This window comes from Klebsiella sp. A-Nf5, assembly GCF_002810545.1.
GTDB lineage: Bacteria > Pseudomonadota > Gammaproteobacteria > Enterobacterales > Enterobacteriaceae > Klebsiella > Klebsiella variicola.
On record NZ_PIOG01000014.1, the window covers coordinates 1 to 41,918 of the forward strand.

General features: G+C 55.0%; 39 protein-coding genes, 1 tRNA gene and 3 rRNA genes. 26 read left to right on the plus strand and 17 right to left on the minus strand.

Features of this window, described 5'->3' with window-relative positions:
- From CWM53_RS00625 to rrf (CWM53_RS00640), 4 genes are all read left to right on the plus strand, one after another.
- A 23S ribosomal RNA gene (locus tag CWM53_RS00625) occupies window positions 1-235 on the plus strand; the annotation flags it as partial.
- A 96-nt stretch (window positions 236-331) separates the two neighbouring features.
- Window positions 332-447: ribosomal RNA gene (rrf, locus tag CWM53_RS00630) — 5S ribosomal RNA — on the plus strand.
- 14 nt (window positions 448-461) lie between these two features.
- Window positions 462-537: transfer RNA gene (locus CWM53_RS00635), tRNA-Thr, on the plus strand.
- A 38-nt stretch (window positions 538-575) separates the two neighbouring features.
- Window positions 576-691, plus strand: a 5S ribosomal RNA gene (gene rrf / locus CWM53_RS00640).
- A 437-nt stretch (window positions 692-1,128) separates the two neighbouring features.
- Here the strand turns inward: rrf (CWM53_RS00640) and CWM53_RS00645 are convergent.
- The 3 genes from CWM53_RS00645 to CWM53_RS00655 form a co-directional block, all read right to left on the minus strand.
- Window positions 1,129-1,350, minus strand: a complete 222-nt coding sequence (locus CWM53_RS00645) for a hypothetical protein (RefSeq protein WP_100730530.1) — start codon at window positions 1,348-1,350, stop codon at window positions 1,129-1,131.
- Window positions 1,351-1,627: 277 nt separating this feature from the next.
- The gene (locus CWM53_RS00650) at window positions 1,628-4,738 is read right to left on the minus strand and encodes an efflux RND transporter permease subunit (RefSeq protein ID WP_100730531.1); all 3,111 of its coding nucleotides are present in this window, start codon (window positions 4,736-4,738) and stop codon (window positions 1,628-1,630) included.
- 12 nt (window positions 4,739-4,750) lie between these two features.
- Window positions 4,751-5,890, minus strand: a complete 1,140-nt coding sequence (locus CWM53_RS00655) for an efflux RND transporter periplasmic adaptor subunit (RefSeq protein ID WP_100730532.1) — start codon at window positions 5,888-5,890, stop codon at window positions 4,751-4,753.
- Between the two features lie 378 nt (window positions 5,891-6,268).
- On the opposite strand from CWM53_RS00655, the gene envR reads away from it, so the two are divergent.
- Window positions 6,269-6,922 (plus strand): acrEF/envCD operon transcriptional regulator, encoded by a 654-nt coding sequence (envR, locus tag CWM53_RS00660; RefSeq protein ID WP_100730533.1) that lies wholly within the window; start codon window positions 6,269-6,271, stop codon window positions 6,920-6,922.
- Window positions 6,923-7,006: 84 nt separating this feature from the next.
- Here the strand turns inward: envR and fis are convergent, their stop codons facing one another.
- The 10 genes from fis to msrP all read right to left on the minus strand — a co-directional run bounded on the left by fis (window position 7,007) and on the right by msrP (window position 15,473).
- Window positions 7,007-7,303, minus strand: a complete 297-nt coding sequence (fis, locus tag CWM53_RS00665) for a DNA-binding transcriptional regulator Fis (protein WP_000462905.1) — start codon at window positions 7,301-7,303, stop codon at window positions 7,007-7,009.
- 24 nt (window positions 7,304-7,327) lie between these two features.
- A complete protein-coding gene (gene dusB, locus CWM53_RS00670) occupies window positions 7,328-8,293 on the minus strand; it encodes a tRNA dihydrouridine synthase DusB (RefSeq protein ID WP_008806700.1) in 966 nt (321 codons plus the stop codon).
- A 357-nt stretch (window positions 8,294-8,650) separates the two neighbouring features.
- Window positions 8,651-9,532, minus strand: a complete 882-nt coding sequence (prmA, locus tag CWM53_RS00675; RefSeq protein ID WP_061153150.1) for a 50S ribosomal protein L11 methyltransferase — start codon at window positions 9,530-9,532, stop codon at window positions 8,651-8,653.
- Between the two features lie 11 nt (window positions 9,533-9,543).
- Complete coding sequence (gene panF / locus CWM53_RS00680; protein ID WP_061153151.1) at window positions 9,544-10,995, minus strand: sodium/pantothenate symporter; 1,452 nt, start codon at window positions 10,993-10,995, stop codon at window positions 9,544-9,546.
- Window positions 10,985-11,227: a YhdT family protein gene (locus CWM53_RS00685; RefSeq protein WP_061153152.1), complete on the minus strand. Its 243-nt coding sequence runs from the start codon at window positions 11,225-11,227 to the stop codon at window positions 10,985-10,987. Before CWM53_RS00685 ends, panF begins: the two co-directional genes overlap by 11 nt.
- A gap of 110 nt (window positions 11,228-11,337) precedes the next feature.
- Window positions 11,338-12,687, minus strand: coding sequence for an acetyl-CoA carboxylase biotin carboxylase subunit (gene accC / locus CWM53_RS00690; protein ID WP_061153153.1), 1,350 nt, complete (start codon window positions 12,685-12,687; stop codon window positions 11,338-11,340).
- Between the two features lie 10 nt (window positions 12,688-12,697).
- The gene (gene accB / locus CWM53_RS00695) at window positions 12,698-13,165 is read right to left on the minus strand and encodes an acetyl-CoA carboxylase biotin carboxyl carrier protein (protein WP_008806696.1); all 468 of its coding nucleotides are present in this window, start codon (window positions 13,163-13,165) and stop codon (window positions 12,698-12,700) included.
- A 22-nt stretch (window positions 13,166-13,187) separates the two neighbouring features.
- The gene (gene aroQ / locus CWM53_RS00705) at window positions 13,188-13,640 is read right to left on the minus strand and encodes a type II 3-dehydroquinate dehydratase (RefSeq protein ID WP_012540446.1); all 453 of its coding nucleotides are present in this window, start codon (window positions 13,638-13,640) and stop codon (window positions 13,188-13,190) included.
- 232 nt (window positions 13,641-13,872) lie between these two features.
- Window positions 13,873-14,472 carry a protein-methionine-sulfoxide reductase heme-binding subunit MsrQ gene (gene msrQ, locus CWM53_RS00710; protein WP_074387429.1) on the minus strand — a complete coding sequence of 200 codons (600 nt, stop codon included), beginning with the start codon at window positions 14,470-14,472 and terminating at the stop codon, window positions 13,873-13,875.
- A complete protein-coding gene (msrP, locus tag CWM53_RS00715) occupies window positions 14,472-15,473 on the minus strand; it encodes a protein-methionine-sulfoxide reductase catalytic subunit MsrP (protein ID WP_061153157.1) in 1,002 nt (333 codons plus the stop codon). Before msrP ends, msrQ begins: the two co-directional genes overlap by 1 nt.
- A 229-nt stretch (window positions 15,474-15,702) precedes the next feature.
- Between msrP and CWM53_RS00720 the strand changes: the two genes are divergently transcribed.
- From CWM53_RS00720 to tldD, 9 genes are all read left to right on the plus strand, one after another.
- Window positions 15,703-15,894, plus strand: coding sequence for a hypothetical protein (locus CWM53_RS00720; RefSeq protein WP_074387437.1), 192 nt, complete (start codon window positions 15,703-15,705; stop codon window positions 15,892-15,894).
- Between the two features lie 79 nt (window positions 15,895-15,973).
- Window positions 15,974-17,914, plus strand: a complete 1,941-nt coding sequence (gene csrD / locus CWM53_RS00725) for an RNase E specificity factor CsrD (RefSeq protein ID WP_061153158.1) — start codon at window positions 15,974-15,976, stop codon at window positions 17,912-17,914.
- 305 nt (window positions 17,915-18,219) lie between these two features.
- Window positions 18,220-19,263, plus strand: a complete 1,044-nt coding sequence (gene mreB / locus CWM53_RS00735) for a rod shape-determining protein MreB (RefSeq protein WP_002918653.1) — start codon at window positions 18,220-18,222, stop codon at window positions 19,261-19,263.
- Window positions 19,264-19,332: 69 nt separating this feature from the next.
- Window positions 19,333-20,325, plus strand: a complete 993-nt coding sequence (gene mreC / locus CWM53_RS00740) for a rod shape-determining protein MreC (protein ID WP_008806690.1) — start codon at window positions 19,333-19,335, stop codon at window positions 20,323-20,325.
- Entirely contained in the window at window positions 20,325-20,813 is a 489-nt protein-coding gene (mreD, locus tag CWM53_RS00745; RefSeq protein ID WP_008806689.1) for a rod shape-determining protein MreD, read from the plus strand. Before mreC ends, mreD begins: the two co-directional genes overlap by 1 nt.
- A gap of 7 nt (window positions 20,814-20,820) precedes the next feature.
- Entirely contained in the window at window positions 20,821-21,402 is a 582-nt protein-coding gene (locus CWM53_RS00750; protein WP_071839031.1) for a Maf family protein, read from the plus strand.
- A gap of 2 nt (window positions 21,403-21,404) precedes the next feature.
- The gene (gene rng / locus CWM53_RS00755; RefSeq protein ID WP_008806687.1) at window positions 21,405-22,874 is read left to right on the plus strand and encodes a ribonuclease G; all 1,470 of its coding nucleotides are present in this window, start codon (window positions 21,405-21,407) and stop codon (window positions 22,872-22,874) included.
- Window positions 22,875-22,911: 37 nt separating this feature from the next.
- On the plus strand, window positions 22,912-26,709 hold the full coding sequence (yhdP, locus tag CWM53_RS00760) for an AsmA2 domain-containing protein YhdP (protein WP_074387430.1): 3,798 nt from the start codon (window positions 22,912-22,914) through the stop codon (window positions 26,707-26,709).
- Window positions 26,710-26,797: 88 nt separating this feature from the next.
- Window positions 26,798-28,243: a metalloprotease TldD gene (gene tldD / locus CWM53_RS00765; RefSeq protein WP_008806685.1), complete on the plus strand. Its 1,446-nt coding sequence runs from the start codon at window positions 26,798-26,800 to the stop codon at window positions 28,241-28,243.
- 35 nt (window positions 28,244-28,278) lie between these two features.
- On the opposite strand, the gene aaeR is transcribed toward tldD, so the two are convergent.
- On the minus strand, window positions 28,279-29,208 hold the full coding sequence (gene aaeR / locus CWM53_RS00770) for an HTH-type transcriptional activator AaeR (RefSeq protein WP_074387431.1): 930 nt from the start codon (window positions 29,206-29,208) through the stop codon (window positions 28,279-28,281).
- Between the two features lie 131 nt (window positions 29,209-29,339).
- Between aaeR and aaeX the strand changes: the two genes are divergently transcribed.
- From aaeX to CWM53_RS00795, 5 genes are all read left to right on the plus strand, one after another.
- Window positions 29,340-29,543 carry a p-hydroxybenzoic acid efflux pump operon protein AaeX gene (gene aaeX / locus CWM53_RS00775; protein ID WP_002918640.1) on the plus strand — a complete coding sequence of 68 codons (204 nt, stop codon included), beginning with the start codon at window positions 29,340-29,342 and terminating at the stop codon, window positions 29,541-29,543.
- Between the two features lie 7 nt (window positions 29,544-29,550).
- Complete coding sequence (gene aaeA / locus CWM53_RS00780) at window positions 29,551-30,483, plus strand: p-hydroxybenzoic acid efflux pump subunit AaeA (RefSeq protein WP_008806683.1); 933 nt, start codon at window positions 29,551-29,553, stop codon at window positions 30,481-30,483.
- Between the two features lie 5 nt (window positions 30,484-30,488).
- Window positions 30,489-32,456: a p-hydroxybenzoic acid efflux pump subunit AaeB gene (aaeB, locus tag CWM53_RS00785; protein ID WP_061153163.1), complete on the plus strand. Its 1,968-nt coding sequence runs from the start codon at window positions 30,489-30,491 to the stop codon at window positions 32,454-32,456.
- Between the two features lie 79 nt (window positions 32,457-32,535).
- Complete coding sequence (locus tag CWM53_RS00790; RefSeq protein ID WP_061153164.1) at window positions 32,536-32,811, plus strand: barstar family protein; 276 nt, start codon at window positions 32,536-32,538, stop codon at window positions 32,809-32,811.
- 256 nt (window positions 32,812-33,067) lie between these two features.
- Window positions 33,068-34,090, plus strand: a complete 1,023-nt coding sequence (locus CWM53_RS00795) for an alpha/beta hydrolase (protein WP_100676581.1) — start codon at window positions 33,068-33,070, stop codon at window positions 34,088-34,090.
- A gap of 111 nt (window positions 34,091-34,201) precedes the next feature.
- Here CWM53_RS00795 and yhcN-B read toward each other — a convergent pair whose 3' ends face one another.
- From yhcN-B to argR, 3 genes are all read right to left on the minus strand, one after another.
- Window positions 34,202-34,468 (minus strand): DUF1471 family stress response protein YhcN-B, encoded by a 267-nt coding sequence (gene yhcN-B, locus CWM53_RS00800; protein WP_061153165.1) that lies wholly within the window; start codon window positions 34,466-34,468, stop codon window positions 34,202-34,204.
- A gap of 98 nt (window positions 34,469-34,566) precedes the next feature.
- On the minus strand, window positions 34,567-34,830 hold the full coding sequence (gene yhcN / locus CWM53_RS00805) for a peroxide/acid stress response protein YhcN (protein ID WP_061153166.1): 264 nt from the start codon (window positions 34,828-34,830) through the stop codon (window positions 34,567-34,569).
- Window positions 34,831-35,201: 371 nt separating this feature from the next.
- Complete coding sequence (argR, locus tag CWM53_RS00810; protein ID WP_002918625.1) at window positions 35,202-35,672, minus strand: transcriptional regulator ArgR; 471 nt, start codon at window positions 35,670-35,672, stop codon at window positions 35,202-35,204.
- Window positions 35,673-36,086: 414 nt separating this feature from the next.
- On the opposite strand from argR, the gene mdh reads away from it, so the two are divergent.
- The 7 genes from mdh (at window position 36,087) to CWM53_RS00845 (ending at window position 41,860) form a co-directional block, all read left to right on the plus strand.
- Entirely contained in the window at window positions 36,087-37,025 is a 939-nt protein-coding gene (mdh, locus tag CWM53_RS00815) for a malate dehydrogenase (protein WP_100730534.1), read from the plus strand.
- A 131-nt stretch (window positions 37,026-37,156) separates the two neighbouring features.
- A complete protein-coding gene (locus tag CWM53_RS00820; RefSeq protein ID WP_100632210.1) occupies window positions 37,157-37,786 on the plus strand; it encodes a GntR family transcriptional regulator in 630 nt (209 codons plus the stop codon).
- Complete coding sequence (locus tag CWM53_RS00825) at window positions 37,773-38,438, plus strand: GntR family transcriptional regulator (RefSeq protein WP_100632211.1); 666 nt, start codon at window positions 37,773-37,775, stop codon at window positions 38,436-38,438. Before CWM53_RS00820 ends, CWM53_RS00825 begins: the two co-directional genes overlap by 14 nt.
- A gap of 211 nt (window positions 38,439-38,649) precedes the next feature.
- Window positions 38,650-39,918 carry an SLC13 family permease gene (locus CWM53_RS00830; protein WP_012967161.1) on the plus strand — a complete coding sequence of 423 codons (1,269 nt, stop codon included), beginning with the start codon at window positions 38,650-38,652 and terminating at the stop codon, window positions 39,916-39,918.
- 32 nt (window positions 39,919-39,950) lie between these two features.
- Entirely contained in the window at window positions 39,951-40,850 is a 900-nt protein-coding gene (gene ttdA / locus CWM53_RS00835) for a L(+)-tartrate dehydratase subunit alpha (protein WP_012540456.1), read from the plus strand.
- On the plus strand, window positions 40,850-41,467 hold the full coding sequence (ttdB, locus tag CWM53_RS00840) for a L(+)-tartrate dehydratase subunit beta (RefSeq protein WP_074387435.1): 618 nt from the start codon (window positions 40,850-40,852) through the stop codon (window positions 41,465-41,467). Before ttdA ends, ttdB begins: the two co-directional genes overlap by 1 nt.
- Window positions 41,468-41,608: 141 nt before the next feature.
- Window positions 41,609-41,860 carry an oxaloacetate decarboxylase subunit gamma gene (locus CWM53_RS00845; protein WP_074387436.1) on the plus strand — a complete coding sequence of 84 codons (252 nt, stop codon included), beginning with the start codon at window positions 41,609-41,611 and terminating at the stop codon, window positions 41,858-41,860.
- Window positions 41,861-41,918 lie beyond the last annotated feature (58 nt).

Consider the following 41,918-nt stretch of genomic DNA (forward strand, 5'->3'; position numbering starts at 1 on the left):
AGTGGACGCATCACTGGTGTTCGGGTTGTCATGCCAATGGCATTGCCCGGTAGCTAAATGCGGAAGAGATAAGTGCTGAAAGCATCTAAGCACGAAACTTGCCCCGAGATGAGTTCTCCCTGAGACTTTAAGTCTCCTGAAGGAACGTTGAAGACGACGACGTTGATAGGCCGGGTGTGTAAGCGCAGCGATGCGTTGAGCTAACCGGTACTAATGAACCGTGAGGCTTAACCTTACAACGCCGAAGATGTTTTGGCGATTTGAGAGAATTTTCAGCTCTGATACAGATTAATCGATGCGTCCGGGTGACGTGTTGATAAAACAGAATTTGCCTGGCGGCGATAGCGCGGTGGTCCCACCTGACCCCATGCCGAACTCAGAAGTGAAACGCCGTAGCGCCGATGGTAGTGTGGGGTCTCCCCATGTGAGAGTAGGGAACTGCCAGGCATCAAATTTAGCGTGCTGATATGGCTCAGTTGGTAGAGCGCACCCTTGGTAAGGGTGAGGTCCCCAGTTCGACTCTGGGTATCAGCACCACTTTTTAGGTTAAAGTTCGGCACGTTGTAAAGAATTTGCCTGGCGACAATAGCGCGGCGGTCCCACCTGACCCCATGCCGAACTCAGAAGTGAAACGTCGTAGCGCCGATGGTAGTGTGGGGTCTCCCCATGTGAGAGTAGGGAATCGCCAGGCATCAAATAAAGCAAAAGGCCCAGTCGAAAGACTGGGCCTTTTGCTTTTGTTATATCTGTTGTTTGCCGATGAGCGCTCTCCGGAGTAGGGACAAATCCGCCGGGAGCGGATTTGAACGTTGCGCAGCAACGGCCCGGAGGGTAGCGGGCAGGACGCCCGCCATCATTCCCAGGCATCAAATAAAACGAAAGGCTCAGTCGGAAGACCGGGCTTTTTTGTCTTTTGCGGCCAGACGCGCCGCCAGCTCCCCGGTGGCGCTGCGCTTACCGGGGCTACAGACCCCGTAGCCCGGAAAAGGTGCGCAGCACCGCCTCCGGGGAAAGCAGCGGTCATATCAACGTAAATGAAAGGCCCAGTCGTGTGACTGGGCCTTTTGTCTTTCTGGCGACTGAGCCGAAGGGAACGCCTCCAGGCTGAACATTTGTGGAGCGGAGTTGCTAACGAGTCAGCGCCACGATACCTAACGTGAGACCGGCAACCGCTGCGGCCCCACCAGCGATCGCGCCAGCCGTTTCCCAGTTATCCTGTGTTGTGCCTTTTACACAGGTATTGGTATGCACCAGTCGGCCCTGCGAGTCATAGACAGGCACGCACGAGGAATCATGGGCACAGCCAGCAAGCAACGTTGCTAACAATGTCACTAATATTAATTTATTCATGGTATTACCTCTAAATAACCGTTTGCTGTCAACGTTGTTGACACATAACGGAATAGCTTATTTTACCACCGCAATGACACAGGCCTGGAAGGGGAAATAATCTCAAATTATGAGCAGTGTAAATATCGTGAAGAGAAATGAAAAATAATGAAGAGAATATGCAGGAAGGGATTTTCCAATGCGTTAGTCGGGGATAAAAAATTAATATTTCTACTAACTTGTTGTTCTGATAGATATAAAAAAAGGCGCCGCATGACGCCTTGATAATTATAGTCGATTATTCAGCGTGCCGGGTAAAGCGTCGTCTGACGACCACGAAAAACACCGGAACAAAGAAGATCGCCAGTAGTGTCGCGGTAAGCATCCCGCCCATCACGCCGGTGCCCACTGCATTCTGAGCCCCACTACCGGCACCATGGCTAATCACCAGCGGCATGACCCCGAGGATAAAAGCCAGAGAGGTCATTAGAATAGGGCGCAGGCGCATCCGCGATGCCTCCAGCGTGGCCTCAATGATCCCTTTCCCTTCTTTCTCCATCAGATCCTTGGCGAACTCAACGATCAGGATCGCATTCTTCGCCGACAAACCGATCGTGGTTAAAAGACCGACCTGGAAGTAAACGTCATTATTCAACCCACGCAGTGTGGCGGCTAACAGTGCGCCAATGACCCCCAGCGGAACGACTAACATCACTGAGAACGGAATCGACCAGCTCTCATAGAGCGCCGCCAGGCACAGGAAGACGACGATCAGTGAGATGGCATAGAGCGCAGGCGCCTGGTTGCCGGAGAGGCGTTCCTGGTAAGACATTCCAGTCCAGTCGTAACCGATGCCGCTCGGCAGTTTACTGGCCAGTTGTTCCATCAGCGCCATGGCTTCCCCGGTACTTTTGCCTGGCGAGGCTTCACCGAGGATCTCCATGGATGGCAAACCGTTGTAACGCTCCAGGCGTGGCGAGCCATATATCCAGCGTGAAGTGACAAAGGCGGAGAACGGAACCATTTCGCCGTTGGCGCTACGAACGTACATGTTGTTAATGTCGCTCGGCAGCATACGGAAGTGGGCATCAGCCTGGACGTACACTTTCTTCACGCGGCCGCGGTCAATAAAATCATTGACGTAGTACCCCCCCAGCGCGGCGGATATCGTTTCATTGATATCGGAGAGAGATACGCCCAGCGCCTGCGCTTTTTCCTGATCGACATCCAGTTTGAACTGTGGGGTATCTTCCAGCCCATTGGGCCGTACCCGGACCAGTTGATCCGGATGCTGTTTCACCATGCCGAGCAGTTGGTTTCGCGCCTGGGTCAGGGCGGTATGGCCAAGCCCACCCTGGTCGATCAGTTCAAAGTCGAAGCCGGTGGCGGTACCCAGCTCAATAATGGCCGGCATGTTGAACGGGAAAACCATGGCGTCTTTTATCTGACTGAAGGCCACGGTGGCCCGTTTAATAATCGACTCCACGTTATTTTCATCACCGCTACGCGCTTCCCAGGGTTTCAGGCTGACAAACGCCATGCCGGAGTTTTGCCCCTGGCCGCTGAAGCTGAAGCCGTTAACAGTAAAGACGCTTTCAACGTTGGCTTTCTCGTTATGCAGATAGTAGTCGGTTACGGTATCCAGCACCTTCTGCGTGCGCTCCTGGGTAGCGCCGGAAGGCAGCTGGATCATGGTCAGGAAGACGCCCTGATCCTCGTCGGGCAGAAAAGACGTGGGCAAACGCATGAACAACACGGCCATGCCCACGACTATTACCAGGTAGATCACCAGATAACGGCCTGTTCCACGCAGAATACCGCTAACACTGTTGGTATAGTGATTGACGCTCTGGTCGAAGCGGGCGTTAAACCAGCCGAAAAATCCTTTTTTCTCATGGTGTTCGGCTGAGGCTGGCTTCAACAACGTGGCGCAGAGCGCCGGCGTCAGCACCAGCGCAACCAGCACGGAGAGCGCCATGGCGGAGACAATGGTGATCGAAAACTGACGATAAATCGCGCCAGTCGAGCCGCCGAAGAAGGCCATCGGGACGAATACCGCAGAGAGCACCATGGCGATACCCACCAGCGCTCCCTGGATCTGCGACATCGACTTTTCTGTCGCTTCTTTTGGCGAGAGCTTCTCCTCAACCATTACACGTTCGACGTTTTCCACCACCACGATGGCGTCATCGACCAACAGGCCTATCGCCAGCACCATGCCAAACATCGTCAGGGTGTTGATGGAGTAGCCAAACATCGACAGTACCGCAAAGGTACCCAACAGCACGACAGGAACGGCAATCGTCGGAATGAGCGTTGCGCGCATGTTCTGCAGGAACAGATACATGACAAGAAAGACGAGGATAATTGCCTCAAAAAGTGTTTTAACCACTTCATGGATGGAGATTTTGACGAAAGGGGTTGTATCGTATGGATAGACAACCTTCATCCCCTGAGGGAAGTAGGGCTGCAGCTCGGCCAGCTTCGCTTTAATCGCGGTGGCAGTATCCAGCGCGTTGGCGCCGGTCGCGAGCTTAATGCCCAGACCAGAGGCGGGTTTACCGTTAATTCTCGCGACGACGTTGTAGTTTTCTCCCCCCAGCTCAATGCGGGCGACGTCTTTCAGATGGACCACTGAGCCATCGGCATTGACCCGCAGTGTGACCTTGCCAAACTCCTGCGGATCTTTAAGCCGGGTCTGGGCAATGATCGACGCGTTCAGCTGCTGGCCTTTCAGCGCTGGCGTACCGCCCAACTGACCCGCGGCGATCTGATCGTTCTGAACTTTCAGCGCATTGATGACGTCGACCGGCGTGAGGTTGTATTTATTCAGCAAATTGCCGTCCAGCCAGACACGCATGGCATACTGCGCGCCGAACAGCTGCACATCGCCCACGCCGTTGAGGCGGCTGATAGGGTCTTTCACGTTGGAGGCGACATAGTCAGAAATATCGTCCTGGGTGGTGGCCAGGTTATCAGAGATAAAGCCGGCAACCAGCAGGAAGCTGCTGCTGGATTTTTCGACGCTAATCCCTTGCTGCTGTACTTCCTGAGGCAGCAGCGGCGTAGCCAACTGCAGTTTGTTTTGCACCTGCACCTGGGCGATATCCGGATCGGTACCGGACTTAAAGGTGAGCGTAATGGTTACCGAGCCAGCGGAGTCGCTGGTCGACGACATATACATCAGGTTGTCGATACCGTTCATATTCTGTTCGATAACCTGAGTGACCGTATCCTGCACGGTTTGCGCGTCTGCACCCGGGTAGGTGGCGGAGATCGCCACCGCAGGGGGCGCAATCGTGGGATACTGCGCTATCGGTAGCTGCAGGATGGCCAGGCCGCCGGCAATCATCATAATGATTGCCAGCACCCAGGCGAAGACCGGTCGATGGATAAAAAACTTAGACATAGCTGGGTATCCTTATTGTGCGGCCGGTGCCGCACGCTCCGCTTCCGCTTTGACGGTGACGCCAGGACGGACTTTCTGTAAGCCGCTGACAATCACTTTATCGCCCGGCTTCAGCCCGCTGGTGATGAGCCATTTATCGCCAACGGCCTGAGTCGCGACCACTTCCCGGGTTTCAACCTGGTTTTTGTCATTCACCAGCATCACGGAGGCATCGCCCCGCGGCGTGCGGGTCACTCCTTGCTGAGGCACCAGGATGGCCTGCGGATCGACACCTTCGTCTATGCGAGCGCGGACGAACATCCCCGGCAGCAGGGCATGCTGCGGGTTAGGGAAGATAGCGCGTAGCGTGATAGAGCCCGTGCTTTCATCGACAGTGACGTCAGAGAACTGCAGCGACCCTTTAAGCGGATAGGCCTGACCGTTCTCCATCACCAGCTCAACGCTTTTTGTATCACCGCCGCGCTGCAGGCTTTCCTGCTTAAGGCGCATAAAGTCATTGCTGGACTCCGTCACGTCAACATAGATGGGATCGAGCTGCTGGACGGTGGCCAGGGCATCCGATTGACCGTTGGTGACCAGCGCGCCCTCGGTGACGCTCGATTTGCCGATGCGCCCGCTTATGGGGGAGGTCACTTTGGTGTAGGCCAGGTTGATACGGGCGGTGTCTACGGCGGCTTTGGTGGCGATGACGTCGGCATCGGCCTGGCGGGCGGTGGCCACCGCCTGATCGTATTCCTGCTGGCTGATATATTTGGTCCCCAGCAGCGGAACATAGCGTTTCACCGTCAAATGGGCGATGGCGGCTGCGGCTTCGGCCTTGGCCTCATCGCCTTTAGCACTGTTCCAGGCAGCCTGATAGGTTGCCGGATCGATCTGATAGAGCGACTGACCTGCTTCGACATCACTTCCTTCAACAAAGTTACGCTTCAGGATGATACCGCTCACCTGGGGGCGGACTTCCGCCACGCGAAAAGCAGAGGTACGGCCTGGTAGTTCGGTGGTGACCGACAACGGTGCACTGTTCACGATATGGACCGTCACCTGCGGCGCCTGTGCATGGGGTTGCGGGTTGCCCGAATTATCGCAGCCGGTAAGCAATAAGGCCGAGATAATTAAACCGGATAAAAGTGTCACTCTGGCGTGAGTTGTCATTGCGGTTCCTTATAGATTACGTACCAAATTCGGCGGCGAATCTGTGAAAGAAAGAGGGAGTCAAAAAGCAGTTTGCCATCCTACAAATAAACGTCGCTGGATGTAAGGGATACTCATTTTTAAACGTTCAGCAAGGCACGCAAAAACAAAAAAATGGTCGTTCTGTTTTTGCTATTTATCTCAATTGTAAAACATAATAAACAGACATTATTTTAATGAATGAGTTGGCTATTAATATTCATTAAGATGATTCGTTAGTTTTCTACATCAGAATTAACTTGTCTGCATTTTTGCTAAATAATATTGTGCACCAAATGTTAGATTAAGGGATCTTCAGAAAAATCTATATTGCCTGTTAATCGGGAACTGAGGCCTTATATGGCAAGAAAAACCAAAGAGGAGGCGCTGCGCACGCGGCAGCTCCTGATTGAATCCGCGATCCAGCAGTTCGCCCTGCGGGGGGGGGCCAACACGACCCTGACGGATATCGCTGATGCGGCGGGGGTGACTCGCGGCGCCGTGTACTGGCATTTTGCCAGTAAGACGGAGCTGTTTAATGAGATGTGGCAGCAACAGCCACCGCTCAGGGATTTGATTCAGCAAAGCCTGGCGACAATGAATGAGAAGGAGCCCTTAAATGATTTGCGGCAGCGATTTATTGCCGGGCTACGCTATATTGCTGAGAATCCTCGCCAGCGTGCTCTGATGCAAATTCTTTATCAACGCTGTGAGTTTGCCAGCGATATGTTATCGGAAAGCGAAATTCGCCAACGTATTGGATTTAACTATTCCGTTATTGGTGGGATTCTGCAGCACTGTGTACGTAACAATATATTGCCAGCCGAAACAAATATCGACGTGATATTAATTGTTTTACATAGCGCCTTTTCCGGCTTGATTAAAAACTGGCTGCTCGATCCGCAACGCTTCGATCTTTATCAGCAGGCACCTGCGCTGGTGGATAATATTATGGCGGTGGTCTGTGCTGCACGTTTATCGCAGGAGCCTGTACTGCGGGTGGTCAATCAGTAACGTGTTCTGCTGGCGCAGATAATAAAAAAGGCGCTTCCCCATGCCGAAGAGCGCCTTTTATATCAAGCAAGCAACTGACTAGTATCAGTTCATGCCGTATTTTTTCAGTTTTTTACGCAGTGTACCGCGGTTGATGCCCATCATCAGGGCTGCGCGGGTCTGGTTACCACGGGTGTATTGCATCACCATGTCCAACAGGGGCTGTTCAACTTCAGCCAGTACCAGCTCATACAGGTCATTCACATCCTGACCGTTCAGTTGAGCAAAATAGTTCTTCAGTGCCTGTTTAACCGAGTCACGCAGGGGTTTTTGAGTTACCTGATCCTGAGAGTTAACGGTAGAAACGGTCAGTACGTCAGAATTTACGCGTTGTTCGAACATAGTTCTGTCAGCTCTTTATTTCTATTACGCAAAATTTTCGAAGTATGCCTCCAACGCCTCCAGCTGTTCGCTGGCATCCTCAATGGCGTTGAATGTGCGCCGAAACTGGTCATCTGGAGCATGTTCCTGAAGATACCAGGAGACGTGTTTACGCGCGATTCGGTACCCTTTTGCCTGACCGTAAAAGTCATGCAATTCCCGAACGTGCGCACAAAGCAAGCGCTTAACCTCTGCCAGTGGCAGCGGGGGCAGCAGCTCTCCAGTGTCCAGATAATGCTGGATTTCCCGAAAGATCCAGGGTCTTCCCTGAGCTGCACGGCCTATCATCAGGGCATCAGCCCCTGTATAGTCGAGCACAGCTCTGGCTTTAAGCGGGTCAGTAATGTCACCATTCGCGATAATCGGAATGGAAACTTTCTGCTTAACTGCCCGAATACTGTCGTACTCAGCGTCTCCGTTAAACAAGCAGGCGCGGGTGCGTCCGTGAATAGTCAGAGCCTGAATGCCACACTCTTCGGCCAGTTGGGCAATCTCTACGCAGTTACGGTGTTCCGGTTCCCAACCGGTGCGAATCTTGAGTGTCACAGGAACGTCCACCGCGTTGACGACCGCCGTCAGGATTGACTTCACCTGCTCGGGGTACTGCAAGAGGGCTGAACCTGCAAGCTTGCGATTCACCTTTTTCGCCGGGCATCCCATATTGATATCTATAATCTGGGCACCACTTTCCACGTTAATCCGCGCGGCTGCAGCCATCTCTTCCGGTACGCTACCGGCGATTTGCACGGTACGAATACCGGGCTCATCGATATGCACCATCCGTAAACGGGACTTGTCACTCTCCCACACCTGTGGGTTAGAGGACATCATCTCAGAAACGGTTAAACCTGCCCCCATCTCGTAGCACAGCGTCCTGAATGGTCTGTCAGTAATGCCAGCCATGGGCGCTGCGATCAGGCGATTTCTGAGCTGGTGGTGTCCGATGCGCATGAGTTAAGAAATGACCATACTGTGACTGCAAGGCGGCGTATATTACGCATTTTTTGCACGAGATGAAAGGCCAAACTTTGAGCAATCCTCTGTTGCAGATCAATGAATCCGGGACTAGCGTAAAAGCGATGAATAAATACTTATATTAATCATTACTTTAATGGGTGATGGGTAATTTGTGTCCATTTATAAAATCATAAAACTTCTCGATTTTTCTTAGATAAACTCGCTACCTGGCGGCATAAAACGCTGTTTTTGTAGTCAAAAAAGTACGCTGTAGTGCGATCTGCCTCTCATTTCCAGGCATTATTTGGTGGCTACTGGAAACAAAAATGCGGCCCGCGGGCCGCATGGTGCTTAGTTTTTCCGGCCGGTAATCCGGCACCACTCCTCTTTCTCCACCACCGGGTCGAGGGTGAAGAGCGGGGCGTAGGCATCGCAGACGCTTTCCGCCTGGCTTGCCAGAATGCCGGAAAGACCCAGCAGACCGCCTGTAACCGGCAGCACGCTGATTAACGGGGCCAGCTCACGTAACGGGCCGGCCAGGATGTTGGCGACCACCACATCGGCTTTCATGGCTTCTGGCTGATCCTGCGGCAGATACAGTTCAAGGCGCTCTGAGACGCCATTACGCTGGGCGTTATCACGGCTGGCCTGGATGGCCTGCGGGTCGATATCAATTCCGATAGCTTTAGCGGCGCCCAGTTTCAGGGCGGCAATCGCCAGGATGCCGGAACCGCAGCCAAAATCGATAACGGTTTTGCCCTGCAGGTCAAGACCGTCGAGCCACTGCAGACACATGGCGGTAGTCGGATGGGTGCCGGTACCAAAGGCCAGTCCCGGATCAAGCATCACGTTGACCGCGTTCTCATCGGGGACATCGCGCCAACTCGGACAAATCCACAGGCGCTCACCGAAACGCATCGGGTGGAAGTTATCCATCCACTCGCGCTCCCAGTCTTTATCTTCCAGTTGCTCGATCTTATGCGCAAAGCCGGCGCCGAGGAGCGGATGCTGTTCAAGGATGGCAACCGCTTCGTTCATGTCGCTTTCTGCGTCGAACAGGCCGATAACATCGGTATCGCCCCATAAACGGGTTTCACCCGGCAGCGGCTCGAATACCGGCGTGTCGTGAGTGTCCTGGAAAGTGATGGAGACCGCTCCGGCCTCCATCAGCGCATCGCTCAGCGCTTCAGCGTTCGCGCCGGTGGTATTCAGTTTTAGTTGGATCCAAGGCATAGCAAAACTCTTTATTTATCAGTAGTCATAACAGGGGCTGGCGGGACGGGCTGGCCGAAACGGTTCCCGACGACAAAAGCCAACAAACTTAGCAGCAGCGAGGGCACGATAGGATGGAAGCCCAGGTACTGAATATGAAACGTCGCGAGCACGGCATACAGCACGCCGCCCACCAACATCGCGCTGAGCGCCCCGGCAGCGTTTGCCCGCTCCCAGTAGAGGCCCAGCACCAGCGGCCATAAGAACACCGCTTCCAGGCCGCCAAAGGCCAGCAGATTGAGCCAGATAATCATTTCCGGCGGCCGCCAGGCGGCCAGCATCATTAATATACCCAGCACTAAGGTGGCGATCGTTGAGATCCGCTTGAGCTTCTGCTCATTGCGTTTTTTTGTCGGCTGCGCGCTGAGCCACAGATCTTTAATGATCGTAGCCGATGCCTGCAGTAAATGGGCGTTCACGTTCGACATAATCGCCGCCATCGGCGCGGCTAAAAACAGTCCCGCAGCCCACGGCGGCAGCACCTGGACCATCAAGGTGGGGATCACCTGATCGGGAACGGTCAGATCCGGCAGAACGGCACGGCCAAGAGCGCCGGCGAGATGCATGCCGAACATCAGAATCGCCACGACGATCGTGCCAATAACAATCCCGCGGTGCACGGCTTTGCTGTCTTTGTAGGAGATACAGCGCACGGCGGTATGCGGCAGGCCGATAACGCCGAAGCAAACCAGCACCCAGAACGAGGTCATAAAGGTGGGGGTCAGGATATCATCCGCGCCGTGCGGCGATACCAGCTGTGGGTCGATCCGCTGCAGCGTATCTACCGCCTGATGCAGGCCACCGGCGGCATGTACCACGCCGACCAGCAGGACGATCGTGCCGATCAACATCACCATCCCCTGCATCGTATCGTTAAGTACGCTGGCGCGGAAACCACCGAAAGCGGTATACAGCGCGATGGTGATCCCAAAGATCAGCAGCCCGGTTTCGTACTTGATCCCGGCGGCGGTCTCCAGCAGGCGCGCGCCGCCGATAAACTGCACAGCGATGGCGCCGACAAAAGCGACCAGCAGGCTGACGCTGGCAATCCACACCACCGCGCGGTTTTGGTAGCGAGCTTGCAGCATGTCGTTCAGGGTGATCGCATTATAGCGGCGTGCCAGGATCGCGAATTTTTTACCGAGGATCCCAAGAGAAAGCCAGATCGTCGGTACCTGGATCATCGCTAACAGTACCCAACCCAGCCCATATTTATAGGCGGCGCCGGGGCCGCCTATAAATGAGCTGGCGCTAATATAGGTGGCGGTGAGGGTCATGGCTAAGACAAACCCCCCCATCGATCGACTGCCGAGGAAATACTCGCTAAGGAAGTTCCCGGTACTGCGTTTACGCATCGCGTAAATCGACAGTCCGAAGACGACAAACAGGTAAGCGATCAGCACCACGATAATCTCAAGCTGCATCGTTATCCTCCAGAGAGATATCACGGAAGATAAAGCGCACCATCGCCCAGCACAGCAGTATAAACAGCAGCGGCACCAGCAGGCAGGCCATTTCAAACCAATGCGGCAGGCCGGTAAAACCGATACCGACGCCCGGCAGATAGGCCGCCGCCAGCCAGGCGGCAAGATAGAGAAGGGTCAGCCACAGCGCCCAGCGCGCTTCTTTATGGGCCTGAACAAAACGTTTGTCCATTTTTTGTCCCTTGAGGATGAAGAAAGCGGGGATTGTACCGCATGGAAAAGTCGAGGGGAGAGAAAAAGAAAAAAGGCCGGATTAACCGGCCTTTTGCAGCGAATACAGGATTATTTTTCCTGCAGTCCGAGCTTTTTCTCCAGATAGTGGATGTTAGTACCACCATGCTGGAAGTTCTCGTCGCTCATAATGCGCATCTGCAGATCAACGTTGGTTTTGATGCCATCGATGATCAGCTCCTGCAGCGCATTCTTCATGCGGGCAATCGCCACGTCACGGCTTTCGCCGTAGCAGATCAGCTTACCGATCATGGAGTCATAGTACGGCGGTACGGTGTAACCGGCGTAGATATGAGACTCCCAGCGCACACCAAAACCGCCCGGCGCGTGGAAGCGGGTAATTTTACCCGGGCTCGGCAGGAAGGTGTTCGGGTCTTCGGCGTTGATACGGCATTCCACCGCATGGCCTCTGACGACCACTTCATCCTGCTTGATGGACAGCGGCTGGCCGGCTGCAATACGCAGCTGCTCTTTGATCAGGTCAACGCCAGTGATCATTTCGGTAACCGGGTGTTCTACCTGAATACGGGTGTTCATTTCAATGAAGTAGAACTCGCCGTTTTCGAACAGGAACTCGAACGTACCCGCCCCGCGGTAGCCGATATCCACACAGGCTTTCGAGCAACGCTCGCCGATGTAGCGACGCAGTTCCGGGGTGATGCCCGGCGCCGGCGCTTCTTCGACCACTTTCTGGTGACGACGCTGCATGGAGCAGTCACGCTCTGCCAGATAGATAGCGTTACCCTGACCGTCCGCCAGTACCTGGATCTCGATGTGGCGAGGATTTTCCAGGTATTTCTCCATGTAGACCATGTCGTTATTGAAAGCCGCTTTCGCTTCCGCTTTGGTCATGGAGATAGACTGCGCCAGTTCAGCGTCGCTACGCACAACGCGCATACCGCGACCGCCGCCGCCGCCGGAGGCTTTGATGATCACCGGATAACCAATGCGTTTGGCATGGGCGCGGTTAGCGTCCATATCGTCGGTCAGCGGGCCGTCAGAACCAGGAACGGTCGGGACGCCGGCTTTTTTCATCGCAGTGATCGCGGACACCTTGTCGCCCATCAGGCGGATAGTGTCGGCTTTCGGACCGATGAAGATAAAGCCGGAGCGCTCAACCTGCTCGGCAAAGTTGGCGTTCTCGGAAAGGAAACCATAACCCGGGTGAATCGCTATCGCGCCGGTGATTTCCGCCGCGCTGATGATAGCCGGGATGTTGAGATAGCTTTTTACGGACGGAGCCGGGCCAATACAGACCGTCTCGTCCGCTAACAATACGTGTTTTAGATCGCGATCCGCGGTGGAGTGCACAGCGACGGTCTTGATGCCCAGTTCTTTACAGGCACGCAGGATGCGCAATGCGATCTCGCCACGGTTAGCGATGACAATTTTATCCAGCATGTTCGCCTCGTTACTCGATAACTACCAGCGGCTCGTCGAATTCTACCGGTTGGCCGCTTTCGATCAGAATGGCTTTCACCACGCCGGCTTTGTCGGCTTCGATCTGGTTCATCATTTTCATCGCTTCGACGATGCACAGGGTGTCGCCCACGTTAACTTTCTGGCCAACTTCCACAAACGCTTTCGCGTCCGGGCTTGGCGTACGATAGAAAGTACCAACCATCGGGGAACGTACGATGTGACCACTGATTTCCGCTTTTGCCGGCGCTTCAGCTGCAGCAGCTGGTGCGGCAGCCGCGGCGGCAGGCGCCTGAGGCTGCATCATCGGCGCAGCATAAGCCTGCTGCATAACCGGATAGCTTGCGACCGGTGCAGAGCGGCTGATGCGAACAGACTCTTCGCCTTCAGAAATTTCCAGTTCGGAGATACCTGATTCTTCAACCAGCTCGATCAGTTTTTTAATCTTACGAATATCCATGAGTGGGTTCCGTACTCTTTGTTTAGTGTGATTGTGACAGGCGTTTTACCGCCGTCTGTAAAGCGTATGAATAGCCGTCCGCCCCCAGACCGCAAATGACGCCAGCGGCGACATCTGACAGGTATGAGTGCTGGCGGAAGGGTTCGCGTGCATGCACGTTGCTCAAGTGAATCTCGATAAACGGGATGTTCACGGCAAGCAAAGCGTCACGGATTGCTACGCTGGTATGCGCGAACGCGGCCGGATTAATCAGGATATAGTCCACGTTGTCTTTAGCCTGATGAATTCGGTCGATTAACGCATACTCCGCGTTGGACTGCAGGTGATCCAGGCTCACATTCAGTGCCGCCGCCTCAGATGTCAAACGGTTAACAATTTCAGCCAGCGAGAGGGTGCCATACTTATCAGGCTCGCGGGTACCGAGCATGTTAATGTTTGGACCATTCAAAAGCAAAATGTGAAACTTGTCAGCCATCGTGTGGCGATCTCCTGCCATCTTCGGGTAAAAAACAACATATACCTTCAATGCGCCCTTGTCACCTTTTCAGGGTCAGAAAACCCCGTCAGGAAAACCAAAGTCGCACATTATAACGATTTCGTAGCAATTGGCAGCTAAATACTGGTCTTATCAGGGAAGATTATCAACCGCTATCGTAAAAAGAGTCGCGGTTGATAAAAGATCTGCGGGAAACTGCACATTACCGGATTCAGCGCCACCACTGGCGGAACTTCTTATAACGCCATGCCAAAAGCACCACCGCCAGCAGGGCATAAATGATGGGCTGCGGCGAGACGATCTTCACTGACCACAGGTAGTGAATCGGCGCGAGGATCGCCACCAGATAGACGAAGTTGTGCAAAAGTTGCCAACGACGGCCCAGTTTTCGCTGCATTGCCTGCGTCGAGGTCACCGCTAGCGCCAGCAGGATCATCCAGCAGACCATGCCTAACGTCAGATAGGGGCGATTGATAATCTCCGAGCCCAGCAGCGTCAGATTGTTAATGCCCAGCTCCAGCAAGGTGTAGCTGGTCAGGTGCAGCGTCGCCCAGGCAAAACACCATAGACCTAACAGGCGGCGAATGCGAATCAATAATGGCTGTTTCGCGTAGCGCGCCAGCGGGGATACCAGCAGCGTTGCCAGCAGGAACTTAAGCGCCATCCTGCCGGTAAAGTGCTGGATATCCTTGGCCGGGTCGGCGCTAAAGTAGCCCTGATGTCCGGCCCAGAACAACCAGACCAGCGGCAAAAACCCCGCCAGGTGGAGTAGGACTTTCAACCAGGCGATCTGTTTGACGGTGAAACGCACTAGAAGTTCTCCCGCAAGTTCATACCACGATACAGTGAGGCCACTTCGTCGGCATAGCCGTTAAATAACAATGTCGGCTGACGCTTCACGTCGAGCACTCCGCCTGAGCCGATGAACCGCTCGCTGGCCTGCGACCAGCGGGGATGATCGACATGGGGATTAACGTTGGCAAAGAAGCCGTATTCGTCCGGCGCCGCCAGATTCCAGGTGGTCGGCGGCTGCTCGCGCGTTAGCTCAATGCTGACGATGGATTTAATGCCTTTAAAACCGTACTTCCACGGCACGGTCAGGCGGACCGGCGCGCCGTTTTGCGGCGGAAGCGCTTTGCCATACACCCCGACAGTGAGCAGCGTCAGCGGGTGCATGGCTTCGTCAAGCCGCAACCCTTCCACGTAAGGGTAAGCGAGCCCTCCGCCGATAAAACGATCTTTCTGCCCGGGCATTTGATCCGGGGCGTAAAGGGTTTTGAAGGCGACATAGCGTGCGTTGCTGGTGGGCTCCACCAGCGCCAACAGTTTATGCAGCGGGAAACCGACCCAGGGAACCACCATCGACCAGGCCTCCACGCAGCGCATACGGTAAATGCGCTCCTCCAGCGGAAAGCGTTTGGTCAGATCGTCATGGTCAAGGGTCAGCGGCTTCGCCACTTCACCGCCGATGGTCAGTGTCCAAGGATCGGTGCGCAGGCTACCTGCGTTCGCCGCTGGGTCGGCTTTATCGAGGCCGAATTCATAAAAGTTATTGTAACCGGCGACCTTATCTTCCGGGGTGAGCGTCAGATTAGCCTGCCACTCGGCGGGTTTAGCAAAGTCCAGGGCCTTGCCCGCCGGAGCCGGCGGGCGATCATTGCCTTTAAACCAGTCCAGCAGATCGGCCTGCGCGGTAGCGGGAAGCGAGAGGGCGGTCGCGCTGATGCCCAGCATTTTCAGTACCTGGCGCCGCTTGAGCATAAAAACGGATTCGGCCGTGACGTCGGCTTCCGTCAGTTTTTTTCTTTTCATGGTGTCCTCCGTCATGCGTTTCCCTAAGCATGACGGAGACGACGATTTATCGCGAATATGTCACGAAAAATTGCAGATTAGGATGAGGAGCCGCCGCCGAAGCAGAGGCGCGGTCGTCCAGGAATCATCGGAAAGTGGCACAAGACGTTTCCTTTACCGCGCTTGACCCGGCATCTTTATCAGGGCAAAGAGGGTGGAAAGCGAGTCTGCAGGTAAAAGCCGTAATAATTTGCGCCGCTGGCGCCGGTTTGTCATCCTGCGTCTAAAATTAAAGCGCTTCTGGCGCAGGCCGCAGGTGGGCAATGATTGGCAAATTTTTTCTGCCGACTATACTCGCTATCGGCATACTTTCGCCGATAATACGCATTCCATTGCCAGACTCGCCATCTTTGATAGTATGCGTCGCGCTTTAAAAGGTTAATGCTAGCGGCAAGGCGCGCGCCGGCACGGGAGCCTGATGGTTCATCGGGCAGTCATTCACTCGCGGAGTTAACACAGGGATGCGATTAACGACGAAGTTCTCAGCCTTTATCACGCTGCTAACTAGCCTGACCATCTTTGTCACGCTGATTGGCGCTTCGCTGAGTTTTTATAATGGCATTGAGAACAAGGTCGAAAACCGGGTTCAGGCGGTGGCGACCATGCTGGACAACCGGCTCATCACCACCTCTTTTGATAAGCTTGAGCCGCAGCTGGATGAGCTGATGACGCCGATCGAGATCGTGCATATCGATTTCATGCTTAACGGCAAACCACTCTACAGCCACTCCCGAACCGACAGTTATCGCCCGTTGGGCAGCCATGAGCAATTCCGTGAGATCACGGTCCCGTCACTGAAACACCCTGGTATCACTCTGCATCTGGTCTACATCGACCCGATGGTGAACTATTTCCGCTCGCTGTCGATCACGGCCCCGCTGTCGATCTCCATCGGCTTCATGGTGGTGATTATTTTCTTCGCCGTCCGCTGGATCCGCCGCCAGCTGGCTGGTCAGGAGCTGCTTGAGCTTCGTTCCACGCGTATCCTGAGCGGCGAGCGCGGGCCCCAGGTGCGCGGGTCGGTCTATGAATGGCCGGCCAGCACCAGCAGCGCGCTGGATATGCTGCTGTCGGAGCTGCAGTTTGCCAGCGATCAGCGCAGCCGTATGGATACGCTGATTCGCTCCTATGCGGCACAGGATTCTAAAACGGGTCTGAATAATCGCCTGTTCTTTGATAATCAGCTGGCCACGCTGCTGGAAGACCAGGAGAAAGTGGGCGCCTACGGCATCGTCATGATGATCCGTCTGCCGGAGTTCGATCTGCTGCGGGACAACTGGGGACGAGCGGCGGCTGAAGAGCATTACTTCACGCTTATCAACCTGCTCTCTACCTTTATTATGCGTTATCCCGGCGCGCTACTGGCGCGTTATCACCGTAGTGACTTCGCCGTACTGCTGCCGCACCGCACGTTAAAAGAGGCGGATAGTATCGCCGGGCTGTTGCTGAAGGCCATGGACGCGCTGCCGCCAACGCGCATTCTCGATCGTGACGATATGATGCACATCGGGATCTGTGCTTTCCGCAGCGGGCAATCGACAGCGCAGGTGATGGAACATGCGGAAGCGGCAACGCGCAACGCGGTGCTGCAGGGCAGCAACAGTTGGTCGGTTTATGATGACACCCTTCCGGAGAAAGGCCGCGGCAACGTGCGCTGGCGGACGCTGATCGAACAGATGCTGAGCCGCGGGGGACCGCGGTTGTACCAAAAACCTGCCGTTACCCGAGATGGGCGGGTGCATCACCGTGAACTGATGTCCCGGATGTACGACGGTAAAGAAGAGGTGATTGCGGCCGAGTATATGCCGATGGTGCTGCAGTTTGGTCTGGCGGAGGAGTATGACCGCCTGCAGGTAACGCGCCTGCTGCCATTTTTAGGCTTCTGGCCTGAAGAAAACCTGGCGTTACAACTGTCGGTGGAGTCGCTGATCCGTCCTCGTTTCCAGCGCTGGCTGCGCGATGCCCTGATGCAGTGTGAAAAATCGCAGCGTCAGCGGATTATTTTTGAACTTGCAGAGGCAGATGTTTGTCAATATATCGGCCGTCTACAGCCGGTTATGCGGTTAGTTAACGCCCTGGGTGTTCGGGTGGCGGTCGTTCAGGCGGGGTTAACCCTGGTGGGAACCAGCTGGATCAAGCAGTTGGATGCGGAGTTGATCAAACTGCATCCTGGGCTGGCGCGCAACATTGAAAAGCGCAGCGAGAACCAGCTACTGGTGCAAAGTCTGGTGGAAGCCTGCAAAGGCATGCCTATGCAAGTTTTTGCGACTGGCGTACGTAGCCGCAGCGAGTGGTTGGTGCTGTCTCAATGCGGTGTCACAGGCGGTCAGGGGGAATTTTTTGCGGCCTCACAGCTACTTGACACAAATGTGAAAAAATATTCGCAAAGATACTCGGTTTGATCTGCCGTTTAGCGTGATTTCACGTAGAATAACGCGCGCCATCGTGAAGGGGGTGTGCTTGTCTACCCGCCGGATCATCGCAATGTAAATGCCAGTGACCCTCCTTTGACAGGTTACAAATTCAGGCGTGGAGCGCTGCTGAAGATTTCAGCAATGAACGGAGTCGGAAAAATTTGTAACAAAGGAAATGAACTGCACTAATTTTCACCGCAGCAGGTGATTTTTGCGCCTTGTCGCTGCTGCGTGTGGTTGGTAAAGTAAGCGGATTTTGTTTTCCGCCCCAGCTTTCAGGATTATCCCTTAGTATGTTAAAAAAATTTCGTGGCATGTTTTCCAATGACCTGTCCATTGACCTGGGTACCGCGAATACCCTTATTTACGTAAAAGGACAAGGCATCGTATTGAATGAGCCTTCCGTGGTGGCCATTCGTCAGGATCGTGCCGGATCGCCGAAAAGCGTCGCCGCCGTAGGTCATGAAGCGAAGCAGATGCTCGGCCGTACCCCGGGTAATATTGCGGCGATTCGCCCGATGAAGGACGGCGTCATCGCTGACTTCTTCGTGACGGAAAAGATGCTGCAGCACTTTATCAAACAAGTGCACAGCAACAGCTTTATGCGCCCGAGCCCGCGCGTGCTGGTGTGCGTACCGGTTGGTGCCACTCAGGTTGAGCGTCGTGCGATCCGTGAATCCGCGCAGGGCGCTGGCGCTCGTGAAGTCTTCCTGATCGAAGAGCCGATGGCGGCAGCGATCGGCGCAGGCTTACCGGTTTCTGAAGCGACCGGTTCTATGGTTGTCGATATCGGCGGCGGTACTACTGAAGTCGCGGTTATCTCCCTGAACGGCGTGGTTTACTCTTCTTCCGTGCGTATCGGCGGCGACCGTTTCGACGAAGCCGTGATTAATTATGTGCGTCGTAACTACGGTTCCCTGATCGGTGAAGCGACCGCTGAGCGTATCAAACACGAAATCGGTTCGGCTTATCCGGGCGATGAAGTGCGTGAAATCGAAGTTCGCGGCCGTAACCTGGCGGAAGGCGTTCCACGCGGCTTCACCCTGAACTCAAACGAAATTCTTGAAGCGCTGCAGGAGCCACTGACCGGCATCGTGAGTGCGGTCATGGTTGCCCTTGAGCAGTGCCCGCCGGAACTGGCTTCTGATATCTCCGAACGCGGGATGGTTCTCACCGGCGGTGGTGCGCTGCTGCGTAACCTGGACCGTCTGTTAATGGAAGAAACCGGTATTCCAGTCGTGGTTGCTGAAGATCCGCTGACCTGCGTAGCGCGTGGCGGCGGCAAGGCGCTGGAAATGATCGACATGCACGGCGGCGACCTGTTTAGCGAAGAGTAGTCAGCCTGAAGGTCTGGGGTGGCTTAACGGCTGCCCCTGTCTTTACTGACACGAGAATACGCATAGCCTATGAAGCCAATTTTTAGCCGTGGCCCCTCGCTACAGATTCGCCTTATTCTGGCGGTGCTGGTGGCGCTTGGCGTAATTATCGCCGACAGCCGCCTGGGTACGTTCAGTCAAATCAGAACGTACATGGATACAGCCGTCAGCCCTTTCTACTTTGTCTCTAATGGTCCCCGGGAACTGCTCGACAGCGTATCGCAAACGCTGGCGACCCGCGATCAGCTCGAACTGGAAAATCGCGCGCTGCGTCAGGAGCTGTTGCTGAAAAACAGCGATCTGCTGATGCTGGGCCAGTACAAGCAGGAGAACGCGCGTCTGCGGGAACTGCTTGGCTCGCCGCTGCGCCAGGACGAACAAAAAATGGTGACGCAGGTCATCTCAACGGTTAACGATCCCTACAGCGATCAGGTCGTTATCGATAAGGGCAGCGTGAACGGCGTTTACGAAGGCCAGCCGGTTATCAGCGATAAAGGCGTGGTGGGGCAGGTGGTAGCGGTGGCGAAAATGACCAGCCGGGTGCTGCTGATCTGTGATGCCACCCATGCGCTGCCGATCCAGGTCCTGCGTAACGACATTCGCGTGATTGCCGCCGGTAACGGCTGTACCGACGATCTCCAGCTTGAACATCTGCCGGCGAATACCGATATTCGCGTCGGTGATGTGCTGGTGACCTCTGGTCTCGGCGGCCGCTTCCCGGAAGGGTATCCGGTTGGCGTGGTCTCCTCAGTGAAGCTGGACACTCAGCGTGCCTACACCGTGATTCAGGCACGTCCGACGGCCGGTCTGCAACGCTTGCGTTATCTGTTGTTGCTGTGGGGCGCCGATCGCAATGGCGCCAACCCGATGACCCCGGAAGAGGTCCATCGTGTGGCTAACGAACGCCTGATGCAGATGATGCCGCAGGTGCTGCCTGCGCCGGATGCGATGGGGCCGCAGATGCCAGCGCCAGCCACCGGGCTGACGCCATCGCAGCCGTCTCTGCCTGCAGGGGGGCAATAGTGGCAAGTTACCGTAGCCAGGGACGCTGGGTTATCTGGCTCTCGTTTCTTATCGCGCTATTGCTGCAAATTATGCCCTGGCCGGCGGACATCAGCGTTTTCCGGCCCAACTGGGTATTATTGATCCTGCTGTACTGGATCCTCGCCCTGCCGCATCGGGTGAACGTAGGGACGGGCTTCGTGATGGGGGCTATTCTTGATCTCATTAGCGGCTCGACGCTGGGCGTTCGCGCGCTGTCCTTAAGCATCATCGCCTATCTGGTCGCGCTGAAGTATCAGCTGTTCCGTAACCTGGCGCTGTGGCAACAGGCGCTGGTGGTGATGCTGTTATCCCTGGCCGTGGATATCATTGTTTTCTGGGCAGAGTTTTTAGTGATCAACGTCTCTTTCCGTCCAGAAGTATTCTGGAGTAGTGTAGTAAATGGTGTCCTCTGGCCATGGCTCTTCCTGCTGATGCGCAAAGTGCGTCAGCAATTTGCAGTGCAATAAGGTTGATATGACAACTCTGTATCTTGCTTCTGGTTCCCCGCGTCGGCAGGAACTGCTGACTCAGCTTGGTCTCACTTTCGAACGTCTGGTTCCTGGTATCGAGGAACAGCGCCAGCCGCAGGAGAGCGCCGAGCATTATGTTGTCCGCCTGGCGCGCGAAAAAGCGCAGGCCGGAGTGGCGATGGCATCGCGCGATTTACCGGTGCTGGGAGCGGATACGATTGTCATTCTTAACGGCGAAGTGCTGGAAAAACCGCGCGACGCTGAACACGCTGCCGCGATGCTGCGTCTGCTTTCCGGCCAAACGCATCAGGTAATGACGGCGGTGGCGCTGGCAGACACGCAGCAGACGCTGGACTGCCTGGTGGTCACTGAAGTGACTTTCCGGCTGCTCAGCGAGCAGGATATCGCCGATTATGTGGCCAGCGGCGAGCCTTTAGATAAAGCAGGTGCATACGGTATTCAAGGGTTGGGTGGTTGCTTCGTCAGGAAGATTAATGGCAGCTATCACGCCGTAGTCGGCTTACCGCTGGTGGAAACGTATGAGTTGCTCAGTAACTTTAACTCACTGCGTAAAGAAAAGGGATAAAGATGACGGCTGAATTATTAGTTAACGTAACGCCATCCGAAACGCGCGTCGCGTATATCGATGGCGGTATTCTGCAGGAAATCCATATTGAGCGTGAAGCGCGACGCGGAATAGTAGGCAATATCTACAAAGGTCGTGTTAGCCGAGTGCTGCCGGGAATGCAGGCGGCTTTTGTAGATATTGGTCTCGATAAGGCGGCGTTCCTCCACGCCTCCGATATCATGCCGCATACCGAATGTGTCGCCGGTGAGGAGCAAAAGCAGTTTACCGTACGCGATATTTCGGAGCTGGTGCGCCAGGGCCAGGACCTGATGGTCCAGGTGGTCAAAGATCCGCTGGGCACCAAAGGCGCGCGTCTGACCACGGATATCACCCTGCCTTCCCGTTATCTGGTGTTTATGCCAGGCGCCTCCCATGTGGGAGTATCCCAACGCATTGAAAGCGAAGCCGAGCGTGAGCGGTTGAAAAAGGTTGTCGCAGACTACTGCGACGAGCAGGGCGGATTTATCATTCGCACCGCTGCGGAAGGGGTTCACGAGCAGGAAATGGCCGCCGATGCCGCCTATCTGAAGCGCGTCTGGACTAAGGTGATGGAGCGCAAAAAGCGCAACCAGACCCGTTATCAGCTGTACGGTGAGCTGGCCCTGGCTCAGCGCGTGCTGCGTGATTTTGCCGATGCGCATCTCGACCGTATTCGCGTCGACTCTCGCCTGACCTACGAGGCGTTACTTGAGTTCACCGCTGAATATATCCCGGAAATGACCAGCAAGCTGGAACACTACAGCGGCCGCCAGCCAATTTTCGATCTCTTTGACGTGGAGAACGAAATTCAGCGCGCGCTGGAGCGTAAGGTTGAGCTGAAGTCCGGGGGCTACCTGATCATCGATCAGACCGAGGCGATGACTACCATTGATATCAATACCGGGGCGTTTGTCGGGCACCGGAATCTTGACGATACTATCTTCAATACCAATATCGAAGCTACCCAGGCGATAGCCCGCCAGCTACGTTTGCGTAACCTCGGCGGCATTATCATCATTGATTTCATTGACATGAACAATGAAGACCATCGTCGACGGGTACTGCACTCCTTAGAGCAGGCGCTGAGTAAAGATCGGGTGAAAACCAGCATCAATGGCTTCTCGCAGCTGGGACTGGTGGAGATGACCCGCAAGCGCACGCGTGAAAGCGTGGAGCATGTGCTGTGCAACGAGTGCCCGACCTGCCACGGACGCGGAACGGTAAAGTCGGTTGAAACGGTATGCTATGAGATTATGCGTGAGATCGTCCGCGTACATCATGCTTATGATTCCGATCGCTTCCTGGTCTATGCTTCCCCTGCGGTGGCGGAAACCCTGAAAGGGGAAGAGTCGCACGCGCTGGCGGAAGTGGAAATCTTTGTCGGTAAGCAGGTCAAGGTACAAATTGAGCCGCTCTATAATCAAGAGCAGTTCGATGTGGTTATGATGTAAGACACCGCGTCATTGTGCGGCTGACAAGGAGAGAGGCGTGAGGCGACTGCCCGGGATTTTATTGCTCACCGTGGCAACATTGATTGTTATCGTCGCGCTGCTGGTGAGTGGCTTGCGTCTCGTGTTGCCGCAGCTCGACGCCTGGCGTCCGCAGCTGCTGGAGAAGATCTCCGCGCTTACCGGCACGCCGGTGGATGCCTCGCAGATCACGGCCAGCTGGCAAAATTTTGGTCCGACGTTAGATGTTCGTGATATTCAGGTCGGTCTGAAAGACGGCGGCAAAATGGCGGTGAAGCGCGTGACCCTGGCGCTGGACGTCTGGCAGAGTTTGCTGCATATGCGCTGGCAGTTCCGCGATCTTACCTTCTGGCAGCTGCAGGTTCATACCAACACCCCTATTCAGACCAATGACGGCGGCGAAAGCCTGAAAACCGACCGCATCAGCGATCTCTTTTTACGTCAGTTCGACCACTTTACCCTGCGCGACAGCCATCTGAGCTTCCTGACCATTTCCGGTCAGCGGGCGGAGCTGGCAGTCCCGCAGCTGACCTGGCTTAACGGCAGGAACCGTCACCGCGCCGAGGGGCAGCTTAGCCTCTCCAGTCTCACCGGCCAGCATGGCGTGATGCAGGTGCGGATGGATCTCCGCGATGAGGATGGCCTGCTGAATAAAGGGCGAGTCTGGCTACAGGCTGACGATATTGACGTCAAACCGTGGCTCGGCCGCTGGATGCAGGACAATATCGCTCTGAAGAGCGCCCGCTTCAGCCTTGAAGGTTGGATGACCATTGAAAAAGGCGATGTGGCCAGCGGTGACGTATGGCTGAAAAAAGGGGGCGCCAGCTGGCAGGGGGATGACGAGGTGCATCACCTGTCAGTGGATAACCTGACGGCGCATCTCTCCCATGACAAGCAGAGCTGGGGCTTCTACATTCCCGATACGCGGATCGCTATCGACGATAAACCCTGGCCAAGCGGCGCGCTGGCGATGGCCTGGATCCCGGCGCAGGACGTCGGTGGCGACGACCATCAGCGTAGCGATGAATTACGCATTCGTGCCAGCAACTTAACCCTCAGCGGCCTCAGCGGATTACAGCCTTTCGCCGATAAGCTGGCGCCTTCCCTGGGCGAGCTCTGGCGCACCACGCAGCCCAGCGGCAAAATCAACCTGCTGGCGCTCGATATTCCCCTGCAGGCGACGGAGAAAACGCGCTTTCAGGCGCAGTGGAGCGATCTGGCATGGAAGCAGTGGAAACTCCTGCCGGGAGCGGAACACTTTTCCGGCAGTCTGAATGGCAGCGTTGAGCACGGGGAACTGCGCGCCCGCATGACGCAGGCGCTGATGCCTTATACCGGTGTTTTCCGCGCCCCGCTGGAGATCGCCGCTGGCGAAGCCACCCTCAGCTGGGTGAAAAACGACAAAGGGTTTATGCTTGATGGCCGCGATATTGACGTGCAGGCGACGGGTGTCCGCGCCCGCGGCGGCTTCCGCTATCTGCAACCGCAGGGAGATGATCCCTGGCTGGGCATTCTGGCGGGCATCAGCACCAATGACGGCGGCCAGGCATGGCGCTACTTCCCGGAAAACCTGATGGGCAAGGCGCTGGTGGACTATCTCAGCGGCGCGATTAAAGCCGGACAGGCTCGCGATGCGACGCTGGTGTATGGCGGCAATCCGCATCTTTTCCCTTACCCGCACAATGAAGGGCAGTTCCAGGTTTATGTCCCGCTGAAGAATGCCACTTTTGCCTTCCAGCCGGACTGGCCGGCGCTGACCGGGCTGAACATCGATCTCAACTTTATTAATAACGGGCTGTGGATGCGGGCGGATAAAGCGATGCTCGGCAATGTCACCGCCAGCAATCTCGATGCCGCGATCCCGGACTATGCCGCTGAAAAGCTGCTGATTGATGCCGATATCAAAGGTCCGGGCAAAGAAGTGGGACCTTATTTCAACACCACGCCGCTGAAAGAGACCCTGGGAGCGGCGCTGGATTCCCTGCAGCTGGACGGGGATGTGAGCGCTCGCTTACATCTTAACATCCCTTTAGATGGCGAAATGACCACCGCGAAAGGCGATGTGCGTCTGCAGAATAACAGTCTGTTTATCAAGCCGTTAGACACCACTCTGCAAAACCTGAGCGGGAATTTCAGCTTCGTGAATGGCGATCTCAATAGCGAAACGTTGAGCGCGACCTGGTTTCATCAGCCGCTGAATCTCAATTTTTCCACCCGGGAGGGCGAAAAAGCGTTTCTGGTGGACGTCGGGATGAACGCCAACTGGCAGCCATCGCATACCGGGTTGCTGCCAAAAGCCGTCAACGAGTCGCTGAGCGGCAGCGTGCCGTGGGAGGGCAAGGTCGCTATCGAACTGCCGTACCATGGTAACGCCAGCTATAAGGTTGATATCAACGGCGACCTCAAGAATGTGAGCAGTCACTTACCTTCGCCGGTCAATAAGCCCGCTGGAGAGCCGATGCCGGTCAAAATTAACGTCGCCGGCGGTTTGAGCAGCTTCGACCTGACCGGCTCCGTCGGCGCGAAGAATCATATCAACAGCCGCTGGTTGCTGAACCATAAGCTGACGTTGGATCGGGCAATCCTTACTTCGGACAGCAAGGGGCTCTCTCCGCTGCCTGACCAGCCTGGGGTTGAACTCAATTTGCCACCGATGGATGGCGCTCAATGGCTGGCGCTCTTTCAAAACGGGGCGGCGAATGAAGTCAGCAGCACCATACTCTTTCCCCAGCGCATTGTGCTGCGTACGCCGTCGCTGGCGCTTGCCGGTCAACAGTGGAACAACGTCAGTCTGATGTCGCAGCCGGTCGCCGGCGGCTCGCAGGTCGAGGCGCAGGGGCGTGAAATCAACGCTACCCTGACGATGCGCGACAATGCGCCCTGGCTGGCGAATGTGCGTTATCTCTATTTCAACCCGACCAGCGCCAATGGCCAGACCGGTGAGAAGAACGCTGCCCCGCAGGCAGAGACGCGGCTGGATTTCCACGGCTGGCCCGATCTGCAGCTGCGCTGTGCGGAATGCTGGCTGTGGGGGCAAAAATATGGCCGTATCGACGGCGATGTGGCGATTAAGGGCGATACCTTAACGCTCTCCAATGGTCTGGTGGATACCGGGTTTGGCCGACTGACGACCGATGGCGTCTGGGTCAGCGCGCCGACCGGTGTACGTACGTCGCTGAAAGGCAAACTGCATGGCAATAAGACGGATGAGTTTGCCAGTTTCTTCGGCGTTTCCACGCCGGTGAAGGATTCGCCGTTTGACATCGACTATGATCTCCACTGGCGCGCGCCGCCCTGGTCACCCGATGTCGCATCGCTCAATGGGATCATTAAAAGCCACCTCGGCAAAGGACAGTTTACCGACCTGAGTACCGGACACGCTGGCCAGCTGCTGCGTTTGCTGAGCGTCGACGCCCTGCTGCGTAAGCTGCGTTTCGACTTTAGCGATACCTTTAGCGAGGGCTTTTACTTTGACTCGATTAACAGTACGGCGTGGATCAAGGATGGCGTGCTGCATACCGACGATACGCTGGTGGATGGCCTGGAAGCGGATATTGCCATGAAAGGTTCGGTCGATTTGGTGCGTCGCCAGCTGGATCTGCAGGCGGTGGTGGCGCCGGAGATCTCTGCGACCGTCGGCGTGGCGGCGGCTTTTGCCGTCAACCCTATCGTCGGCGCGGCGGTGTTTGCCGCCAGCAAGGTGCTGGGCCCGCTGTGGAACAAAGTCTCGATTCTGCGCTATCGCATTACCGGCCCAATTGACCAGCCGCAGATCAATGAAGTGCTGCGCCAGGCGCGCAGCAACAAAAAGCAATGATTTGACGATTGCCGGGAATTGCCGCAATCTCAATAGATCGCCTTCTGTATTTCCGCCTGTCAGGCGGCAACAAACGAGTAGCATAACGATGAGTCTGAACCTGGTAAGTGAACAATTACTGTCGGCAAATGGCCTGAATCATCAGGATCTGTTTGCCATTCTTGGTCAACTGACCGAGCGCCGCCTCGATTACGGCGATCTCTATTTTCAGTCGAGCTATCACGAATCCTGGGTTCTGGAAGACAGCATCATTAAAGATGGGTCGTACAACATTGACCAGGGCGTAGGCGTGCGCGCCGTCAGCGGCGAAAAAACGGGCTTTGCCTACGCGGACCAGATTAGCAAGCTGGCGCTGGAGCAGAGCGCCCAGGCGGCGCGGACGATTGTGCGTGATACCGGTAATGGCAAAGTGCAGACCCTGGGAGCCGTTGAGTACAGCCCTTTGTACACCAGCATCGACCCGCTGCAGAGCATGAGTCGGGAAGAGAAGCTGGATATTCTGCGCCGGGTGGACAAAGTCGCCCGGGCGGCGGACAAGCGCGTGCAGGAAGTTTCGGCCAGCCTGAGCGGCGTTTATGAACTGATTCTGGTGGCAGCTACCGACGGCACCCTCGCCGCGGACGTTCGCCCGCTGGTGCGCCTTTCGGTCAGCGTGCTGGTGGAAGAGGATGGCAAGCGTGAGCGCGGCAGCAGCGGCGGCGGTGGACGCTTTGGCTATGACTATTTCCTCGCCTCCCAGGAGGGCGACGTGCGGGCTGATGCCTGGGCGAAAGAAGCCGTGCGCATGGCGCTGGTGAACCTTTCGGCAGTCGCCGCCCCGGCGGGGATGCTGCCGGTGGTGCTCGGCGCCGGCTGGCCTGGCGTCCTGCTGCACGAAGCGGTCGGCCATGGGCTGGAAGGTGATTTCAACCGTCGCGGCACCTCGGTCTTTAGCGGCCATATGGGGGAATTAGTTGCCTCTGAGCTGTGCACCGTGGTGGATGACGGCACTATCGTCGATCGTCGTGGGTCGGTCGCCATCGATGACGAAGGCACGCCGGGGCAATATAACGTGCTGATCGAAAACGGCATCCTGAAAGGCTATATGCAGGATAAGCTCAATGCGCGTCTGATGGGCGTCGCGCCGACCGGTAACGGCCGTCGCGAGTCGTATGCCCATCTGCCGATGCCGCGTATGACCAACACCTATATGCTGGCGGGCCAGTCGACGCCGCAGGAGATTATCGAGTCGGTCGACTACGGTATCTTCGCGCCTAACTTTGGCGGCGGGCAGGTGGATATCACCTCCGGTAAGTTTGTCTTCTCTACCTCCGAGGCCTATCTGATCGAAAAAGGCAAGGTCACGAAGGCGGTGAAAGGGGCCACGCTGATCGGCTCCGGGATTGAAACCATGCAGCAGATTTCGATGGTAGGGAATGACCTGCGGCTGGATAACGGCGTTGGCGTTTGCGGCAAAGAAGGCCAGAGCGTGCCGGTGGGCGTCGGCCAGCCGACCCTGAAGGTCGATAATCTTACCGTCGGCGGTACTGCCTGATCCTGACCTGGTTCCCGGCGCCGCCGGGAACCGCTTCACCGGGCGATCCCGCGCCCGTGCATGCCCTGATAGATCTTCGCCACGTCGACAAAATATTCCGTCAGATAGTTGATACAGACCTGCACTTTCAGCGGCAGTTTATCCTTTTCCGTATACAGCGCGTAGACCGGCCGCGGATCGGACTGGTAGCTGGGCAGCAGGATCTCAAGCTCGCCGCGGTTGATCTCTTCGATCGCCCACATCAATGGTACATAAGCGATACCCACCCCGGCTGTCAGCCAGCGTATCAGCGTCATGGGATCGTTGGTCACAAAGCGCCCCTGCGGGATCAGGCGGGTTGAGATCCCTTCCGGGGCGATAATTTCAAATTCGTTATCCGGACGTACGCTATATTCCAGCCATGAATGGCTGGCGAAATCGGCCGGTTTCTCCGGATTGCCTGCCTGCGCCAGATAGCTTTTGGCGGCGCATAATACCATCGGCATTGAGCCCAGGCGGCGGGAAAAAAGGCTGGAATCCTGCAGGGCGCCCACACGGATCACCACGTCAAGGCCGTCGGCGATCAGGTCCGGGGCCGGTATGCCGGTGACCAGATTGACGGAGAGTCCGGGGTATTCTTTCAGCATTTCCGCCGTTATGCGCGCCAGAACATTTTGTGCCATAGTTGAAGAGCAACCAATGCGCAGCGTCCCGATGGGGGTGTTATTAAATGCGTATAATTGCTCATGGACATCCTGCGCTTCAAACAGCATCCTACGGCAGCCCTGGTAATAGATTTTACCTGCTTCAGTTAAACCAAGGCTGCGTGTGCTGCGGTTGAGCAGCTTTACCTGCAGCTCATCTTCCAGTTTGGCGACGGTCTGACTGATCGAAGAAACGCTCATCTGAAGCTGGCGGGCCGCCGCGGTGAATGAACCTAATTCGACCACTTTGGCGAAAACGGACATGCGTTTTAATCGTTCCATTATTCACTCTGGCTTAAAAGTGATTTAGATCACACATTGTAGATAATGCGGCAATCGTTACGTTAATATATTGTTAGCTACATAATAAACGCATCTGCTCACTACCTGTACGCTTCTTATTCAAGGTCATCATGAGTCTGTTTCCTGTCATCGTGATTTTCGGCTTATCGTTTCCGCCGATCTTCTTCGAGTTGCTTTTGTCGCTGGCCATCTTTTGGCTGGTGCATCGACTGCTGGTTCCGACCGGCATTTACGATTTTGTCTGGCACCCTGCACTGTTTAATACGGCGCTATATTGCTGCCTTTTTTATTTGATATCGCGCTTGTTCGTTTGAGGTTGATGTGAAAACACTAACAAGAAATATCCTCCGTACCGCTATTACCGTGATACTGGTCATTTTGGCTTTCGTGGCGATTTTCCGCGCCTGGGTCTATTACACCGCTTCGCCGTGGACGCGGGATGCGCGCTTTAGTGCTGACATTGTGGCGATTGCCCCTGACGTCTCCGGGCTGATTTCCCAGGTAAACGTCAAGGATAACCAACTGGTTAAGAAAGACCAGGTATTGTTCGTTATTGACCAACCTCGTTACCAAAAAGCGCTGGCGGAGGCGGAAGCCGATGTCGCTTACTACCAGACCTTAGCGCAGGAGAAGCGCGTTGAAGCGGGTCGGCGTAATAAGCTGGGCATACAGGCGATGTCGCGGGAAGAGATAGACCAGGCTAACAACGTGCTGCAAACCGTTGAGCATCAGTTGGCGAAAGCGGTAGCCAGCCGCGATCTGGCCAGGCTGGACCTCGAGCGCACAGAAATTCGCGCCCCCGCGGATGGCTGGGTGACCAACCTTAACGTCTATACCGGGGAGTTTATTACCCGTGGCTCCACGGCGGTGGCGCTGGTGAAAGAGAATACGTTTTACGTCATGGCCTATCTGGAAGAGACCAAGCTGGAAGGCGTCCGCCCTGGCTACCGTGCGGAGATTACCCCACTTGGCAGCAGCAAAACCATTAAAGGGACAGTGGACAGTATCGCTGCAGGGGTGACCAACGCCAGCAGCAGCAGCGACTCGAAAGGGATGGCCTCGGTCGACTCCAACCTTGAGTGGGTGCGTCTGGCGCAGCGTGTGCCGGTGCGTATTCGCCTCGACCAGCAGCAGGGCAATCTGTGGCCATCGGGCACCACGGCGACGGTGGTGATCACCGGTAAAGAAGACCGCGATACCAGCCGGGCCAACTTCTTCCAGAAACTGGCTATGCGCCTGCGCGAATTCGGTTAATCGCTATGGGGACATATACCATTGCTCCCCGGCATCTCCGCTTTGCCATTAAGCTTGCATGCGCGGTGGTGCTGGCGCTGTTTGTCGGTTTCCATTTTCAGCTCGAAACGCCGCGCTGGGCGGTACTGACGGCAGCGATCGTCGCCGCCGGGCCGGCTTTTGCTGCCGGCGGCGAACCTTACTCTGGCGCGATCCGCTATCGCGGGATGTTGCGCATTGCCGGGACCTTTATTGGCTGTATTGCGGCGCTGGTTATCATCATCCTGATGATCCGCGCGCCTCTGCTGATGATGCTGGTCTGCTGCCTGTGGGCCGGGTTTTGTACCTGGATTTCGTCGCTGGTTAAGGTCGAAAACTCTTATGCCTGGGGGCTGGCCGGGTACACCGCGCTGATTATCATTATTACCATCCATACCAATCCGATGCTGGCGCCGCAGTTTGCGGTCGAACGCTGTAGCGAAATTGTCATCGGTATTGTCAGCGCTATCGTCGCCGACCTGCTGTTCTCTCCACGTTCGATTAAAAAAGAGATCGACCTTGAACTGGATAACCTGCTGATTGCTCAATATAAGCTGATGCAGTTATGCGTCGCCCACGGCGAAAAAGAGGAAGTGGATCAGGCGTGGGGCGCGCTGGTGCGTCGCACTACGGCGCTGGAAGGTATGCGCAGTAATCTGATCATGGAATCCTCACGCTGGGCGAAGGCGAATCAGCGTCTGAAGGCGATCAATACCCTCTCGTTAACGCTTATCACCCAAGCGTGCGAAACCTACCTGATTCAAAACTCGCGCCCGGAAATGGTGACGGATGACTACCGCGAGCTGTTTGCTGAGCCGGTTGAGACAGTGCAGGATGTCCACCAGCAGCTGAAGCGTATGCGCCGTTTCCTGACCTGGAAAGGCGAGCATAATACACCCGTCACCATCTACAGCTGGGTGGGCGCAGCCACGCGTTACTTATTGCTCAAGCGCGGCGTGGTGGGCAACACCAAAATCAGTCGCATTGAAGATGGTGTGCTGCGCGGCGAAGCGGTGGTCAAAGTGGAGTCTGCCGAGCGCCACCATGCGATGGTGAACTTTTGGCGCACCTCTGTCTCCTGTATCCTCGGGACGTTGTTCTGGCTGTGGACGGGCTGGACCTCTGGCAGCGGCGCGATGGTGATGATTGCCGTCGTTACCGCGCTGGCGATGCGCCTGCCTAACCCCCGAATGGTGGCGATGGACTTCCTCTACGGCACCCTGGCGGCGTTACCGCTGGGTACCTTGTACTTCCTGGTGATCATGCCGGCGACGCAGCAGAGTATGCTGCTGCTCTGTATCAGCCTGGCGGCGATGGCGTTCTTTATCGGTATCGAAGTGCAGAAAAGACGTCTCGGATCGCTGGGGGCGCTGGCGAGCACCATCAACATTCTGGTGCTGGATAACCCGATGCAGTTTCAGTTCAGTCAGTTTCTTGACAGTGCGCTGGGGCAGATCGTCGGCTGTTTCCTTGCCCTGATGGTGATTCTGCTCGTCAGAGATAACTCACGGGCCAGAACCGGTCGGGTGCTGTTGAACCAGTTTGTCTCTGCGGCGGTCTCCTCACTGACAACGAACTCGGCGCGTCGCAAAGAGAATCATCTGCCCGCGCTCTATCAGCAGTTGTTTTTATTGCTCAACAAGTTCCCCGGCGATGTCGCCCGCTTCCGTCTGGCGTTGACGTTGATTATTGCCCATCAGCGCCTGCGCGATGCGCCCGTGCCGGTGAACGACGATCTGTCGGCCTTCCATCGACAGCTGCGACGTACCGCAGATCATGTGATCTCCGCCGGGAGTGATGATAAGCGTCGGCGCTACTTTACCCAGCTGCTGGCTGAGCTTGATGTCTATCAGGAGAAGTTGCGGGTCTGGGAAGCTTCACCGCAGGTGACCGAGCCCGTGCGGCGGCTGGTTGAGATGTTGCACAAGTACCAGCATGTTTTGACCAGTAGTTAACCCCTACACCGACGCCCAGGCGTCGGTTTTTTTATCGCTATACTTAACGGCGACAGGAAGAGAAGCGGGAGGGGCTGCCATGACCACCTATACGTTTGATTTTGACGAAATCGCCGAACAACAGGATTTCTACCGGGAGTTTTCTCGAACCTTTGAGCTGGCTCAGGATAAGGTCAACAACCTGGATTCACTGTGGGATGCGGTGACTGGTGGGCTGCTGCCATTGCCGCTGGATATTGAGTTTATTCATTTAAATGACATGCAGCGTCGGCGCTTCGGCGCACTGATTTTATTATTTGATGAAGCAGAGGAAGAGCTGGAGGGGGAGTTGCGCTTTAACGCCCGTCATGGCTAAAACGTTCATCTTTTAAACCGGGAAACACGGCTTTGATGTTCAGGATGACGTCATCGGTATCCTGCCAGCCACTAATGTTGTGCTGTCGTTCGTGACCAGAGTTGAGCGATAAATGGCTGTTTTCATCAAAAAAGTAGATGAATTTAATACAAAAAGTGCATTATTCATGGTGATTTTTCGGGGATACACTGCCTGAAACGCGAACTCATTTTATATTTGACCTGCTTTTGGCAGGTATTATCCAGGGCCAAATACCATGAAAACCCTTCCTTTGTTCTTCACCAGCAGCCTGATGCTGGGCACCATGTCGGTGACAGCCTATTCTGCGGAACTCCCAGGTTATGCTGATGGTGCGCAGGTTATTCACGTGGACCAGACTCGTGGCCGTATCGACACATTCAATGGCGTGGTTTACAGCCAGGTTAAAAACGCGGTCTCTGTGCGTCAGATGCATATGTCTTTGCTGGTGCCGCGCAATCACGATCTAAAGCCCGCCATTGTCTACTTCCCTGGTGGCGGCTTTACCAGCGCGGCATGGGATAAATTTATCGAAATGCGCATGGCGCTGGCGGAAGCCGGATTTGTCGTCGCCGCGGCGGAATACCGCACGGTGCCAGACACGTTTCCGGCGCCGGTTGTCGATGGTAAAGCGGCTATCCGCTACTTGCGCGCCCACGCGGCGGAATATGGCATTGACCCTAAACGTATCGGCGTGCTGGGTGATTCTGCCGGCGGCTATATGGCGCAGATGATGGCGCTGACGCACGGCGAGAAAGTCTGGGAGCAGGGTGATTTTCTCGACCAGCCCTCCGATGTCCAGGCTGCAGTGACGTTGTATGGCATCTCTAATCTATTGAATATTGGTGAAGGCTTTCCACCAGAGGTTCAGCACGTGCACGCCTCGCCGGCCGTGACGGAAGCGCTCCTGGTTCATGGCAGCGCCTTTCGCAACTGGCCAGGCGCCGCTATCGACAGCGACCGGCAAAAAGCGCTCAATGCCAGCCCGATGGGGCATATCTCCCGTAACGAACCGCCAATGCTAATTATGCATGGCAGTGCCGACACCCTGGTTTCACCTGTTCAAAGCGCGCAGTTATATAAGGCATTAAAAGCGGAAGGTAATAAGGCAGACTATGTACTGGTCGAAGGCGCGGAACATGGCGACGATAGCTGGTATCAGAAGCCGGTTATCGATCGCGTGGTCAACTGGTTTAAAGCGACGCTCGGCGCGCCGGTTCACACTGCCAACGGGACGAAAGATAAGGACGCCAATTTGTAAATCGCTGTTCCGCTGTGGAAGCGGAACGCATTGTTCGGACGGGTCTGGCGATGAACCAAAAAAAAGCCCCCGGCAGGCGGGGGCAAGTCGTCGAAATAAGACGACGAGGGTTTATTTGTACAGCTCAGCGGTGGCGTGCCAGCTATCGCCGGTACGTGCTTCAATAATACGGTAGCTGCTGGCGCCTTCTTTCTCGGCTTTAGCGGCCAGTTCATGACGCATGTCCATTGGCGCACTGCCAACCTGGGATACTGAGATGGTGCCCATGGACTGCAGATTTTGTGCTTGCTCAGCGTTGACTTGCTGAACGGCCGCGCTTGCGCCGAAAGAGAGAACGGAAGCCAGGCCAAGGGATGCGATGATCATTGCGCGTTTCATAATCTTTACTCCAGTCTTTGTTTTGCCACGGCGGGGGATGTATGCACCCGGGCCGCGGTAGAGAATCTGTGTCGGGTTAGTCGTAGACGATCTAAAACTTATTTATAAAGCTCTGCGGTGGCGTGCCAGTGGTCGCCAGTGCGGGCTTCGATAATGCGATAAGAAGAAGCCCCTTCTTCCTGCGCTTTCTTGTTCAGCAGTTCATGCATATCCATCGGGGAAGAGGCTACCGCGCCGACGGAAACTGTGCCGATGGCCTCGCGGCCCTGGGCTTGCTCGCTGTTGATAACGTCAGCGGCAAAAGCGCCAAACGACACGAAGGACAGGATGCTGAGTGCTGCTACAGTGGTTTTGATTTTCATGATGTTCACCTCGTCGAATCTTTTTGTTGAGGGTCTTTGTTTCGTGACCCTCATCACAAAACCAAGTATACACTAATCACCAAAAATATTAATACCATGCTAATTGTTTTGCGCGTTAATAGTTACAATGGATTGCGCTTTTTATAACCTATAAGAATTAAAAATGACAACTTATCTGCAATGATAAGATTTATTTCTAATAAAATCATAAAGGTATACGAATTTGATCTTTCGTGCGTTTTAGGCGTTTCCCTTAAGTAAAAGAACGTATAGACGCGTTAAATCACACAAAATGTTAAATAATTGTTGGGTTGAAGGGCGTAAGAGAAAGAAAGGGGAGTCGCCCTCTGACGATTGCCAGAGGGGAATACTCAGAGTTCCTGTTCGAACAGGACCAGGATGGCGTCGTGCAGATCTTTCACCGTAAAGCCGCGCGCAGGGGTGGTGAAGATGGTGTCATCCCCGGCGATGCTGCCGAGAATACCTTCCGCCTTGCCCAGCGAGTCGAGAAGACGGGCAATCAGCTGCGCCGCGCCGGGGCTGGTGTGAATCACCACGACGGCATCGTTATAGTCGATATCCAGCACCAAATTTTTCAGCGGGCTGGAGGTGGTCGGCACGCCAAGCTCAGCAGGCAGGCAATAAACCATTTCCATTTTGGCGTTACGGGTACGAACCGCGCCAAATTTGGTGAGCATGCGGGAAACCTTCGATTGGTTGATATTCTCGAAGCCTTCTTCCTGCAGCGCCTGGACGATCTCTCCCTGCGAGCTGAATTTCTCTTCTTTAAGCAGCGCTTTAAACGCTTTAACCAGTTCTTCTTGTTTTGCCGAACTTCGCATAAGTCACCCAGATTATGGTGGTAAAAACAACATCATTATGCATAATCGTGAATTTTTATGCAAATAATCCGCAGCGGGATAGGTCAATAATGTTATGAAGGGGGCATATTTTAGCAAAAAAACCATATAAGGAACATGTTCACATCACAACGCTTAAAGCCATGTAAAAGTAAATGAAATGTTATTGAGTTGGTGTTGTTTTGCTCAACTGGCTGGGTGTATTGTAACCAACAGTCGATCCGGTACTTCGCTTTGCTGGATGGTCAGTCAGGAAGCATAAAGTGCGCCGCTGTTCTATTGCTACGCACAATAATGCATTCTTCAGCCATAATCATTGTAATTGTTCATCTTGTGAATTAAGGTCCAGGCGACGGAATAACGAAAGACTAAATTAACCATAATAAGGAGTTTAGGATGAAAGTTGCAGTCCTTGGCGCCGCCGGTGGTATCGGCCAGGCGCTTGCCCTACTACTTAAGACCCAACTGCCTTCAGGTTCAGAGCTCTCGTTGTACGACATCGCTCCGGTTACGCCGGGCGTGGCGGTAGATCTAAGTCATATCCCCACAGATGTAAAAATTAAAGGATTTTCCGGTGAAGATGCTACCCCGGCGCTGGAAGGCGCTGATGTGGTGCTGATCTCCGCGGGCGTAGCGCGTAAGCCCGGCATGGATCGTTCCGACCTGTTTAATGTGAATGCCGGCATCGTCAAGAACCTGGTGCAGCAGATTGCCAAAACCTGCCCGCAGGCCTGCATCGGTGTTATCACCAACCCGGTGAACACCACCGTGGCTATCGCCGCCGAAGTGCTGAAAAAAGCCGGCGTGTACGATAAAAACAAGCTGTTCGGCGTCACCACGCTGGACATTATCCGCTCCAATACCTTTGTCGCTGAGCTGAAAGGTAAATCGACAACTGAGGTGGAAGTTCCGGTCATTGGTGGTCACTCCGGCGTCACCATTCTGCCATTATTGTCGCAGATCCCGGGCGTCAGCTTCAGCGAGCAGGAAGTGGCCGATCTGACTAAACGCATTCAAAACGCCGGTACCGAAGTCGTGGAAGCGAAAGCGGGCGGCGGGTCGGCGACATTGTCGATGGGTCAGGCGGCTGCGCGCTTTGGTCTCTCTCTGGTTCGCGCGATGCAGGGCGAAAAAGGTGTGGTGGAGTGCGCCTACGTGGAAGGCGACGGCCACTATGCGCGTTTCTTCTCCCAGCCACTGCTGCTGGGGAAAAATGGCGTGGAAGAGCGTCAGTCTATCGGCAAACTCAGCGCCTTTGAGCAGCAGGCGCTGGAAGGTATGCTGGATACCCTGAAGAAAGATATCGCGCTCGGCGAAGACTTCGTCAACAAGTAACCTCGCACGTGCAAAAAAGCCGGAACCGTTGTTCCGGCTTTTTATTGCCTCACTTTTCGCCCCAATGCGCCAGCGGTCGGGCAAATCTGCTAAAATCCCCCGCGTTTTAAGCCACTAGCCATGAGGACAGCGTGAAAAAGATCGAAAGAAAACAGACCCGGGACCAAATCGCGCAGATGATTCGTTATCAGATCCTCTCCGGCGCTATGAAACCCGGTGAGGAACTGACCCAGGAGAACATCGCGGAACAGTTGGGACTTTCACGTATGCCGGTTAGGGAAGCGCTACAGTCCCTTGAACAGGAAGGATTTCTGGTGCGCTTGCCTAACCGACATATGCAGGTCTCCACGCTGGCCGTCGAGGATGTGAGCCATATTTTTCGCGTTATCGCGGTGATGGCTGCGGAACTGTTTGCCCTCGTGCCGGCAAATCAGGGGGAATTACTTCGCGCACGCGCGCAGGCGCTGGCGCGTGCTGGCGATAACGCTGGTGAACTGGCGTTTCATCAGTTGCTGATTTCCTATCTTGATAACCGCTATCTGGCAAAGGCGTATCAGCAATTTTTGGATGGTTATATTTCCTATGTCATTCTGTACCTGAAAGAGGATGGCCAGGAGTCGGCGCTGATCCTGAGCGAACTGGCGAGCGCTATTGGCCGTGGTGAAGGCGAAAAAATTGCTCAGGCAACACAGCGTTATTTCCTTATGCTTGCGGAGATAATGCGTCAACATATGAAGGATTGGGAAAGTGCAGAAGCCTAAATTAGGGAAAATTAAGCTTCTTTCTGCGAAGGAGCAGGTTGCGGCGGTTTTGCGTAAAGCGATCCTTTCGCGGGATTTAGTGGAAGGGCAGGAAATTACCCTTGAAGGGATTGCCAGAATGGTTGGCGTCTCCAGCATGCCGGTACGTGAAGCGTTTCAAATTTTAGCCGCCGATGGCCTGATTCAAGTGCGGCCGAATAAAGGTGCGGTGGTGCTGGGGATTAATGAGCAGACTATCCGTGAGCATTACGAAATTCGCGCCGTACTGGAAAGTGAAGCGGTGGCGAAAGCTTCTCGTCCAGGGACAGATATTTCACGCATCGCTCAGGTTCATTATGCCGCAGAGAAGGCGTTGGCAGACAATAATTCTGCTGAATATTCCGACCTGAATCAGGCCTTCCACATGGAGATCTGGAACGCGGCGGGAAATGAAAAAATGAAGATGCTGCTCTGCAACATGTGGAACGGACTGTCGATGGGGCACAAGGTGACTGAAGAAGAGTACGCCGTCATTTCCATCCGTGAACATAAAGCGATCTTACAAGCGCTTGAGCAGCATAACGAAGCGCTGGCCCGCCAGCGAATGCATGAACATATTATCCGCTCAATGGAGAATATGCTCACCCGATACCTGCCCGATCCTGATCCCTGACCGGATCGATCGCCAGCGAATGGCTGGCGTTTATTATATTTATCAACGTTATTAATTCCTTCACGTGACGATCTGCGCAGGATCTTGATGCAGATCTCATTGCGCGATCATTCCACAAAAACGCATTGACTTACTTTTTACATGGGCATAATTTCTCCCTCGTCAATATTGGATACAATATCATATATCATTGATAGGAAAAATTATAAGTATGGAACCGATTACCATCACCCTATGTTTGCTGGTGTTCGCTATCGTCATGTTCGTGTGGGAGAAGGTGCCGCTGGCAGTGACTTCCATGGTGGTTTGCGTGGCGTTAGTGGTTACTGGCGTATTGGATCTGAAGCAGGCCTTTGCCGGTTTTATCGACAGCAATGTCATTCTTTTCGTCGCCATGTTTATCGTTGGCGGGGCGTTATTTGAGACCGGGATGGCCAATAAAGTCGGTGGGGTGATCACTCACTTCGCCAAAACGGAGAAACAGCTGATCTTCACCATTATGGTAGTCGTCGGCGTAATGTCAGGTTTTCTCTCCAATACCGGTACGGCAGCCGTATTAATCCCGGTCGTCATTGGCGTGGCCGCCAAATCGGGATTTTCCCGCTCGCGTCTGCTGATGCCGCTGGTGTTTGCTGCCGCGCTGGGCGGCAACCTGTCGCTGATTGGCGCCCCGGGCAACCTGATCGCGCAATCGGCCTTGCAGAACATCGGCAGCGGCTTCGGTTTCTTTGAGTATGCGAAAGTGGGTCTACCGATGCTGGTCTGCGGCATCCTCTATTTCCTGACCATCGGCTATAAGTTTTTGCCTAATAATCCAAACAGCGGGGAAGTGGGCAGCGTCGGTGAACAGCGGGATTACAGCCACGTTCCACGCTGGAAGCAGATCCTGTCCCTGGTGGTGTTGATCGCCACGATCCTCGGCATGATTTTCGAAAAACAGACCGGCATTAGCCTGGCGGTGGCCGGCTGTATCGGTGCCCTGGTGCTGGTGGTTACCGGGGTGCTGACGGAAAAGCAAGCTTACAAGGCCATTGATTCACAGACTATTTTTATCTTCGGCGGCACCCTGGCGCTGGCAAAGGCGCTGGAAATGACCGGGGCGGGCAAGCTGGTGGCTGACCAGGTTATTGGCCTGCTGGGCAACAACTCCTCACCGTTTATGCTGCTGGTGGTGGTCTTTGCCCTCTCCGTGGTGATGACCAACTTTATGTCCAATACCGCCACCGTCGCGCTGTTGGTGCCGGTGAGCCTGTCGATTGCCGCCGGTATGGGCGCCGATCCGCGTGCGGTGCTGATGGCGACCGTTATTGGCAGCTCCTGCGCCTATGCGACGCCGATCGGTATGCCCGCCAATATGATGGTGCTGTCGGCCGGGGGCTATAAGTTCGTCGATTACGCCAAATCCGGCATCCCTCTGATTATCGTTTCCACCATTGTCAGCCTGATCCTGCTGCCAATCCTTTTCCCTTTTCATCCGTAATTTACGGACGCTGTTCTGACTAAGGAGCCTTTATGAGCAAGAGTGAACAGATATCCCGCATGACCGACATCATGGCCAGATTTGTGGGATATACCGGCAAAGTATTGCCTGATGACGTCACAGCAAAACTAAAAGAGTTGCATAAGAAAGAGACCAGCCAATTGGCGGACGTCATCTTTACCACCATGATTGAAAACCAGCGTCTGGCGAAAGAGCTGGATCGTCCCTCCTGCCAGGATACCGGCGTGATCCAGTTTCTGGTGGAGTGCGGCGCCAACTTCCCGCTGATCGGCGAACTGGAAGCACTGCTGCGCGAATCGGTGATCAAAGCCACCGTCGACTCCCCGCTGCGCCATAACAGCGTCGAGACCTTTGATGAATACAACACCGGTAAAAACGTCGGCAAAGGGACGCCCACCGTTTTCTGGGAGATCGTCCCGGATTCCGACCAGTGCAGCATCTACACCTATATGGCGGGCGGCGGCTGCTCGCTGCCGGGTAAAGCGATGGTGCTGATGCCGGGCGCTGGTTACGAAGGCGTAACCCGTTTCGTGCTGGATGTGATGACCAGCTATGGCCTGAACGCCTGTCCGCCATTGCTGGTTGGCGTTGGGGTGGCAACATCAGTGGAAACCGCGGCGCTGCTGTCGAAGAAAGCGCTGATGCGCCCGATTGGCTCGCACAATGATAACGAACGCGCGGCATCGCTGGAAAAAATGCTCGAAGACGGCATCAACAAAATCGGCCTTGGCCCGCAGGGGATGTCCGGCAATACCTCCGTGATGGGCGTCAATATCGAAAATACCGCACGCCATCCTTCCACCATTGGCGTGGCGGTCAACGTCGGCTGCTGGTCGCACCGCAAAGGACATATCGTTTTCGATAAAGACCTGAACTACACCATTACGTCTCACACAGGAGTGGCTTTCTGATGACTAAAAAAATACTCACTACGCCCATTAAAGATGAAGATTTAGCTGATATTAAAGCGGGCGATATTATTTATCTCAATGGCCATATTGTGACCTGTCGCGATGTTGCCCATCGCCGTTTAATTGAGGGCGGTCGTGAATTACCGGTCAACGTTGCTGGCGGCGCGATATTACACGCCGGGCCAATTGTGCGGCCGATTAAAGGTTCGGAAGATAAATTTGAAATGGTCTCCGTTGGGCCGACGACCAGTATGCGCATGGAGAAGTTTGAAAAAGAGTTTATTGCCAGAACTGGCGTGAAATTAATTGTCGGCAAAGGCGGTATGGGTAAGGGGACCGAAGAGGGCTGCGCCGAGCATAAAGCCTTGCACTGCGTGTTTCCGGCCGGCTGCGCGGTTGTCGCCGCGGTCTGCGTCGAAGAAATCGAAGATGCGCAGTGGCGTGATTTAGGGATGCCGGAAACTTTATGGGTCTGTCGGGTGAAAGAGTTCGGGCCGTTAATTGTCTCAATCGATACCCACGGCAATAACCTGTTTGAGCAGAATAAAGTGATCTTTAATCAGCGCAAAGACATTGTCGCCGATGAAATCTGCAAACATGTGAGCTTCATTAAATAACCCCGATTGAATATATAGCGCAGTAATGGCAGCGGTAGCTGACCGTTAAACAGAGGCTTCTGACCAGGCGGTCCGGGGAAATCCACTCGGCTAACGCGGTCTGCCGTTAGCCATTATTGCGCCCCTCCCAAAGGCTATTTTATGACTGACAATGCCGTCCTCCTGGGCGAAGGCTTCACCCTGATGTTTCTCGGCATGGGCTTTGTGCTGGTGTTCCTGCTGCTGCTCATCTTTGCCATTCAGGGAATGTCCCTCGCCGTGAACCGTCTGTTCCCTGAGCTGCCCGCCGCCCCCAAACCGGCGCCGGCCGCCGTCGCGCCCGCTGACGACTTCGCCCGCTTAAAGCCGGCGATTGTCGCCGCCATTCACCACCATCGCCGTCTTCACCCTTAATTCACGGAGGAATTTATGACCGTTGCCATTACCGATGTCGTCCTGCGCGACGCCCACC

Coding starts and splice junctions, on each gene's coding strand:
- CWM53_RS00645 (WP_100730530.1), bottom strand. CDS start 1,350: ATGAATAAATTAATATTAGTGACATTGTTAGCAACGTTGCTTGCTGGC.
- CWM53_RS00650 (WP_100730531.1), bottom strand. CDS start 4,738: ATGTCTAAGTTTTTTATCCATCGACCGGTCTTCGCCTGGGTGCTGGCA.
- CWM53_RS00655 (WP_100730532.1), bottom strand. CDS start 5,890: ATGACAACTCACGCCAGAGTGACACTTTTATCCGGTTTAATTATCTCG.
- envR (WP_100730533.1), top strand. CDS start 6,269: ATGGCAAGAAAAACCAAAGAGGAGGCGCTGCGCACGCGGCAGCTCCTG.
- fis (WP_000462905.1), bottom strand. CDS start 7,303: ATGTTCGAACAACGCGTAAATTCTGACGTACTGACCGTTTCTACCGTT.
- dusB (WP_008806700.1), bottom strand. CDS start 8,293: ATGCGCATCGGACACCACCAGCTCAGAAATCGCCTGATCGCAGCGCCC.
- prmA (WP_061153150.1), bottom strand. CDS start 9,532: ATGCCTTGGATCCAACTAAAACTGAATACCACCGGCGCGAACGCTGAA.
- panF (WP_061153151.1), bottom strand. CDS start 10,995: ATGCAGCTTGAGATTATCGTGGTGCTGATCGCTTACCTGTTTGTCGTC.
- CWM53_RS00685 (WP_061153152.1), bottom strand. CDS start 11,227: ATGGACAAACGTTTTGTTCAGGCCCATAAAGAAGCGCGCTGGGCGCTG.
- accC (WP_061153153.1), bottom strand. CDS start 12,687: ATGCTGGATAAAATTGTCATCGCTAACCGTGGCGAGATCGCATTGCGC.
- accB (WP_008806696.1), bottom strand. CDS start 13,165: ATGGATATTCGTAAGATTAAAAAACTGATCGAGCTGGTTGAAGAATCA.
- aroQ (WP_012540446.1), bottom strand. CDS start 13,640: ATGGCTGACAAGTTTCACATTTTGCTTTTGAATGGTCCAAACATTAAC.
- msrP (WP_061153157.1), bottom strand. CDS start 15,473: ATGAAAAGAAAAAAACTGACGGAAGCCGACGTCACGGCCGAATCCGTT.
- csrD (WP_061153158.1), top strand. CDS start 15,974: ATGCGATTAACGACGAAGTTCTCAGCCTTTATCACGCTGCTAACTAGC.
- mreB (WP_002918653.1), top strand. CDS start 18,220: ATGTTAAAAAAATTTCGTGGCATGTTTTCCAATGACCTGTCCATTGAC.
- mreC (WP_008806690.1), top strand. CDS start 19,333: ATGAAGCCAATTTTTAGCCGTGGCCCCTCGCTACAGATTCGCCTTATT.
- CWM53_RS00750 (WP_071839031.1), top strand. CDS start 20,821: ATGACAACTCTGTATCTTGCTTCTGGTTCCCCGCGTCGGCAGGAACTG.
- rng (WP_008806687.1), top strand. CDS start 21,405: ATGACGGCTGAATTATTAGTTAACGTAACGCCATCCGAAACGCGCGTC.
- tldD (WP_008806685.1), top strand. CDS start 26,798: ATGAGTCTGAACCTGGTAAGTGAACAATTACTGTCGGCAAATGGCCTG.
- aaeR (WP_074387431.1), bottom strand. CDS start 29,208: ATGGAACGATTAAAACGCATGTCCGTTTTCGCCAAAGTGGTCGAATTA.
- aaeX (WP_002918640.1), top strand. CDS start 29,340: ATGAGTCTGTTTCCTGTCATCGTGATTTTCGGCTTATCGTTTCCGCCG.
- aaeB (WP_061153163.1), top strand. CDS start 30,489: ATGGGGACATATACCATTGCTCCCCGGCATCTCCGCTTTGCCATTAAG.
- CWM53_RS00790 (WP_061153164.1), top strand. CDS start 32,536: ATGACCACCTATACGTTTGATTTTGACGAAATCGCCGAACAACAGGAT.
- CWM53_RS00795 (WP_100676581.1), top strand. CDS start 33,068: ATGAAAACCCTTCCTTTGTTCTTCACCAGCAGCCTGATGCTGGGCACC.
- yhcN-B (WP_061153165.1), bottom strand. CDS start 34,468: ATGAAACGCGCAATGATCATCGCATCCCTTGGCCTGGCTTCCGTTCTC.
- yhcN (WP_061153166.1), bottom strand. CDS start 34,830: ATGAAAATCAAAACCACTGTAGCAGCACTCAGCATCCTGTCCTTCGTG.
- argR (WP_002918625.1), bottom strand. CDS start 35,672: ATGCGAAGTTCGGCAAAACAAGAAGAACTGGTTAAAGCGTTTAAAGCG.
- mdh (WP_100730534.1), top strand. CDS start 36,087: ATGAAAGTTGCAGTCCTTGGCGCCGCCGGTGGTATCGGCCAGGCGCTT.
- CWM53_RS00830 (WP_012967161.1), top strand. CDS start 38,650: ATGGAACCGATTACCATCACCCTATGTTTGCTGGTGTTCGCTATCGTC.
- ttdA (WP_012540456.1), top strand. CDS start 39,951: ATGAGCAAGAGTGAACAGATATCCCGCATGACCGACATCATGGCCAGA.
- ttdB (WP_074387435.1), top strand. CDS start 40,850: ATGACTAAAAAAATACTCACTACGCCCATTAAAGATGAAGATTTAGCT.
- CWM53_RS00845 (WP_074387436.1), top strand. CDS start 41,609: ATGACTGACAATGCCGTCCTCCTGGGCGAAGGCTTCACCCTGATGTTT.